The organism is Dapis purpurea BLCC-M126, assembly GCF_050015975.1.
GTDB lineage: Bacteria > Cyanobacteriota > Cyanobacteriia > Cyanobacteriales > Microcoleaceae > Trichodesmium.
The window spans coordinates 1-48,371 of record NZ_JBNHER010000007.1 but is presented as its reverse complement, the minus strand read 5'-3'; the positions used below and the strand labels follow the sequence as shown (position 1 = coordinate 48,371).

General features: G+C 35.7%; 41 protein-coding genes and 1 pseudogene. 21 read left to right on the top strand and 21 right to left on the bottom strand.

Features of this window, described 5'->3' with window-relative positions; genetic code table 11:
* Positions 1 to 198: 198 nt before the first annotated feature.
* Together ACP6PL_RS02115 and ACP6PL_RS02110 are read right to left on the bottom strand one after the other, a co-directional pair.
* A complete protein-coding gene (locus ACP6PL_RS02115; RefSeq protein ID WP_426542043.1) occupies positions 199 to 738 on the bottom strand; it encodes an ExbD/TolR family protein in 540 nt (179 codons plus the stop codon).
* A gap of 203 nt (positions 739 to 941) precedes the next feature.
* Positions 942 to 1,691 (bottom strand): MotA/TolQ/ExbB proton channel family protein, encoded by a 750-nt coding sequence (locus ACP6PL_RS02110; protein WP_426542044.1) that lies wholly within the window; start codon positions 1,689 to 1,691, stop codon positions 942 to 944.
* 1,137 nt (positions 1,692 to 2,828) lie between these two features.
* Here ACP6PL_RS02110 and ACP6PL_RS02105 point away from each other — a divergent pair.
* On the top strand, positions 2,829 to 8,519 hold the full coding sequence (locus ACP6PL_RS02105) for a response regulator (protein ID WP_426542041.1): 5,691 nt from the start codon (positions 2,829 to 2,831) through the stop codon (positions 8,517 to 8,519).
* 260 nt (positions 8,520 to 8,779) lie between these two features.
* Here ACP6PL_RS02105 and ACP6PL_RS02100 read toward each other — a convergent pair whose 3' ends face one another.
* On the bottom strand, positions 8,780 to 9,424 hold the full coding sequence (locus ACP6PL_RS02100; protein ID WP_426542039.1) for a Uma2 family endonuclease: 645 nt from the start codon (positions 9,422 to 9,424) through the stop codon (positions 8,780 to 8,782).
* Positions 9,425 to 9,499: 75 nt separating this feature from the next.
* Entirely contained in the window at positions 9,500 to 9,748 is a 249-nt protein-coding gene (locus ACP6PL_RS02095; protein WP_293061623.1) for a gas vesicle protein GvpG, read from the bottom strand.
* 379 nt (positions 9,749 to 10,127) lie between these two features.
* On the opposite strand from ACP6PL_RS02095, the gene ACP6PL_RS02090 reads away from it, so the two are divergent.
* From ACP6PL_RS02090 to ACP6PL_RS02055, 8 genes and pseudogenes are all read left to right on the top strand, one after another.
* On the top strand, positions 10,128 to 10,871 hold the full coding sequence (locus ACP6PL_RS02090) for a GvpL/GvpF family gas vesicle protein (protein WP_426542036.1): 744 nt from the start codon (positions 10,128 to 10,130) through the stop codon (positions 10,869 to 10,871).
* Between the two features lie 394 nt (positions 10,872 to 11,265).
* Positions 11,266 to 13,215 carry an AAA family ATPase gene (locus ACP6PL_RS02085; RefSeq protein ID WP_426542034.1) on the top strand — a complete coding sequence of 650 codons (1,950 nt, stop codon included), beginning with the start codon at positions 11,266 to 11,268 and terminating at the stop codon, positions 13,213 to 13,215.
* Between the two features lie 228 nt (positions 13,216 to 13,443).
* On the top strand, positions 13,444 to 14,121 hold the full coding sequence (locus ACP6PL_RS02080; protein ID WP_426542032.1) for a GvpL/GvpF family gas vesicle protein: 678 nt from the start codon (positions 13,444 to 13,446) through the stop codon (positions 14,119 to 14,121).
* A 205-nt stretch (positions 14,122 to 14,326) separates the two neighbouring features.
* Positions 14,327 to 14,536: pseudogene (gene gvpA / locus ACP6PL_RS02075) on the top strand (gas vesicle structural protein GvpA); the annotation flags it as partial.
* Between the two features lie 100 nt (positions 14,537 to 14,636).
* Positions 14,637 to 15,116: a hypothetical protein gene (locus tag ACP6PL_RS02070; RefSeq protein WP_426542030.1), complete on the top strand. Its 480-nt coding sequence runs from the start codon at positions 14,637 to 14,639 to the stop codon at positions 15,114 to 15,116.
* Between the two features lie 20 nt (positions 15,117 to 15,136).
* A complete protein-coding gene (gene gvpA / locus ACP6PL_RS02065; RefSeq protein ID WP_426542028.1) occupies positions 15,137 to 15,406 on the top strand; it encodes a gas vesicle structural protein GvpA in 270 nt (89 codons plus the stop codon).
* A gap of 148 nt (positions 15,407 to 15,554) precedes the next feature.
* Positions 15,555 to 17,396, top strand: coding sequence for a phage tail protein (locus tag ACP6PL_RS02060; RefSeq protein ID WP_426542026.1), 1,842 nt, complete (start codon positions 15,555 to 15,557; stop codon positions 17,394 to 17,396).
* Between the two features lie 49 nt (positions 17,397 to 17,445).
* Positions 17,446 to 17,718: a hypothetical protein gene (locus ACP6PL_RS02055; RefSeq protein WP_426542024.1), complete on the top strand. Its 273-nt coding sequence runs from the start codon at positions 17,446 to 17,448 to the stop codon at positions 17,716 to 17,718.
* 223 nt (positions 17,719 to 17,941) lie between these two features.
* Here ACP6PL_RS02055 and smpB read toward each other — a convergent pair whose 3' ends face one another.
* Together smpB and ACP6PL_RS02045 are read right to left on the bottom strand one after the other, a co-directional pair.
* The gene (gene smpB, locus ACP6PL_RS02050) at positions 17,942 to 18,412 is read right to left on the bottom strand and encodes an SsrA-binding protein SmpB (protein ID WP_426542022.1); all 471 of its coding nucleotides are present in this window, start codon (positions 18,410 to 18,412) and stop codon (positions 17,942 to 17,944) included.
* A 291-nt stretch (positions 18,413 to 18,703) separates the two neighbouring features.
* Complete coding sequence (locus tag ACP6PL_RS02045) at positions 18,704 to 19,579, bottom strand: hypothetical protein (protein WP_426542020.1); 876 nt, start codon at positions 19,577 to 19,579, stop codon at positions 18,704 to 18,706.
* A 218-nt stretch (positions 19,580 to 19,797) separates the two neighbouring features.
* On the opposite strand from ACP6PL_RS02045, the gene ACP6PL_RS02040 reads away from it, so the two are divergent.
* On the top strand, positions 19,798 to 20,688 hold the full coding sequence (locus ACP6PL_RS02040; RefSeq protein WP_426542018.1) for a metallophosphoesterase family protein: 891 nt from the start codon (positions 19,798 to 19,800) through the stop codon (positions 20,686 to 20,688).
* Between the two features lie 615 nt (positions 20,689 to 21,303).
* Here the strand turns inward: ACP6PL_RS02040 and ACP6PL_RS02035 are convergent.
* The 10 genes from ACP6PL_RS02035 to ACP6PL_RS01990 form a co-directional block, all read right to left on the bottom strand.
* Entirely contained in the window at positions 21,304 to 21,633 is a 330-nt protein-coding gene (locus tag ACP6PL_RS02035) for a DUF3082 domain-containing protein (RefSeq protein WP_426542016.1), read from the bottom strand.
* Between the two features lie 313 nt (positions 21,634 to 21,946).
* Entirely contained in the window at positions 21,947 to 22,891 is a 945-nt protein-coding gene (gene ispE / locus ACP6PL_RS02030) for a 4-(cytidine 5'-diphospho)-2-C-methyl-D-erythritol kinase (RefSeq protein WP_426542015.1), read from the bottom strand.
* Between the two features lie 260 nt (positions 22,892 to 23,151).
* Positions 23,152 to 27,234, bottom strand: a complete 4,083-nt coding sequence (locus tag ACP6PL_RS02025) for an nSTAND1 domain-containing NTPase (RefSeq protein WP_426542007.1) — start codon at positions 27,232 to 27,234, stop codon at positions 23,152 to 23,154.
* Positions 27,234 to 27,554 (bottom strand): CU044_2847 family protein, encoded by a 321-nt coding sequence (locus tag ACP6PL_RS02020; protein ID WP_426542005.1) that lies wholly within the window; start codon positions 27,552 to 27,554, stop codon positions 27,234 to 27,236. The genes ACP6PL_RS02025 and ACP6PL_RS02020 overlap by 1 nt, the downstream gene beginning before the upstream one ends.
* Positions 27,555 to 28,318: 764 nt before the next feature.
* Positions 28,319 to 28,681, bottom strand: coding sequence for a SpoIIAA family protein (locus ACP6PL_RS02015; protein WP_426542003.1), 363 nt, complete (start codon positions 28,679 to 28,681; stop codon positions 28,319 to 28,321).
* Between the two features lie 196 nt (positions 28,682 to 28,877).
* Positions 28,878 to 29,357: a hypothetical protein gene (locus ACP6PL_RS02010; protein WP_426542001.1), complete on the bottom strand. Its 480-nt coding sequence runs from the start codon at positions 29,355 to 29,357 to the stop codon at positions 28,878 to 28,880.
* Positions 29,358 to 29,359: 2 nt separating this feature from the next.
* Entirely contained in the window at positions 29,360 to 31,345 is a 1,986-nt protein-coding gene (locus ACP6PL_RS02005) for a hypothetical protein (RefSeq protein WP_426541999.1), read from the bottom strand.
* A 268-nt stretch (positions 31,346 to 31,613) separates the two neighbouring features.
* Positions 31,614 to 31,793: a hypothetical protein gene (locus tag ACP6PL_RS02000; protein ID WP_426541997.1), complete on the bottom strand. Its 180-nt coding sequence runs from the start codon at positions 31,791 to 31,793 to the stop codon at positions 31,614 to 31,616.
* Positions 31,783 to 31,983 (bottom strand): CxC ATPase DNA modification system associated small protein, encoded by a 201-nt coding sequence (locus ACP6PL_RS01995; RefSeq protein WP_426541995.1) that lies wholly within the window; start codon positions 31,981 to 31,983, stop codon positions 31,783 to 31,785. Before ACP6PL_RS01995 ends, ACP6PL_RS02000 begins: the two co-directional genes overlap by 11 nt.
* Before the next feature lie 5 nt (positions 31,984 to 31,988).
* Positions 31,989 to 33,974: a DEAD/DEAH box helicase family protein gene (locus ACP6PL_RS01990; RefSeq protein WP_426541993.1), complete on the bottom strand. Its 1,986-nt coding sequence runs from the start codon at positions 33,972 to 33,974 to the stop codon at positions 31,989 to 31,991.
* Positions 33,975 to 34,232: 258 nt separating this feature from the next.
* Here ACP6PL_RS01990 and ACP6PL_RS01985 point away from each other — a divergent pair, with 258 nt between their 5' ends.
* Positions 34,233 to 35,075 (top strand): ADP-ribosylglycohydrolase family protein, encoded by an 843-nt coding sequence (locus tag ACP6PL_RS01985; RefSeq protein WP_426541991.1) that lies wholly within the window; start codon positions 34,233 to 34,235, stop codon positions 35,073 to 35,075.
* Positions 35,076 to 35,351: 276 nt separating this feature from the next.
* Here the strand turns inward: ACP6PL_RS01985 and ACP6PL_RS01980 are convergent, their stop codons facing one another.
* The 4 genes from ACP6PL_RS01980 to ACP6PL_RS01965 form a co-directional block, all read right to left on the bottom strand.
* Positions 35,352 to 35,648, bottom strand: coding sequence for an RNA recognition motif domain-containing protein (locus ACP6PL_RS01980; protein ID WP_426541990.1), 297 nt, complete (start codon positions 35,646 to 35,648; stop codon positions 35,352 to 35,354).
* 673 nt (positions 35,649 to 36,321) lie between these two features.
* Positions 36,322 to 37,728 (bottom strand): NAD(P)(+) transhydrogenase (Re/Si-specific) subunit beta, encoded by a 1,407-nt coding sequence (locus tag ACP6PL_RS01975; protein WP_426541988.1) that lies wholly within the window; start codon positions 37,726 to 37,728, stop codon positions 36,322 to 36,324.
* Entirely contained in the window at positions 37,728 to 38,018 is a 291-nt protein-coding gene (locus tag ACP6PL_RS01970; protein WP_094678584.1) for an NAD(P) transhydrogenase subunit alpha part 2, read from the bottom strand. The genes ACP6PL_RS01975 and ACP6PL_RS01970 overlap by 1 nt, the downstream gene beginning before the upstream one ends.
* Positions 38,019 to 38,306: 288 nt before the next feature.
* The gene (locus ACP6PL_RS01965; protein WP_426541985.1) at positions 38,307 to 39,449 is read right to left on the bottom strand and encodes a Re/Si-specific NAD(P)(+) transhydrogenase subunit alpha; all 1,143 of its coding nucleotides are present in this window, start codon (positions 39,447 to 39,449) and stop codon (positions 38,307 to 38,309) included.
* Between the two features lie 521 nt (positions 39,450 to 39,970).
* Here ACP6PL_RS01965 and ACP6PL_RS01960 point away from each other — a divergent pair.
* From ACP6PL_RS01960 to ACP6PL_RS01920, 9 genes are all read left to right on the top strand, one after another.
* Positions 39,971 to 40,498 (top strand): DUF2808 domain-containing protein, encoded by a 528-nt coding sequence (locus ACP6PL_RS01960; RefSeq protein WP_426541983.1) that lies wholly within the window; start codon positions 39,971 to 39,973, stop codon positions 40,496 to 40,498.
* Between the two features lie 121 nt (positions 40,499 to 40,619).
* Positions 40,620 to 40,760 carry a 50S ribosomal protein L34 gene (gene rpmH / locus ACP6PL_RS01955; protein WP_124147110.1) on the top strand — a complete coding sequence of 47 codons (141 nt, stop codon included), beginning with the start codon at positions 40,620 to 40,622 and terminating at the stop codon, positions 40,758 to 40,760.
* A 42-nt stretch (positions 40,761 to 40,802) separates the two neighbouring features.
* On the top strand, positions 40,803 to 41,210 hold the full coding sequence (gene rnpA, locus ACP6PL_RS01950; protein ID WP_426541981.1) for a ribonuclease P protein component: 408 nt from the start codon (positions 40,803 to 40,805) through the stop codon (positions 41,208 to 41,210).
* On the top strand, positions 41,182 to 41,571 hold the full coding sequence (locus ACP6PL_RS01945) for a PH domain-containing protein (RefSeq protein ID WP_426541979.1): 390 nt from the start codon (positions 41,182 to 41,184) through the stop codon (positions 41,569 to 41,571). Before rnpA ends, ACP6PL_RS01945 begins: the two co-directional genes overlap by 29 nt.
* A 201-nt stretch (positions 41,572 to 41,772) precedes the next feature.
* A complete protein-coding gene (gene yidC, locus ACP6PL_RS01940) occupies positions 41,773 to 42,921 on the top strand; it encodes a membrane protein insertase YidC (protein ID WP_426541977.1) in 1,149 nt (382 codons plus the stop codon).
* On the top strand, positions 42,921 to 43,427 hold the full coding sequence (locus ACP6PL_RS01935; protein WP_426541975.1) for a Jag family protein: 507 nt from the start codon (positions 42,921 to 42,923) through the stop codon (positions 43,425 to 43,427). Before yidC ends, ACP6PL_RS01935 begins: the two co-directional genes overlap by 1 nt.
* Positions 43,428 to 43,558: 131 nt before the next feature.
* Positions 43,559 to 44,062, top strand: coding sequence for a YceD family protein (locus ACP6PL_RS01930; RefSeq protein WP_426541973.1), 504 nt, complete (start codon positions 43,559 to 43,561; stop codon positions 44,060 to 44,062).
* Positions 44,063 to 44,289: 227 nt separating this feature from the next.
* Positions 44,290 to 45,786: an AAA family ATPase gene (locus ACP6PL_RS01925; RefSeq protein ID WP_426541971.1), complete on the top strand. Its 1,497-nt coding sequence runs from the start codon at positions 44,290 to 44,292 to the stop codon at positions 45,784 to 45,786.
* 318 nt (positions 45,787 to 46,104) lie between these two features.
* A complete protein-coding gene (locus ACP6PL_RS01920) occupies positions 46,105 to 46,533 on the top strand; it encodes an SH3 domain-containing protein (RefSeq protein WP_426541969.1) in 429 nt (142 codons plus the stop codon).
* 450 nt (positions 46,534 to 46,983) lie between these two features.
* On the opposite strand, the gene ACP6PL_RS01915 is transcribed toward ACP6PL_RS01920, so the two are convergent.
* Entirely contained in the window at positions 46,984 to 47,319 is a 336-nt protein-coding gene (locus ACP6PL_RS01915; RefSeq protein WP_426541967.1) for a PqqD family protein, read from the bottom strand.
* Between the two features lie 111 nt (positions 47,320 to 47,430).
* Between ACP6PL_RS01915 and ispF the strand changes: the two genes are divergently transcribed.
* Positions 47,431 to 47,919, top strand: coding sequence for a 2-C-methyl-D-erythritol 2,4-cyclodiphosphate synthase (gene ispF, locus ACP6PL_RS01910; RefSeq protein WP_426541965.1), 489 nt, complete (start codon positions 47,431 to 47,433; stop codon positions 47,917 to 47,919).
* Positions 47,920 to 48,371 lie beyond the last annotated feature (452 nt).

The window sequence follows — 48,371 nt, the reverse complement described above, 5'->3', positions numbered from 1 at the left end:
CGCGTTTCATGTCGGCGACAGCCGAAACGGCATATCCAATCGACCAAGAGAAGAGTGCTAGGATATTTCCCAATCTTCAATTCCCTCACGGTTTTAACCAGAGGTAATTATCAATTATCCATTATCCATTATCAATTATCAATTATCAATTAATGAAAGCATATTTAGAGGTACTGATAACTGATAACTGAAATCATCCTATTCTGTAGATGTTTCAGGAGCGGGGGGTAACTTATATTCATTAGGATCGACTGTTCTTGCTGGAGTTGGTTGTTGTTCAGATTCAGATGGAGTCACTGACTGCCCAGAAGTATTGCCAACACCAGTTTGAGGTGCACCAGGTAAAGTTGCTAGAGCTACGCGATCGCCTCCCACCTCTCGCAACAAATCTAAAACTTGTACAACATCATTGTATCTTGCCTCTTTAGGAGCATACAATACAACTACTCCCCTGGGATTCACCTGATTATATCTACGCACAAACTTTTCCAGTTCCACAGCATTCACAGGTTGTTGTTCAATAAAAGTTTTTCCCACCTCATTCACACTCACAAGTAACATATCTTGTGATTGAGGTTTACCCGTGCTAGCTTTTGGTAAATCAACATTAATTGCTTGCTGACGGGTTAACTGTAAAGCAGCTAAAAGAAAGAAAGTCAGAATACAAAAAATTACGTCAATTAGAGGTATTAATTCAATCCTAACTTCTTCACTGGCAAATTCTTGATTAAGTTTCATAGTTTTTTTGTTTATACCACTTTGAAAAAAGAATTATACAAAAAGGTGTATCTTGATCGGGGATATTTAAAAATAGCTGTTATAATTCATTTTAGACACCTGTGTCTATCATTTTTTTCTTTTTTTTTGAATATTTACTTCTTCTTCCCTCTCCCTTACTTCTACCAAATGAGGGATTTTTTTTCTAATTTATGGATTTTTAGTTAGTTACTATTAGGTTCATCTGGAGGTTGTTCAACATCACTTTCCGGTGAAAAATCTGTTGGCTTTTTATCCTGTTCTAAAGTATCTGGACTATTCCGAGAATTCTGCGTCCATGAAGGGGGAAAATAAGCATTTTTATCTTGTGAATTATAGTTATTTAAAGATACCTGTTGCCAATATTGTCGGTAGAGCAATTCCAACTCATTACCAGCTTTCCGAAAAACCTTCATTTGATTAAATAACAAACTTTGAAATAATCGATAAAATACCAGACTAAAAATAGCTACTACCAAACCAGCCGCCGTACTAATTAAAGCTTCACCAATACCTACTGTTACCCCGGCAGTTGAAGAAGTACCCAAATCACCCAGGCGAATCGAACCCAAGGAACCAATCAGACCCAAAACAGTGCCCAGTAAGCCTAACATGGGAGCCAAAGCAATTACCCCTTCCAGTAACTTATCTCCTTTCCTCATCGAGGCCAACTCATCATCAGCGGCAGCCTCCAGTGCCAATTTAAACACTTCTGGTTCTGGGTTTTGTAACCGTAAAGGTGCGTAGAGAAAACGACCAATAGGCTGTTTTAGGGTACGTCTCGCCATTTCCGTTGCTATACTCCAGTCACGGCGTGCCGCCTCTAATACCCGATTAACCGTTTGTTTTTCCTTAATTAATAGATTTGTCCAAAACCAGAGGCGATCAATTATGGTACTTAGGGACAAAATTGATAAAACTAACAGAGGCCACATAGCAGGGCCTCCCTTCTGAATCAGCTCTTCAAAAGTCACAGTATATTCACTCCAGCAGTTCTTAACTGATTATTTACTTAATATTTGTCTGTTTACTTTCTATTAAGTTCCTAATATATATACTACTTCACGGAAGTCAAAAGTCAAAATTTAAAAGTTAAAAGTCATACATTAAGATTGTATAGTCTCAAAACTTTTACACCCTCAGTAATTTCAGGAAATTATTTCACATTTAAAGTTTGAAACTATCTGTGACATCTTTAAAGTGAATTGGTATAAGAAATATCAACTTATAATATATGTACTATAAGAACATATATTGACAAAATTAATAGTAAATGATATTATAAAGGGTTAGCAACTATTAATAGTTAGGGTTTGCTGAAAAAGAATGAAAGTGTTTACAGATAAAGATTTTGGGATTTTTAAGTCTGGAAAAAGTGCGCTAGCTTTGAGTTGAAAAGCCTCAAAAAGTTAGTATTAACAGCAAGATTTGGACAGAGAAATTGAGGGATAATTCTTCCGACTGCCTTCTCGCTCATTCCTGACTTCTCCTGTCGCCTGACTCCTGTCTCCTGACTCCTACCCTCACCCATAAGACTTTCGAGCGCAAACCCTAGTTATACATATTTTTTTAGGCTTAATCCTTGCATAAAGTTTCAGCATATTTTCAGCACTTACTTTGACGACTGGTCCAAAAGAGAATGAAAGAATCGGGTGCAGACTACATAAACTAGCTTTGAAACCCCTATGATTAATATTAAGGGTGTCAATGTTTCAATTTATCAGTTGTTAGTTAACAATTACGTCCCTGATTAAAATAATTAGCTGAAAAATGTGGGAATTAACATTAATTAGGAAATATTCTGGAAATAGGGGTAGGTATAGCAGAATTTAGAATTCAGAAGTCATAAGTTCAGATGGGGGAGCCATCAGATTGGCAAAGTACAGAAGTTAAATTCTTACGGTGACTAAATTTGACAGGCGCGAGAATGTCCTAACTGCACTGCCCTGATGACTGCTATATGACTGAAAAGTTATATCACTACCCACTAAAGGAAACCTCCAAAATTGCATTATTCGGGACGAAAACCCACATTTACAATTTTTAGCAAACACCATCAGAGTAATTGCAAGATGTTTATTCCCTCCATCAGTCAGGCCATTGATTATCATCCCCTTACCGCTACACCAGAAACTCCTGTAGAAGATGTAATTATCTCCATGAGTAGTACAGGTTCAAGTTGTGTGCTAATCATAGAAAAACCATCTCCTCCTAGTACAATAACAACAGCGGAACCAAGCACTCACAGTGCCGAATCCTCAGACCAAACTTATAATGCCAATACTCAAGATACAAGGGTACAATCTTTAGGGCCAATCATTGGTATATTTACTGAGCGAGACTTAGTACAATTAGCGTCTATCGGCGCTCCTCTAAGTGGATTTCCGATTGCTCAAATTATGATTAGATCCATAATAACAGCCCAACTATCGGAAATTCCAGATATTTTTGCTCTCTTCACACTACTAGAAAAACATCAAATCAACCACCTACCAATCGTTGATGACTCAGAAGAACTTATTGGCCTAGTTACGACCCGCAGTTTTATTTTTAATCAGCCTGAGAAAAATAACAAAGGTCAAAAATCAATAGCCAACGGTCAAAATAAACCATTAAATAATCAAAATATTGCTGTCAATAAAGATTTAGAAGTCCAGAATAATGTAGTAAAAAATCATAAAAATTCACCATTACCTGTAAAAATAACCTTCGATTCATCCTTAAAATTACCAGCTAACTTAATCCAAATTAATCAGTTAGAACAAATCCATGAATCTCAAATTATCCAAGCTTCATTATCTTTATCAATTAGGCAAATTACCCAACTGATGTTTACCCATAATGTCAGTTATATTCTGATTACTGAAACAAAAGAAAACAGATCTAAAAATCAGACTGATAGTAACCCAAAAAAAGAAAATTCACCACCTCAAAAATCAACCAAAATAATCGGTACAATTAGTAGTAGAGATATAGTACAACTAGAAGCATTAAAAATAGATTTTAATAAAACCAAAGCCGAGATAGTTTGTAATAACTTACCTGTCCTAATACGCTCCCAGGCAAATCTAGAAGTGGCTTTAGGTTTAATGAAAAAAAATTATTACCTAATACCTCTAATTGTCCAAGCTTCTACAGGCAAGATAAGTAATCTCATTACTCCCACAAAAATTATTCAACAAATACTTCTAGGTAAATCGTTATATCAATCATTAATTCGCTTTCATAATTATATAGAACAAACATCTATCCAACTGCATCAAGCCGATGAAAAACTTAAGCAATCTGCCACTGAGCGGCAAAAATTAGCAGAAAGTCACTTAAAAACACAAGAAATTGCAGCCCTAGCTATTGAAGGAAATGAAGATGGAGTTTGGGATTGGAATATCAAAACTAACGAAATATTTTACTCTTCTCAGTGGAAAAAGATGTTGGGTTATACAGAGGATGAAATTTCCCATAAAATTGATGAATGGTTAAATCGAATTCATCCAGAGGATATAGATAAAGTGAGTGCTGCTGTTCAAGAACACTTAGCTAAAAAAAATCCTACTTATCGAATAGAATATCGAATTAAATGCAAAGATAATCATTTTATCTGGATTCTCGATCGGGGAAAAGCTTTATGGAAATCAGGAACGCCAGTGAGGATGGTGGGAACTTTTGTTGATATTACTCATGCCAAAGAAAAAGAAATACAACAACGCTTTCAAGTAGAAAAGTATAGCCAAATTATTAATAATTTCCAAGAAATAGTTTGGCAAACTGATGCTAAAGGAAACTTAATTTGTTTAAATGATACATGGGAAAAAATTACAGGTTTTACAGTTGAAAATAGCTTAGGTAAAAATTTTTTAGACTATATTCATCCAGAAGATATAAATAAGTTAAATTCTCCAACAGAAAATGATCCAGACAATACAGAATTAGCTATTATTAATAACAAATTAATTGCAGGTTGCTATCAATTACACTTGTTAAACAAAAACGGAAACTATTGTCCAATAGAAATGAAGAGTACATTAGTAGTTGATAGCGAAAACAATATTACTGGTATGGTAAGTACCCTAACAGACATTTCTGCAAAGATAGCCACCCAAGAACACTTACAAGCTAGTGAAAAAGCAATCAGAGAACTGTATGAAGTCACTGCAGGTGCAGATAGCTCCTTTGAAAGTAGAATAGTTGCATTACTCGAAATGGGATCCCGTCGGTTTGGCATGGATATAGGTTTATTAGGGCAAGTTTTAGGAGAACGTTATGAAGTTATTGCAGCTCACCTACCAGAAGACTTCCTATTTGGAATAGCTAAAGGAGACGCCTTCACCCTGGAACAAACATTTGATCGGGAAGTATTGCGATACAATGAACCACTCGTCATAGAATCAGCAAAAGATTCCCAGTGGCGACATCATCCAGCTTACACAGTGCGTCGTGTTGCATCTTATATTGGCACTAAAATTTTTGTCTCAGGAAGAGTTTATGGCACCCTTAGTTTTACCAGTCGCCGTGCCAAGAATAAATGGAGTTCAACAGATATAGAAGTTTTAAAACTAATGGCAACTTATATTGGCGGTGAATTGTTGCGACAAGATGAGATAGAAGCTTTACAAACGAAATATCAGCACTTTTTATTACTCAAGCAAATTACCCAAGAAATTCGTTCTAAGTTAGATACTAAAGAAATTTTTCAGACTACTGCTACTCAAATTGGACGAGTATTTGGAGTTAACCGTTGTTCAATTCATAGCTATGTTATTGAACCCTACCCACACCTACCTTGCGTCGCTGAATATTTGGAAGCAAACTATGAGTCAACATTGGATTTAGATATTGCTGTTACTTACAATTCTCATACAGAACAATTATTAGCAGAAGACAAAGCGATCGCCTCTCCAGACGTATTTTCAGATCCTCTATTAAAATCATCCGCACCGATGTACCGAAGGCTAAAAGTTAGGTCAATGTTGGCAGTTCGTACATCTTATCAAGGACAATCAAATGGCATTATTAATTTACATCAATGTGATTATATGCGTCAGTGGAAACAGGATGAAATAGACTTATTAGAAGAGGTGGCATCTCAGGTAGGATTAACATTAGCTCAGGCACAAATACTAGAATCAGAAGTTACTCATAAACAAGAATTAGAAACTCATAATCAAGCTTTAGAACAAGCACGAGAAGCAGCAGAAGTAGCTAATCGTGCGAAAAGCGAATTTTTAGCAATGATGAGTCACGAAATTAGGACTCCAATGAATGGTGTAATTGGGATGACAAGTTTATTATTAGATATGGAATTAACTCTTGAACAACGAGATTTTGTGGAGACTATTCGCACCAGTGGAGATGCACTACTAACTATTATTAATGATATTCTTGACTTTACTAAAATTGAGTCTGGGAAATTGGAATTAGAACAAAGTCCTTTGGATGTTAGGAGCTGTGTTGAAGAGGCGCTAGAATTATTAGCACCAAGGGCAGCACATAAAAATTTAGAGATCGCTTGTTTGATTGATGATTCAGTCCCAGGCATGGTTGTTGGAGATGTGACAAGGTTGCGTCAAGTATTGGTAAACTTATTAGGAAATGCTGTTAAATTTACAGAAACAGGAGAAGTAGTTGTTTCTGTTAGTGCTATAAAAATTGGTGAAAATTATCAAGAAAATAATCTATTAGACGAAATAAATTACGCAGAAATATCGAATTTTAAAGCCCCCGGTAAAATCACAGGTAACTATGAAATACAATTTGCTGTTAAGGATACAGGTATTGGTATTCCTCCAGACCGGATGGATCGCTTATTTAAAGCTTTTTCCCAAGTGGATCCTTCCATAAATAGACAATATGGTGGTACAGGTTTAGGATTAGCCATTAGTCAAAGATTGAGTGAAATGATGGATGGTCAAATGTGGGTGGTTTCTCAATCAGTAGAAATCAATAATTTGCCAGAACATAAAAAACAAAAATACCTGCTCAAAATTGATGATAATGGCAGCATTAATAACAACATAAATAAAATAAATATTGATAGTATTAATACGACTGAATCTATAGTAAATATTGCCGGAACTCCACCGTCTTACTTTGTTAAACCAGAAGCAGGTAGTAGAGGTTCAACCTTTTATTTTACTATTAAAGCTAAGGCAATTGCAATGCCTTCTCCTGAAAGAATTGATAGTTTCTTAAAAGGCAAGACAATATTAGTTGTAGAAAGTCATCCTGTTAATCAAGAGGTCATTAAACAACAGGTTAAGTCATGGGAAATGATACCTGTAATTGCTGATTCTGCTGCCAAAGCTTTAAGTTGGTTGGAAGAGAGAAGAGCTTTTGATATTGGGATTATCGGCATGAATCTTTCAGATATGGATGGACTGACATTAGCTAGAAAGATTCGGAAATTGGAAGCTGAACAAAACTCAAAACAAAATAACAATTATGAATTATCTTTACCATTAATAATGTTTACTTATATTGGCAAAGCAGAAATTTTCCGAGAACTTCAAGAGGCAAAAGTTAGTCTAGCTGGATTTTTGAATAAACCAGTCAAACAGTCTCAATTTTATAATGTTTTATTGCAAGTATTTGGAACAACAGGAGAAGGAGAACTTAACGCCAAAACTCCTAGTTTAGGAGTGAAATATTTTCAAGATCTGAGTGACAAAAGTAGCGAACGCTCTAATCTCCGGATATTGTTAGCAGAGGATAATGTAGTCAATCAGAAAGTCGCAATACACTTACTACAAAAAATTGGTTATCGTGCAGATGTAGCTGCTAACGGAATAGAAGTTTTAGATGCTCTTAAGCGGATACCCTACGATGTGGTATTAATGGATGTGCAGATGCCTAATATGGATGGGATAGAAGCAACCCGTCAAATCTGTCAAAAATACCCAGAAGAAAAACGCCCTTGGATTATTGCTATGACAGCTAATGCGATGCAGGGCGATCGTGAGAAGTGTTTAAATGCTGGTATGGATGATTATGTAACCAAACCAATTCATCGCGAAAAATTAGCACAAGCTTTAAACAGGTGTAAACCTACCCGAAACAAAAAATTACAATCTAAAACTGATACAGAAAATGGAGTCAGTCGTCACTCATCATCTACAGAGTTAGCATTAGTTAAAATAGATCCTCCCAAGAAAGCAATTACTCAGAAACAGCAATTTACCAATGGTAAGGTAGAGTCAACTTCTCAGTTGGAGGAAACAATATCACTCAAAAGTACATTGCCTATTCTCCTGCCAAGTAATACTGAAATAGGTTTACAGGAATTAGCAGAAGTTGATGGTTTAATTGATTTAGATGCAGAGGATGTACCAGTCACTGACGAAACTACAGTATTAGATTTAGATTTCTTAGACGATATCTTAGAACCAAAAGACGATCAACAATCAGCCCTCGATCCTAAAATTATAGAAGACTTTCGCAATCTTTATGATGATGAACCAGATACTCTAGCTATTTTGATACAAGACTATCTTGCTGATGGAGATAAACACATGAGTACAATTAGAAAGTCTATCAAAAAACGTGATTATTCTGCATTAAAGGGAGCTTCTCATACACTCAAGTCTAGTAGTGCTTTATTAGGGGCAATTAATTTTTCTGAACTATGTAAAGAGTTAGAATATATGGCTCGTGGTGTGGTTGAGTCTGGAGCAGATTTTAATTTAGAAAAAGCAACGGAAATCCTGTCACAAAGCGAAAATGAATGGGAAAAAGTGCAAGAAGAGTTAAGCCAAGAAATAAATTTATAGGGGTTTCCAGGAGTTAGGAGTTAGGAGTTAGTTTTGTAGTAAGGCTTTAGCTCTATAGAACCCATTTGGTATCTCCGCCAAGGTAAGAGTTTTTGGCAAAGGAGTCAGGAGATGGAGAATTATAGAATAGAGGAAAAAGGTAGAATTTTTTTGACTTACTTCATCATCTCTCCCACTCTCCCACTCCCCCACTACCCTAATCTCAATCTATTAGGACTTAGGCATTAACGCGCCACTACAAATTTTGCTATATTCTACAATTAAGATTCTTGAAATTGAGAAATTAGAGAAGCAAAAACTTGATTTTGACTGACACTTCGACTCTGTTGTAAAGCCTCTTTTAAAACATCTATTATTAACCCTGGTAAAACTTGAGATTCTGTAATCTTTTTACTGCCACCATCAACCATCGTAAAAGCAATAATATCTACATTTTTCACATCAACTATCCAATATTCTTTGACTTTTAAATCTTCATAAATCAACCTTTTCTCACCCTTATCATCAGAGAGTGAAGTATTGGCTATTTCTATAACTAAATCTGGTGGTGGATATGTATCTAAATCTAGAATAGAAGTTTCCATAGGAATAATATTTGCATTATCACCTATATAGTAGGAAATATCTGGTTGTACTTCTTGAACTCCAATTTTTCTATAACTACAATCACCTAAACCATTACTGTCGATATTTTTGAGACTACAGAAAATATTAATAGCTGTCGAAATTAGTATATCATCCTTGGCATGCTTGTAACTTACTGGTGACATTTCTATTCTGAATTTTCCTTGATAATAATATGATTTTGCTTTTGCATAAATGGGATTTTCAATAGTTTCGAGATATTCATCCCAAGTAGCTAAAACCCATGTATCTGTTGGAATTTTTACTTGTAAATTTGTCATAAATCTAAATTACTGTTAAATAATACAGCAGTTTTGAGGTCAATTAACTACATTAAAAACTGATTGCTCAAATAACTATTCTTCCTCTTTAAGTCTTTCTTCTTCTGCCGCCTGAATTGCTAATAAAAGCTCCTCTTCTTGTTCTTCAAAATCTTCTTCTGAAACCTCCCCCATGTCAAAAGCAAGTTGAAGAGCTAGAAGTTTTTTACTAAGATTTTCTTTATCATCTACTTCTGTATCTACTTGTTCTTGAATTTTTTTCCCTAACCAGACTATTCCTCCCAATGGGCCAGTAATAGGCAGAGTTAATAAACGAATAATCATAATGATGAAGTCCTGAAATTACTTATATAAGCAAAAATTGTCCCACTTCCTGAAGTCAGAAGTCAGAAGTCAGAAGTCAGAAGTGAGATTTGATTGACTAAAAACTCTAACAAGACAATAGTTTAGGGCAATTATTTGACATTATAACTTTGAAACTATTTGTGACCTTCTTATAGTGAAAAGGTATTAATTAAGCGATTATTTACAGAATTATATTAACTGATGTACTCTAAAATTAGATAATCAACCCCTAAATCATTATTCCATCTTAACAATTTGTTATGATTAAATATTGACAGTCAGATAGTTTTGGAGACCAAATCTCTACAATAATTAGAACTACTCCCTATTCCCTATTCCCTCAAATAAATTATTAATTATGAAATCTGGTTTCTATGTTTATGGTATATTCCTACCACCTGGTCCGCAAAATTTAAGTTTACAAGGATTGGATAAAGAAGCTGTAAATATTCAAATTGTTGATGAATTTGCAGTGCTCTATTCAATGGCAAAACAGGAACGTTATCTGGCAAGTCGTCGCAATTTAGTTACCCATGAAAAGGTGCTTGAGTCAGCGATGGAGGCAGGTTATAGAAATGTTTTGCCAATGCAATTTGGTTTAGTAGTTTCTGACTGGGAAAAATTTTCTCAACAGTTGACTAATCCTTTTGAACAGGTAATGAAAGAACTATTTGTAAAGTTAGAAAATCATCGAGAAGTAGGGATAAAAGTATATTGGGAACCAGATGCAGAAATTAAACAATTACTTGTAGAAAATCCAGAATTAAAAAGTCAAAGAGATAGTTTAGTTGGCAAAAATTTAAGTATGGATGAGGTAATTCAGATTGGGCAAGCTATTGAACAAGAAATGAATAATCGGAAACAAGATGTTATTGAAATTTTCCAAATAACTCTGAATGAAATGGCTATTGAAGTAGTAGAAAATGACCTGCAAACTGAAAAAATGATTTATAATGCAGCTTATCTAATACCTTGGGAAAAAGAATCAGAATTTGGTGAAAAGGTAGAAGTTATTGATAGTAAATTTGAGGGAAGATTTAAAATTCGGTACAATAGTTTTACTGCTCCTTTTAATTTTGCTAGAATCGAACAAAAAGATTGAAGCTCGTAGTTGGGCTTCATACCAATTCAATAAATGTTTGTTACAAATAGACAGGGTATTTTTTAGGAGTCAGGAGTCAGGAGTCAGGAGTCGTATGGGAATAGCTTCGATGCTTTTTTTTAGTTCATAAATCATCTTTTTAGTCAAAGGGACATTTCCTGTAAAATCTTTTTATTGTCCTTATTATTCGTAACATTCTTTTTTCAAAATGGTATTAGCCCATAAAATCTATAGTTCGGGCTAAAGCCCAACTACAAACAAAAAGATTTTGATCGCTTATTCTTCAGACACCATATTAATATTGATTCAATTATGATTATTCTGATACAAATAGTTTAAAGACTGAAGATTTTACAAATAAAAACACTTACTTCAACTATCAAAAATTAAAACAATGAATCATTTTCTCAGACTAGACTTAAGACAAATAATAGAACTGGCAAAAGTTCTAGAAAAAAAAGGCGAAACAGGGGAAGTAAAAACTTCCTATCAAGTACAGTCTCGAACTATTAACAATACTCCCAGACGAACTAACACTAATATTCCAAGAAGAAGAGACACTTATCAAACCCAAATCAGACAACCTGTCAGACAAACTAGACCTCCGCAACCAACAAACTTTACTACTCAATACCCAGACACAAAACCAACACCGACGGCAAAAGACGCTGGCGGTGTAACAGAAACCAGACCTCAACAGCAAACTAATTTTACTCCCCCACCTCCAGAAACTAAATCGAGACCTACCCTCAAAGACATTGGAGGTATGTCCGAAATAATTCAAGAATTAAGAGAAGTAATAGAACTCCCACTCAAACGCCCAGATTTATTATCACAATTAGGACTTGAACCTGCTCGTGGAGTATTATTAGTCGGACCCCCCGGTACTGGTAAAACACTGACAGCTAAAGCAATAGCAGAAGAACTGAGACTCAATTATATTGCTATCAACGGACCAGAAGTGATGAGCAAATATTATGGGGAAGCAGAAGCGAGGTTACGCAAAATTTTTACTAATGCTAAAAAGTCTGCTCCTTGTCTGGTATTTATAGATGAAATTGATAGTATTGCTCCAGATCGTAGTAAAGTTGAGGGAGAAGTCGAAAAGCGCTTAGTTGCCCAATTATTGGGATTAATGGATGGGTTTGTGGAACATCAGGGCGTTCTAATTTTAGCAGCAACAAATCGCCCAGACCATATCGATCCTGCTCTCCGTCGTCCCGGAAGATTTGACCGAGAAATTAATTTCAGTATTCCAGATCGCAACGGACGATTAGAAATTTTGCAGATAATGACAAATTCTATGCCATTAGATAATTCCGTTGACTTGGGAGAAATTGCTGATATGGGAGTTGGGTTAGTGGGTGCTGACTTAAAAGCTTTGTGTCAAAAAGCAGCTTATTTAGCACTTCGTCGTCAAGTTCCATCTTTAGATAGTCCGACTCCAGAGGATATGAATTTATTGCAAACTGATTTTTTGACCGCAATTAAAGAAATTAAACCTTCTGTATTGCGGTCTGTGGCGGTAGAAGTGCCTAATGTAAGTTGGCAAGATATTGGCGGTCTCGATGCAGTCAAACAAAAATTACAAGAGTCAGTCGAAGGTGCATTACTCTACCCAGAATTATACGAACAAACTAAGGCAAAAGCTCCTAAAGGAATTTTATTATGGGGCGAACCTGGAACCGGAAAAACTTTACTGGCAAAAGCAGTTGCTTCCCAAGCACAGGCTAATTTTATTGCTGTTAACGGACCGGAGTTGCTGAGTAAATGGGTAGGAGCAGCAGAAGAAGCAGTACGAGAACTTTTTTCTAAGGCTAGACAAGTTGCACCTTGTGTAATATTTGTAGACGAAATTGATACTCTGGCTCCTGCTCGTGGTAAATTTATGGGAGATTCTGGAGTGAGCGATCGCCTAGTTGGTCAACTATTAACAGAATTGGATGGTTTGCGTGACTGTACTCAAATATTATTGGTGGGAGCAACTAACCGCCCTGATGCTCTAGATCCAGCATTACTGCGAGCGGGAAGATTGGATTTGCAAATTAAGGTAGATTTACCAGATCAAAATGGTCGTTTAGCAATTTTGAAAGTACATAATCAAGGTCGTCCACTGCAAGCAGTAAATTTGAAAGATTGGGCAAGTCGCACAGAAGGTTGGAATGGAGCAGATTTGGCATTGTTAACTAATCAAGCTGCTTTAGCTGCGATTCGTAGTTATAGTGCTAAAGGAATTAAGTCTCCAAAAAAAATCAGGATTACAAATGCTCATTTTACTACTGCTTACAATGCTCTGATTAGTCAAAAACAGTCTCAGAATTTTAATTCTGATTCTAGTAAGTAGAATAATTAGTAAAACCTAACCCCCCAACCCCCTTCCCTGCAAGGGAAGGGGTAGTTATAACTGTCACAGAAAGTATAAAAATACCAGATTAACAAATTCTTCCCCCCTCTCCTTGCAGGAGAGGGGTTGGGGGAGAGGTCTTCATTATGATAAAGTTTACCCAAAATTTTAGCCCAGACCCCTTACTACGATCAAAAAAACTCACTGCAATAACAACTAATACCTAAAATGTCATTTTATGTCTACGCTTTTCTATATCTACCCAAATTATCCTTAGCATTGCCAAAAGGAATGAAACAGGAAGTTGAACTAATTTCATATCAAAATCTTGCTGCTGTAACTGAAGCAGATATATCTATTGAGGCAATACAGGAAACAGACGAAAAATTACTAGAAGCAGTTTTAAACCACGATCGCGTAGTTAGAGAAATATTTCAGCAAACTTCTATACTACCACTTAGATTTGGTAATGCTTTTGCTGAAATTGAAAATATTATCAATCACTTACAAGATAATCAGCAAAAATATGTGACGACTTTAACTCAATTGGCAGAAAAGGCAGAATATACTGTGACTTTTGCTCCAGTTTCCCCTCCTTCTACTCTGGAAATTAGTGAAGCTCGTGGCAAAGCTTATTTATTAGCAAAAAAACAACGCTTTCAACAACAACAAGCTTTTCAAACTGAGCAACATCAACAGTGGGAAAATATACGTCAGTTAATTCTCGAAGATTATCCCAAAGCCGAATTTAAAGATAGTAAAGAAGGGGGAATTAAGCAAGTACATTTGTTGGCCAATCGTGACACAGAAGTTCTAACTACCCAAAAATTGCCAACTTGGCAAACCGAGTGTTCCTATTGGCAAATTACTTTGAGTGAACAACTTCCCCCTTATCATTTTGTCTGACTTTTATCTCTGAAAATGATTATTGGGATGTTAAAGATCGTGTTATAGTTAAATAAGACCTTAAAATCTCTGCAAGTCTAATTATCTTAGCATCTTCATATTTACCAGCGTCTACTTGAAAGCAAACTAAAAAATAACATAGTTTGGTGAATCAACTTTAGACAACTGTTAAATTGATGCTTCTAGTAAATAAGGAATAAAAATTATGGCAGTAGAAAAAGTTAACTCTTCTTCCAGTCTAGCAGAAGTCGTAGATCGCATTCTCGACAAAGGAGTTGTCATAGATGCTTGGGTACGTGTTTCTCTAGTGGGTATTGAGTTACTTGCAGTTGAAGCTAGAATAGTTATTGCTTCAGTAGAAACTTACTTAAAATATGCCGAAGCAGTTGGTTTAACAGCTTTAGCGGCAGCACCAGGAGAAACCGTTTCTAATAATTTAGATGACGAACCTCTAGACGCAACAACAGTAGAACCTGTGACTGCTGGAGCTTACTAATACTAAGGCACAACTTTTTATGTCTCTTAAAGATAGATGGGAGAAAGAGCGATCACAACGATTAAATGAAATTGCTGAACGCAAACTAGAGGTTGCCCAACACAGACAACAAACTCAAGCGGAACTTCGTGCTATTAGACAAGAGTTCGAGCGAGAAACTGAGGTACTGCACACCATGTTACAAGAATTTGTAACAAATCTTCATGAAACAGGTCTGAAAGAAAAGCGACAAAGACAACGGGAAAATGCCGAGCTTTACAAACAACTGCGGACACTTTTAGAAGATTATGTTGGGGCCTTGCATTTGTATGGACAGCAAGCACGTCAGGAGCGCTTAGGAGATATTGCTAGTCGCAAACAAGAAGTCTTGAAACTCAAGCTAGAAGTGTTGCAACTACAGGAAAAATTAAGTTCTGACCGTGTATTAATGTCTCAGGAGTTGACTAAGAAACTACAAAAGTTCCGAATTAATTTACATAATTATATTTGGGGTTCTTAAGAAGTAAAGGAATAAAAATTATGGCAGTAGAAAAAATTAACTCTTCTTCTAGTCTAGCAGAAGTTGTAGATCGCATTCTTGACAAAGGAGTTGTTATAGATGCTTGGGTGCGTGTTTCTTTAGTGGGTATTGAGTTACTCGCAGTAGAAGCTAGGGTAGTTATTGCTTCAGTAGAAACTTACTTAAAATATGCCGAAGCAGTTGGTTTAACAGCTCTAGCAGCAGCACCAGGAGAAGCAGTTGATGAGAGTGAAATAGGACAACCGATGACTTCTCCTAGTTTAATATAAATTAATAGGTTAAGTTAAGAATTTTGTAATAATTGTCCGATCCGCTATTGCATTTTCTTAGTTAGATATCTCCGATAATTAATTTTTTAAATTTTAATTTCCGGAGATGTCTATTGTTAAAGGTTTTAATTCATTAAAGGAGTTTGAAATGAAAAATTTCAAAGATCGGCGAGATACAGGGGATTTACCTTCTATTCTCAAACCCCTGAAAAAAACTACTGATGCAGTGGAAAATATTACCGAAAAGTTACCAACAGAAAATTTATCTGCTCTCAAAGATGTACCAAATAAATTAACAGAACCTATAGAAAATGTCACAGAAAAACTACCTTTGGCTGGTTTAATTCCATTGATGGGAATGCTTAATTATATCAAAAAATTTTTTCTCTTCATTTTTACTGTAATTAGGAATATATTTTTATGGATAAAAAAACTATTCCAACTTTTCATAGCCATTCCAATAAAAATTTATTTATTTACACTTAATGTGATTAAAAAAATTTGGTCATGGATTCAAGCTATTTTTCAAGCTTTTATAAACCTAATTATTAAAATATATGAATTTATAATTGACATAATTAGAAAAGTATTTTTCTGGGTAAAAATCATTTTTCAAGTATTTATTGCTATTCCAGTAAAAACCTATTTATTTATAGTTAATATCATTAGCCAAATTTCGTCATTTGTCAGATATATTGTGAAAATTTGTATCGCACTTATTACTACAATTGGCAAATTTTTAAAACTCCTATTTTTGAACCCATTGTCTTTACTTACTAATCCATTACAAAGTTTGAAATCTATTGGTAATACTGGAGGAGAAATTGTAGATAAATTACCTGAGGGACTAGGGGAAGCTACAGACAATTTATCTGGCGGACTAGGAGAAGTTACAGACAATTTATCTGAGGGACTAGGAGAAGTTACAGACAATTTATCTGAGGGACTAGGAGAAGTTACCGACAATTTATCTGGCGGACTAGAAAAAGTTACAGGTAATTTACTTGGTAGTAGGCAAAATAAAAAGACAAAAAATCAGGATAAACAACCCCTGGGAAACTCAAAAAAAAAAATACCAGAATCAGATCTACTACTGTCACAACAAGACTCCTCGGAATTACCAACCGATATAGTAGAACAATTCCAACCGCCAGAAGAAGAATCCCCATCAGGTCTCCCATTGTTCCTGGAGTCATCGGAACCGCCCACCGATATAGAACAAGAAGACCCAGACGTAGTTTCCCCCGCAGAAATTTCAGACACATCAGACGAAGTTTATAAACAGAATGAAGGATTGATTTATATTCAAGATTTATACTCTAATGGCAAGGTAAGTAATCTCTATACTTTAGATATCAAATCTGGTAAAACAGTGTTAATTGGTTCTATGGGTATGCAGATAGTAGATATTGCTTTTTGTGGAAATATACTCTATGGAATTCGATGGCGCAACTCAAATACAACAGATTTAGTCAGAATAAATCCTACTACTGCCAAAACTACAATTATTGGTAAATTAGGTAATAGTAAAGTAGCTAGTTTGGCTTTTTCTAAACATAGAAATTATCTCTATGCCATGGGTCCTCAAACATTATTAAAAGTAAATGTAAATACAGGTTCAGGAAGAATTATTAAGTCTTATAAATCTTGTTATCCTCTTTATTGTGGTGGTTTAGCTTTTGATAGTAAAGGTAGAGGTTATTCAGATTTTGGTAATAATTATAATCAGCAAAGATATCTGATGCGACTTAATAATAATGCTACTCCTATTGCTGTTGGTGGTGTTAGTGGAGTTAAGAATTCTGGTTGTCTAGATTTTTACGGCGATGAATTATTCGCTATATTTAACGGTAAAATTTTTAAGTATGATTTAGTTACTGGTAAAGCTAGATTCCTAACTTATACAGAAAAAAATGTTTCTTGGGCTGGAATGAGTATTATGGCGCTACGCACAAGTCATAAGCCATCAGATTTGATATTAAATAAATAAAATGTTAAAATTCTAAAATTTAAAACTTTAGTTTGAGAGGTATTGAGTTATGAGAGATTTAAGTAATGTTCCTATAGATAAGTTGGATCATGAACATTATCGTCAAATGTTAGTTCGTGATGGTCAACGTCGTTTTAATGAGTGGCACAATGAATATTTAAGGTTTCAGCAAGGGTTTCTCCAGGATCAGCGACGTCGAATTCAGGAACTAGAAAATTTGCGTGAGTCTATTTACAGATATAATAAACGTCGTTCCCAAGAATCTAGAAAAGAGTTTTTGCGTTATCAAAATAAGTTTCTCAATGAAATGCGTCGTTATTAAGTTGATATTTTTCCACTCCAAATTAATCAGGTGGGGTGGAAATTTATTTTCTTATAAGCAGAGCAAAACTCCCTAAGATTCTAGCAGTCTTAGACATTAATCTTTTATATTTATGTCGGGATGATAGATATAATAAAACCTTACTTTTCCTAAATAGCTGATTTTTATATCTTCTTCTATTGTGAATTCTGAATTCTGATTTGCTATCATACAATTTGTTAATCTAATATTGTTTAATAGCTCTTTGCATAGTTCGTTTATCATCTCGCCGCTTAATAGTTTCACGCTTATCATAAATCTTTTTACCTTGTGCTAAAGCAATATCAACTTTGACCCAACCGCGTTTAAAATACATCCTCAAAGGTACTAAAGTTAATCCCTGTTGTTCTACTTTTCCAATTAATTTCCTAATCTCTTGTTTATGTAATAACAATCTTCTACTACGGCGAGGTTCGTGATTAAAAAACTCTCCTGCTTTTTGATATGGGGAAATATGAACATTAAGTAACCATGCTTCATTATTACGAATTAAAGCATAACCATCCCGTAAGTTGACTTTACCTTCCCGGATTGATTTTACCTCTGTTCCTTGTAATGCAACGCCAGCTTCATAAGTCTCTATAATATGATAGTTAAATCTTGCCTGGCGATTATCACTAATTATTTTTTGTCCTTCACCGCTTTTTTTACTCATAATATATTTTTACTAATTTTTTTATCCTGAATTTTTTATTATACTACAAAATTATTGGCTATGACAACAAATTAATGTAAGCATTTAGCAGTCAGCTAGCCTCCTGCAGAGAAACTTAGTTAACAGCTATTAGTTCTTAGTTCATTGTTTTGGAAGGAGGAATTACTCTCCAAGGAGAATTAAAAGTTATTAAGAAAAAGGTCATAACCTCATCTTAGTAAGTAAGTTATTACTTTCAAAAATTCCGCAGGAAAAGCTGAATGCTGAATGCTAATAGCTGAATGCCTAAAATTACCCTGGTAATTTTAAGAGCGATCGCTCTAAAATTATCATCTTAGAGTTAATCACTGAAGTCCGAGCTACGATTCTGCCTTTAAAGTTGATTAGTGTCAATTTATTAAATTCTAAACTTTGCGCCTCCTCAAACATTTGATTAACTAATTCGTCTTGTTCTTCTTGACTAATATCATACCAATCATTTTTCAGTTCAACAATTAATAAATTACTGGGAAAATCAAATTTTAAAGACTCAACAATGCCACCACCATACTGATTAGCAAAATCATCAATCTGATTTTGAATTGACACTAGAAAAATTTGCTCTGGTGTTAATTTTGGAGGTCGGGGTGTAACGGGTTCTATAGGTTCAGGAGCTTCTGGCAATGTCAAATCAGAGATTTCTCCATTTTCTGTAGCAGGTAGAGATTCTTCGGTAGGTATCGCCTCTGTTAATTCAGACTCTGTAATGACAGGAATATCCGCCAGTTCAGTAGTAGGTTTATTAGAAGGAAGGGAAACAAAAATAATTACCAAAATTAGGGCAAAAATACCAGCGATCGCCCCAGTCAATAACCCATCAGAAAGCTTCTGACTCAGAGACTCTGGCAGTAAGGAACGAACTAACCCCAAAACTTGCTGCCAAAGTCCAGGTTTGGCCACAACTGATTCATTCTCAGTAGTAGGTTCTTCTTGAGGTTGGGTTTCAGATGTCACATCAGGAGTTTCTGTTGTTTCCTGGGAAACTGCTTCTGTTGATTCATTTTCAGTAGTGGGTTGTTCTTGAGGTTTAGTTTCAGATGTCACATCAGGAGTTTCTGTTGTTTCCTGGGAAACTACTTCTGTTTCAGGTTGTTCTGAATTTGGTTGGTTTGATTGGTCTTCTGACATTTTTTCTATACCTTTTGGACTAAGCAAATCGACAAATAAAGCGATAAATTAATAAAAGACAAATTTGTACTCTGGACTATAGTCCTTTTTCTACTTAATTAGGATTGGCGTAGAAACCGGGTTTATCAATGAAATTTCCTGAGAAACAATAATCAGGGTAATAAACCCGGTTTCTTGTTTGGGTGCGTAAGTCCTATTAATTTATTCTCCCATTAATTATGAGTATAAAACGTCGTCAATTTTTATTTTTAATTGGTCTCAATAGCGTCACTCTTGCTGGTATTTTAACAAAAATGTTTAATAGTCATGCTAATGCACGAGAATTAAGCAATGCTTCCTCTCTCAAAACTAATCCTATTTTTCGGTTTGTTTCTGTTGCCGATACTGGTACAGGAGGCAAAGATCAATTTGCTGTAGCTCAAGCTATGAGACGCTATTATTTACAATATCCTTTTGATTTTGTAATTCTTGGTGGTGATAATATTTATGAGGATGGAGAAATTGAAAAAATTGGCGATGTTTTTGAGAAACCATACAAGGCATTAATAGAAAATAAAGTGAAGTTTTATGCCTGTCTGGGCAACCACGATCTTAGAAGTAATAATGGAGAGTGGGAACTAGAATATCCAAATTTTAATATGGCAGGAAGATACTATACTTTTGAGTATCAACCAATTCAATTTTTTGCCTTAGATACCAATATTAATGCTGACTGGGAAGCTCAATTAAATTGGCTAGAAAAAGAACTGAGTCAAAGTAAAGCACCCTGGAAAATAGTATTTGGTCATCATCAAATTTATTCTTCTGGAATGTATGGTTTAAATGAAAAATTTATTGATATTTTAACTCCTCTATTTAAAAAGTATCAGGTTCAACTTTATATTAACGGACATGAACATGATTATGAAAGAACTCGCCCAATTAATGGTACTACTTATTTGACTTGTGGTGCTGGAGCCAAACAACGTCTTGTCGATCAATCGGAATGGACGGAATATGCTACAAGTGACTTTAGTTTTGCTGCTTTTGATGTTTATCAAGACCGTTTAGTTGTTAGGGGTATTGATGTTAATAATCATATTTTTGACCAAGGTGTAATTAAGAATTGAGAATTGAGAATTACAGCACTTTTTAGGATGGTGAGGTACAGTTGATTAATTCTCTGTTGCCTGTTGCTTGTTCCCTAAATTCCTAAAATTTTGTACCTCATCAACTCCAAAACTGCTGTAATAGCTACTTCTCCTTAAAAAGAATAGAATTACTTAAAAGGAGAGGTTTTAAACCTTAGTTTTTTGGTAAGGATTCAGCCGTCAGCTATCAGCTATTGTTTTTGGTTTGAAATTTAAACCCCACTCTTAAGACTATACTTTATAAACATCTTTCTTAAGATAAAACTCTATAATGTATAATGGATAGCTTTAAGAGCTGGATCTTATTCCTGTTAACGAAGTTCCTCCGCAGGAGGCTAGTACCGCTACGCGGAAGTCAGAATTCAGAATTCAGAAGTTTTGATTGGTAAGGCTTTGAGTATTTTGTTACTGGTCACTTATTTCCGTCATCCTGCACTAGCTGAATGCTTACGTTTTTTGCTAAGTACTAAGTCAAAGGCAATACTATTTCAAAAATAAAAAGTAAATACAAGAAATTGTTCTAACAATAGATATGCTTTAAACTCTAGATACTAAATAGGTTGTAATATTTTAGGATTGCTATAATTTCACTATTCAACCTTCATTCGGAGGCATTTCTTTATTGCTAAATCCCTGAATTATAGTTTGTATAGCTAAGGCAATTAAACCTACAGTAACCATGGCACACATACAGGCAGCAAAAGCAATAACTCCTACTACTAAAGTCCGAACAGCAGTAGACATATTCACCACAAAAACATTATCTGAAATAATCGGTTTCCTCGCAAATGTCTCAGCAATTGATTTCATCAATAAATAGGCAAGTGTGGCTAATCCACCAGAAATTATAGAACTCGCAAAACATTGTAAAGGGTTCACTTTAGGAGTGGATTTTTTGTTTGATTTGGAAGTTGAATTTGTCATTTCAGTTATCAGTTATCAGTTATCATTTATCAGTACCTCGTGCCATAGGGAGGCTTGAAATACTGAATTTTCTTTTTTTATCTCCTTTACTTTAAAGGAGAACTTTTAAACTTAATTTTCTGGGAATTACTTTTTAATTAAACCTTTCTTGAAAAAATATATATTTATGAGTTTTATTGCTGAATTAGTTATAATCAACTTTTTGTTTGTAGACCTATCTTTGTTGGGTTTCCTCATGTCAACCCAACCTACAGTGTTAATTATTTAAAATGTGATATTTAACATTACTCCTAAATTCAGAATTCTAAATTCATTAATGAGCAATACTAATACCACTAGAATTAAACTGTGCTATCCAGAATTCTAAATCTGGATCAGCCATTTTTGCTTTTACTGCTGCCTCAACTTCCTCTGCTTGAGATTGAGATTCTGTTAAAGCAAACATAGTTGGTCCTGACCCTGACATCATAGCACCTAATACTTTTTGGGAGGCAAAAGCTTCTCTTAATTTTAATAATTGGGGATGTTCTGGTAAAGCTACCTTTTCTAGATCGTTATGTAATAGTTTACCAATTTCCGTGTGGTTGTGGTGAGCGATCGCTGATACTATTGGTCCAGAATGTACTCTTTGCCTACTATTTTCCTGACTTTCTGCATCGGTAACATAAGTATCACCAAACTGTTGACGATAAGTTTTATACGCCCAAGGTGTAGAAATAGAGAGATTTTTGTATTTAGCTAAAACCACATAAATATGGTCTAAATTTGGCAGTGGGGAAAGCACTTCACCCCGGCCAGTTGCTAACGCAGTCCCCCCACCGATACAGAAAGGAACGTCTGAACCCAACTGCGCTCCCAACTCTTCCAATTCCCCGTGAGTTAAACCGAGTTCCCACATTAAGTCTAAACCAACTAATACTGCTGCTGCATTTGTCGAACCTCCTGCTAACCCTGCTGCCACAGGAATATGTTTATGAATAGTAATTTCAACGCCACCGTATCGAACAAGTGCTTCTGGAAATTGTTTGCTCATCAGGGAAGCAGCTCGGTAAGCAATATTAGCCTCATCTGCGGGAACTAGAGGATGGTTGCATCGCACCACAATATTTTCAATGCCGATAGAGCGAATATCTATTTTATCTGCCAGACTAATACTTTGCAAGACCATTGCTAATTCGTGATAGTTGTCTGGGCGATCGCCGATAATTTCCAGATACAGATTAATTTTGGCAGGGGCAATTAATGAGTAGGAGCGCATTTTAGGTAGTTTAGATAGTTTGATTATTTTAATTTATCTCAGTATGGTTACATAAATCAAATGAAAGTCAAAAGTCAAAAGTCAAAAGTCAAAAGTTAAATTGATATTACAGCAGTTTCCGATAATTAGTTATTGTAGGTCATTGCGACTGGAACGGAGTGGAAGGAAGCAATCTCAAGGGTGGTGCGAGATTACTTCCCTTTGGTCGTAATGACGACTGTTCAGCTAAAGGTAACAGAGAGAACCTGTTTAGTTAATTTTTAGTCGATGTTGTCACAAAGATCGCGATCTTCTACATTGGAGTTATTTTTCAAATAGTCACGCACCCAGTCACAACTATATTTGAGTAAGTCATCAATGTTAAAATTCCAGAGTCTGACTTTGGGACCACGAGCAAAAGCGATTAACTGACCATTAGGGCTAAATGCTATAGCCGAAACTGATTCTTCTAGGGTTTTCACTAAAGTTACATCTGTTTTCCATATTTTCACTCTTCCATCACCACCAGCAGACACTACCAACTGACCATCAGGGCTAAATGTTACATATTTAACAGTATCCCTATGTACTTCTAGAGTTTTCACCAGGTTACCATCTGCTTTCCATATTTTCACTATTCCATCACTATCAGCAGAAGCTATCAACTGACCATTAGGACTAAAAACTACACTGTTGACATTATCCTTATGTCCTTCTAAGGTTTTTACCAGGATGCCATCTGGTTTCCATAATTTAACTGTCTTGTCATAGCTAGCAGAAGCTATCAACTGACCATCAGGGCTAAAAGCTACGCTCTTTATCGAATCCCGATGCCCTTTTAAAATAGTTACTAGGATACCGTCTGGTTTCCATAATTTAACTGTTCCATCACTACCAGCAGAAGCGATCAATCGACTATTAGGACTGAATGCTATACTGTTAACTCTACCCTGATTCCCATTTACTGTTTTTACCAGGATACCATCTGGTTTCCATAGTTTCACTGTCTCGTCATAGCTAGCAGAAGCAATTAACTGACCATCAGAGCTTATAGCTACACTACTGACTACACCAGTATGCCGTTCTAGGCTAGTAACTAAAATGCCGTTTGGTTTCCATAATTTCACTTTTCTGTCACGACTCCCAGTAGCTATCAACTGACCATCAGGGCTAAAGGCTACACTTCTGACACTAAGTTTATGCTCATCTAAAGTAGTTTCTAAAGTTTGGTTTGGTTTCCATAGTTTGACCGTGTTATCATCACTTCCAGAAGCAATTAATTTACCATCCGGGCTAAAGGCTACAGCGGAGACAGAATTTTGATGTCCCTCTAAGGTCGTCACCAAAGTGCCATCAAGTTTCCATAGTTTTACTGTTTTGTCTTCACTAGCGGAAGCAATTAATTTACCATCCGGGCTAAATGTTATGCTGTTAACACTACCCTGATGTCCGTTCATAGTGGCTACTAAGGTACCATCTAATGTTTGTAGTTTTACGATTGATTCAGCACCTCCAGAAGCGATTAACTTACCATCGGGGCTGAATGCTACAATTTTGACCTCTTCGGCATCTCCTTCTAATGTACTTACGAGAGTGCCATCTGGTTTCCACAATTTTACTGTGCCTTCATCGCTAGCAGAAGCAATCAACTGACCATCAGGACTGAATGCCACACTGTTGACCACAAACTGATGATCTTCTAGGGTCTGCAGTAGAGTGCCGTCTGGTTTCCACAATTTTACTGTGGTTTCATCGCCAGCAGAAGCAATCAATTGACCATTTGGACTAAATGTTACATCAAGAACAAACCCCTGATTACCTTCTATTGTATTTACGAGAGTGCCATCTGGTTTCCACAGTTTCACTGTCATGTCACCACTAGCAGAAGCAATCAATTGACCATTTGGACTAAATGTTACACTTTCGACAAAATCCTGATGACCTCTTAAGGTTGTCACCAGAGTACCGTCTGCTTTCCACAACTTTACTGTGCCGTCATAACTAGCAGAGGCAATCAACTGACCGTTAGGACTAAATGCTACACTTACAACATCTCCTTCATGTCTGTCTAAACTGTTAGATTGTCGCCATTTTTCGGAATAGATAGCCTCTCGCAACAAGTTAACACCCCGAAATTTGATGCCAGTTTCTTCCCAGTTTTCATCTCGTAGTCGTTTCCCAACCTCTATCGCTCCTATTAGAGTATCTAAGCTGGTCTTAACTGCTCCCTCTAAGGCAGTAATTTTAGTTTTTATCTCAGCACTTCGAGCTTTTTGTTCACCAATACGAGCAACTCGCCATTGCCATCCAGCTACTCCAACAGCTATCAAAGCCATTGTCAAACCTCCAGAAAGCCATTGAATAGCTCGTCGCTGGAGCCTAACTTTCTCCTTTTGTTCCCTTTCCTTTTCTTCCTCTTCCCAATCGCGCAAACCCAAACTCAACTGAATAAAAACCCGCTCCTCCCGACTCAACTCCGACAACCTTTCCTCATGCCATTTCTCCGCCTCCACCAAAAGCAACCCCCGCAACAACGCCCCATTATCCTTATCCTTATCCTCCCATTCTGCCAACCGATCCTTTAACTTTTCCTGCCAAACCCGAAACTCTCGACTAACCCCCATCCATCCACGCAACATTCCCCATTCTCTAATCAACGCCTCATGGATAACCTCAACTGTTTCCTCACCACTTTCATCCCGCCCCGTCACTACCAACCGAGCATCAGCTAACCGCCTCACCAGATCCCAATTATCTACTCCCACCTCAGCACTAGTCGCCACCTTGCGAGTATCCTCAGTTCCCATCCCTGGTTGCACCAACTGAATAAACACCCGCTTCGCCTTTTCCCTATCTGCTTCACTCAACTTTTCATAAACATTATCCGCATAACTCGCCAACGCCTTTTCAACCCCTTCCAGTTCCTTATAACCTTTGTGAGTAAGCTGACTATTACTTTGCTTACCCCACAAACGCTCCAGAGCAAATTCCAACAAAGGCAAATTACCAGGCGATCGCTGCACATCCTTTAATATCCGCTCTGTCAACCCCGCCTCCAACTGCACCCCCAACTTTTGGGCAGGCATTTCAATAACAGACCGCAACTCCTGACTATTCATCGGTCCCAATTTCACATCACTATTCTGCAAAGCATCCGCCAACAAACGGTCAGACAAAGCATACCCCAAAAAATCAGCCCGAAGAGTAATAACCAAAGTCAAGTCTGGAATATTTGCCACTGCATTGAGTAACCTTTCCAGAAACAATACCCGCTTTTCCTCGTCAGTACAAAGAGTGTAAATTTCTTCAAACTGATCCGCAACTAACAACAAACGACTACCTCGATGTTTCTCTAAAATAGAGGATAACCATGTTGATAAAGTTGACTCTTTTTCTTCCAACAATATAGAAAGTTGCAACGCTTCAATATCTTGTACAGTTTCCTTATTTTCTGGTTGCTTGAAACGAACCAAAGCACGAGCCATTTCATCAAAAGGATGAGCTTTCGGGCGAAACTGTTCAATTTGCCAATTCCCTTGAGAGCGCAACCGAGGAATTAACCCGGCAAACACCACCGAAGACTTACCACTGCCAGAAGGCCCAATAACTGCCATAAATTGTTGTCGTGCCACTGCTGCCACAAGCTGCTCGGCGAACCCCTCCCGCCCAAAAAAGTATTCTGCATCACCCTCCCGGAAAGCAAACAAACCTTTGTAGGGACAAGCAGCAATTAACCGCTCCTGCAACTGAGGCCATGCTGCCATCAATAAATTAGTGGGAATAATAAACGCTGCCTTAGTATCCAGTCGTTGTTTTTCCGCAGCAACGGCCATTCCCACCACACCCTCTAAAGTTTCGTCCCAAACAGGAGTACCACTGAAACCTTCCTGCAAAGCATAACCAGTATTGTCAATATCCTCTAGTTGGACCCAACCATTAGCAGTACCACCCCGTAACACACCATTGGCCCAGACACCATTTTCCTTACCCTTGGGAAACCCAAAAGCACGAAAATTATGCCCCCAGTATTCCTCAGAAGTCATCAGCCTTACTGGGAAAGTATTATTAGGAATAGTCGTTAATTCCAAAACAGCAATATCTTCTAAATCTTTGTCTGGATTAACAGGCAACCAGAAAATTACTTTAGCTGTCAGAAATTTCCCTGGTGCAACTTGAGGAAAATCCAACTTAACTTCTGTACTTGGCATTTCAGCAGTATTACCAGTCATGTTTAATGCCAAAGCTACTACATGAGCGCAAGTCATAATTTGATTTTTAGATACTAAAAAACCCGCCCCTTTTACTTGGTTTGACTGAGAATAAATTCTGACAATAGAGCGGTCAAAGTTAAGTATTGTAGTCATTATTTATTATGCCATTTTAGAGTAATTTCATAGTTAACTTCTGCCTCTCCAGAAGCAATAATTGCACCCATTTCAGCACTTAATTTAATCCCAAATTTTACTTCTACTTCATCAGCAGGTTCATTCATACTTCTGACTTTTTTAATAATAGTATTAGCCACAGGTTTAATTTTTTCCATGGCCGAATCAAAGCTTTTATTAGCCTTCCGAGTTACATCATCTGTTATCCCAATACGGTCATCAACTGGTTGGGGAGGCGCATCTACTTCGATCAGAATATAGTCACCATCTTCTAGAGGAAATTCTACAATTTGCTTCATAATAATTTGTTTAAATTGTTTGTTTAATATTATCCTAACTTAGGTAATATCATAATTTGTTGTTGCGGTTTAGTGTTCCACATATTTCTCTGGCGCCAAAGCACAAAAACGAGCCTAATTAATAAATATTTTACCTAAGTAGCCAAGTGTAATTAAATTTCACTATGTCATTGCGACTGGAATGGAGTGGAAGGAAGCAATCTCAAAAGTTTGGGCTGCATAAACATTTTGTTACATATTCAAGTTTATTCACGCCTACCTACTTAAAATGATATAAGTTTACAATATAGCGATTTGCCTATCAGTTAAGTATGATAAATAGGACTGAAACATGAGGTCCGAAAAACTAGGATTTGAGATTGCTTTCCTGTCGGTCGCAATGACGAAAATACCTTGTACTGCGTAAGTCCTAATAGTCCTAATAAAGTGAATATAAATATATATATAAATATCAAACAAACCAAATAAATAATTTTGATACAAATTCCACAAAAAATACTACAATATAAGCTCTTTTCCTTACCTTCTAAATACTGATTACTGACTACTATGGTGGGAAATAGCTACATCTTTTGCTCTGTTCCCTATCCCTTTGTTAGATTTACCCTACAATAAATCTATTAAATAACTTTCAATCAGAATAAAATGTAGCATTTTATGACAAAACGGAAATAACAAAAAAGCTACTTCCGTTTATTTTTCACCTCAAAACATACCTTGCGGATAATGTTTAGTTCGATAATATTTTTCAACACAAAATACTGTTAAGCCTTAAGCCATTCATTAGCTTCTGCTAAATGACCATTGTCGAACACTTTGACAGGACAAGGCCAGATAAATCCAAAAAATTTTGTTGCTCCGAGAACCCATTTATTATCAGAGACAACAGCTATTTTTGCCCAAGCTGTTAGGTGTTGAAAACCAACTTTTGTATCATCCCATAAAGCTTTAGCATCAAATCCTGAAAAATCATTATCTAAATGATAAAGCAAGCGTATTTTACGATGTTCTTTTAACTTAGCTTCTACAGCAGGAATCAAAACAGACTCGTAATCTTCTCCTGTCACTTGGCCATGAGCAGTAAAGGCAAGAATATTATCCGGTTGATTGGAAGTAATTTCAATCATAATAACCCTCCTAGATTTCAATCTATGCCAGATCGGTTTGTAGAGATTAACCCTACCTTTATTATAGAACTTCACAAGCTAGTTCAACAAATAAATTTTAAAGCCTTACTCAAACTCTATAAAGTTGAGTTGGACTTAAACAGTAGCAATCTCAGGATGGGAAACCACATAGATAGATACTAGGTTTATTTCAAATCTACCTACCATCAATAGCTTCTCGTAAAATTTTTACATAGCTCTGCAAAAAATCTTCAAGATGATAAGGTTTTGAACCAAATTTTTCTCTTAAATAATCAAAACCACCACTAGCATAAGCATTCATTTTATCTATTCCTTCATCAGTTAGGTTGGTTTGACTACTAGGGTCTATGAGTTTTAATAATTGTTTTTTTGTAGCATCTTTTTCATCTAAACTAATTCCCATATTTTCTAATTCTGCCCTGAACAGTAAACCAATAATTAAATTTCGTTGGTTTTTATAATCGCTAACAAAGTAATCAATAAAATCTCGACATTGACATCTTTCACTGGGATTATTTTTAGACTTTGTTGCTAATCCCATCATTAAACAGAAATAATATAAATCAAAATCCGTTTTAATTTGTTGTGTTTTCCCTTTATTAATATTAGAAAACCACTCATCAACATCTAGACGTAGTTGAAATGATTTAGCCATAGCTAAGTCTCATCCTCATCTTCTTCAAGATCGAATTTATTAAAATATTCTTTTCCTTCTACAACGACACAATTTTCAGTTTGAGTAACTCCTTCAGAAGGTAAAGTATTTTGTAGTTTTTCTGTACCTCTAGTTTTTCTAAATACAGTTATAAATTTAGTGGAATCTGATTTATTATCAAGAGTATCGGTAAAACCTTCTCTTTCAGTAGAAATAGTTAAAGCAATAAACTGATGACAAAGTTGGGGAATTTGTTTAGCAATTTCTCGTCTGACTGTAGCATCAATAGCATTAGCTGGACTATCAACTACTAGAGGAAAATCATGTTTTCCTTTATGTAATAATGTCATTAAAAAAGTATAGCCTACAGATAATGTTTGACCCATACTTGCTTCTTTTTGACTTTTGAGATAAAGAGAATTTTCGATTTTATCAATATGAATTGGGTCTCGTTCTAAAACTATATCTAAGAATAGATTACAATCTTCAATTAAAGAGTCTGTTAATTTAATTTTTGCTTTCTTCAGAGACTCGTCTATAATTTTTTGTAAGATTTGTTTTTTCTTTGTTAGTTCTACTGTATGAGAAATTTCTGCTAATTTTTCCTCTTCTACTTCTAACCATTTTTTTAATGATTCAATACAAAGAGTTTTTTCATAGTTTTTAGGATCGTCTTTATGATTTGGGGTGCGGTTAATTTGTTCTAATAATCTTTCTATATCATTTTTTTCAATTTTTTTCTGATCCAGTAATGTTTGCCAAGATTTAAGTTGAGTATCACCTTGAGCTGTCAGTTGACTTTCTATAGCTCTACACCTAGTTTCAGCATACTGTCTAATTTCAATATCTGTTTTTAAATCTTCTAAATTTTTAGTTAATAAGTCAAAATTTTCAGAAGTTTCAGGTGTTAGTTTAGTTCTAATATCTTCTTTTAAACTATTTAAAAATGCAGCAGTATAGTCTGATAAATATAATTCGGCTCTGCTTTGAATAGCTTCACGAGTTTGATGATTTAATTCTATGCCACAGATACATTTATCCTCTTCTAAAAGGTCAATAAAAAATTGACGCGATGCTTTTTCAGGAAGTTTAGCTTTATCTAACTTATCTTTTAATTCAATTAAAGAATCAATAAAACTTTTATGCAAAAACTGAGGTTGTCTAATTTGCGTCATTATATCTCTGGTTCTATTTTCCACTTTGTTTTCAGCTTTACCTTTTTCTTCTCTATTCTCTGTTAATTGTTGATATAAATCCTGATTCTGGCTATTAGACTCATCAATTTTAGTTTCTAAATTTTGAATATCCCTTTCTATAACGTTAAGTTCTTCTTGTTTTCTATCTTTTATTGCCTCAACTTTTTTGATTCTTTCTCTCAAACCATTAACTTTATTTCTTTGGCGAGTTAAACCCCGCTGATCGCTAGCTTTTTTTTCTGTTTTTTGATTCCAATCCTTATCTATAAATCCTTTAATTTCATCCAGTAAATAGAGTTGAAATAAACTATCAATTGCCTGAGAAGCATGAGTTTTATTAGAATCCAATAAATCTTTAGCAAACTCACCATCAAAAATAAATAATTGCACAAATTTTTGATTGAAAAAACGATAAAGATTCAGAGGAGGCTCCCATTTTGGAGTAATTCCTCCTAATGATGAATCCGATGTAGAATAATCAACTTTTCCCTCTTCAAAATCAAAATCTAGTTCAAAAGTTAAACGCTTCTCATCAACCCTTAAATCTAAAACAAATTTTCCTCTATAATTAAATTTATTAGCCCTACGAAAACTTTTGACTTTCTCTGCATCCCATTTATCTGCTTCCCCATTCATAGCAGCACGAATTAAACTTAAAGTAGTAGTTTTTGCTGTACCATTAGGCATTTGAATCAGAGAAACATGAGCAGGATTAACACCAAATAAAAGATTAATATTCATATCTGGGCATCTTAAACCCTCTGCTTCCCAACCAATAATTTCAATCTTCATTATTTATCTCTAATTTTTCAATAGTTACACCCTTATCATCAACCCTTAAATTTCAAACAAATGTTCCTCTAGAATTCAGGGAAAGCTCTCATTTTGGAGTTACTCCTCTTAATGACGGAAAAATACTACGATAATCAACTTTTCCCTCCTCAAAATCAAAATTTAATTCAAAAGTTAAACGCTTCTCATCAACCCTTAAATCTCAAATAAATGTTCCAGTAGAATTAAATTAGTTAACTCTACGAAAACTTATTACTTTTTCCACATCCTATTTATTTGCTTCCCCATTCATAGCAGCACGAATTAAACTTAAAGTAGTAGTTTTTGCTGTACCATTAGGCATTTGAATCAGAGAAACATGAGCAGGATTAACACCAGATAAAAGATTAATTTTCATATCTGGGCATCTTAAACCTTCTGTTTTTAACAAAAAAACTTTAATCTTCATTATTCATTTCTAATTGTTCAATTTTAATAGCGTCATACACTAATTCAAGACGTTCACTTTTATCAGTTTCACTTAAATTTTGCTCGCTAATTGCCTCTAACCATTTAATCAATCTACTTGCAACTGTTTCTGGTTGACTTGCTTCTGAAACAGACTCTCTAATAGCTTTTTTTATTTCCTCATCTACCATAATTGTTAACTTTTTCTCCGAATTTTTGAAAGTTCAGATAACCATTCATAACGTTCCTCATCAGCAGATATTCTATCTTGATTATCCTCCAACTGCAAGACAAAATCAACTACTTTTGCTCTCTTTCCTGGATTATTTGGATTAATACGCAAACAACGACCAATACGTTGAATAGTTTCTAGTTTAGCCCTTGCTGAAGAAAAAAGAATTACATTTTCCAGATTCTTAATATCAATTCCTTGAGAAACACGATGACAAGTTATTAAACAATCAATTTTACCTTGAGCAAAATCTTGCAAATATTTTTGCTCTTCTCCTGAATAATAAGTACGATAACGATGAGTGTAATTATGAATATTATCTAACAGTTGATTACCATATTCTTTCTCTTCAACAAATATAATAGTAGATTTAAGTCTCTGAAAATTTTCAACCAAAAAATCGGCAAAAACATCCAGTTTATTTTCAGCAGTTTTATAAACACGAGAAAGTTTAATCCAAACTTCTTCCTCACTCATAGGTTTACCTGCCTTGAGACGAGCTTCTTTTTGTCTATATACTTGTTGAAGTCTCTCTTTATCATTGTTAGTAAGTTGATAAAAAAGAGGCATATAGTCAAATTCACAAAGTATCCCTCTTTCAATAGCTTCTTTAATTCCAAATTGAAAAAATACTTCCCCTAACTCTGCAAAAATAAATTCTGTTCCCTCACTGTCATATTCTCTTTCAGGCGTAGCACTTAACCCTAAGCGATAACCAAAATCTTGATGTTTTCCAGTTAATTGTTGACGAATTGCCAGACTTCCTAAACCATGTACTTCATCATGTACAATAATCAACTTTGATTTTATTTTTGACTGCAGACGATTAAATAATTTACCTAAATTTTCCCTAGAAACTATTAAAACTGCTCTCTCAGGATTAAGAGCAAAACTATCTAATTGATGGTAAGACGAATAATGTTTAAGAACTCTAAAAAGTTTAGGTCTCTGAACAGACCAACTATCAATTTCTTTTGACCATTGATCTAATAAATCAGTACCTTCCGTACTAATAATAATTCCATATATCTGTTGTAAATCATCTAGCTTACTAAGAATTTTTAAAGTAGTACGAGTCTTTCCCGTACCTGTTGCCATTTCCAATACTCCATGACCAACTTTGAGAAATTTTTCTACTGCTTCTTCTTGATGTCGCCATTGATAACTACCATTTTTTTTCTCTGATATTTTTAAGGGTAATTTCTTGGTTTGACTATCTAAATTTTTATTTTTTTCTTGTTTAATTTCAGGTTTTTTATCAGGAGAATAAGATCTAATAAAATCCATTGTTTCTGAAGATAAAGAAAGAATTTTTAGACCTACTGCTTTTCCTAACCATGTTTCTTCAAATTCTTCAATTTTAATCTTAACTCTTTCTTCGTCAGCACTCATCCAACTCCGATAAACATCTATTGATTCATAATTACGACTATGACCACTTATTGACTCATTAGCAGAGCCAGTAAAAGCAATAAAATTACCATTCTCAAAATCAAATATTCCGATTTTTTCGTGAAAAATTCCCACTTGATTTATATGTTGAGGAAAGGCAAACTTGAAAATTAATTTATCATTAGCTATCATCCAAGCTAATAGTTTTTGCCTCAGATAAATCGAATCAGACTGTGTTGATAACTCTAAAGCATCTTTAATAATTCTATCAGCAATAATTTGTCTAAATTGATGATTTTTTTCCTCATTAACTGCCACCGCTAAAGTTTTTTTATCTGCTTCCGATAATTCAGGAGAAATTATCAACTTAATCACAGCATTGTTATCTAATAAATAAGGAATAGCTTCTGCCCAAGAAACTAAAGCACCGCTAGAAAAATAACCTACTGCACGGCGATATTGAATACAATTTTTTAAGCAAGGTATAAAAAAATCTTGAGCTAAATCAGATTTTCCACTTCTATAGTGACTGGCAATTTTTTCTATAGCATTTGACATTATCAGACGATTTCACTCTTGTCTCAAGATAGCCTTAGAATTATTGTTACATATTCTTTTACCTAATAGAATAGAAGAAAAGTTTTCAGAGTTGACTTCAGACTCAGACAAACAAGTTAATTAATTTTATAATTCTGTCTAGTTTCCCCTAAAATTTGTATGAAATCATTATAATTAGGAATTATGTACCTAAATTCTGAAGTATAATCATCTTTACATCCGTGCCAAAATCTTTGTCGTGCTTTTACTAAATTAATTATGTTACTAGAACTTGCTATTGGTGATGCTTACGGCGCCGGTTTTGAATATGCAGATATTGAGTTAATTAAACAACACAATAATCTATTTAATTATGTGAAGCACCCCCGCCACAAACTTATTCCCGGTTCCTATACAGACGACACTCAAATGAGTATTGCTATTGCCGAAATGATAATTTCTAGGGAACCCTGGACGCGAGAGAATTTAGCTAATAAATTTGTTGAAGCTTTTAAAAGAGACGAACGGGAAGGATATTCTCGAAAGTTTTATGACTTTTTAAAACGAGTAAAAACCGGGAAACAATTTTTAGCAGAAATAATTCCTACAAGCGACAAAAGTGGTGCTGCAATGCGAGCAGCTCCTATTGGTATTTTTCCTACTATTAAAGAAGTCAAACAAAAAGCAACTATTCAAGCAGCTATTACTCATAACACTCCTGACGGAATTGATGCAGCGATCGCCTCAGCATTAATGAGTCATTATTTCATTTATAACTTAGATAAAAAAAGCCAATTAGGAAAATTTATTGAAACTCATGTTCCAGGAAAAACTTGGTTAGAAACTTGGAATCAAAAAGTAGGTTCTAAAGGTTGGATGAGTGTTAGAGCGGCTATTACTGCAGTGCAGAGAAATGATAAAATGAGCAGCTTATTAATCGATTGTATTAATTTTACAGGAGACGTAGATACAGTGGCAACTATAGCTTTAGCTGCCGGTTCCTGTAGTCAGGAAATGGTTCAAGATTTGCCAGAAAATCTCAAACTCTTATTAGAAAATGGTAAATATGGGCGAGATTATTTGATAGTTCTCGATCAACAGCTTATGGCTATGAAGATTTAAAGTAGAGGCAGGTTTTATGAATAAATTCAGGTTAAAACCAATAATTTATTTTCTTAACCCACGCCTACAAAACTAAATAATTATAGGAGTTAATTTAGCCCGATACTATTTTGCTAATATTTTTTAATAATGCAGAGTAGAATATTTTCCACTGAGGGGGTATGTCCCAATGTCTACAAGAAAATCTTGTCAAACCTTTTGCTACTTATATCCCCTTAGTTGTCGGCTAAACATTTGTTACCAAACTATTAACCCTAATAATTAGTTTTTTATGATTTAGTAGCGACCACCACCACCACCTCTGCGTCCACCACCAGCGGGTCTTCTATCTTCACGAGGCTTTGCTTTATTAACTTTTATATCACGACCCATCCATTCAGCTCCATCAAGTGCTTCAATAGCAGCAGATTCTTCTTCCTCTGTACTCATTTCCACAAACCCAAAGCCACGCGGGCGTCCTGTTTCACGGTCAGTTGGTAACTGAACTCGCTTGACAGTACCATAGTCCTTAAAAACTTCAGATAGGTCTTCTTGTGTGACCTCGTAGGATAAGTTACCTACATAAATTGACATAGATTTTCTCCCAAATTTAGAGATGTGTAGAGATTTAGACTTCGGAGAGAAGCTTGCCAATAACGACAGGAAAGTAACCCTCAATATGAACAAACATTACAACCGAACTTATTCTCATTTTATATAATAGCACAACACATACTAAATATTCAGAGACTTTTGTGAAAATATCAAAATATAAAATATAAAATTACTAAAATATAAAATTACCAAAATATAAAATATAAAATTACAATATGACCAGGGACATTCTCTTCAGCTCTCCCAAGGAATCACAAGAGCAAGCATTATATAAATTATCAAAATAATTGAGTGGCGCAACCCAGGCTTTTAAGGCGAAATGTTTTTAGAGGGTTGTTCAAAGTCGCCAATCTGACTTCTAACTTCTAATACTCAATCGAGTTTATAGAGTATCCTTATTGTGGAAACCAGAATATTGCGTATAGGCGAGATGGGAAAAAGCTTAGAGATGATGGGCAAAAGTATCTTTATCATAACCAAATTTGATATAACTTCTGACTTCTGACTTCATTAAAATCCCTCAACAATGAACAATGGTTTGTTCAATAAAACTTATAGAAGCATTAACCATTGAACATTGATCGGGATTAAACACCTAGAGGTAAGCATCTTAAGAAACTGAGATTTTGCTTACCTAACCTACCTCTAAATCTTAAAGTTGCTTGACCTCAGAAACCAACTTAGCAACCATATCCTTGGCACTGCCAAACAGCATCATAGTCTTATCCTTGTAGAACAAATCATTGTCCACACCAGCAAAACCAGTGCTGAGACCGCGCTTAATCACAATAGTATGCTTTGCCCTATCAACGTCTAGAATGGGCATACCATAAATTGGACTATTTTGGTCTGCACGAGCTGCAGGATTCACCACATCATTAGCCCCAATTACCAAGGCCACATCTGCTTGGTCAAACTGAGGATTAATGTCATCCATATCGTATAACTGAGGATAAGGGACATTTGCCTCTGCTAATAATACGTTCATGTGTCCAGGCATCCGGCCAGCAACTGGGTGAATAGCATACTTTACTTCAACACCCAATCCTTCCAACTGGTCTGATAACTCCCGGACAGAATGTTGAGCTTGAGCAACGGCCATACCATAACCAGGCACAATTACCACAGAGCGGGCATAACCCAACATCATTGCACCCTCTTCTGGGTCAATACTATGAACCGTCTGCTCAGTTTTGCCACCTGCACCAGCAGCAGCACCGCCACCTTCACCAGTACCAAATGCAGCAAATAGTACATTAGTTAAGGAACGGTTCATACCCTTACACATAATAACTGTGAGGATAATACCAGAAGCACCAACCAATGCACCTGCGATGATTAACATATTGTTCATCACCACAAAACCAGCAGCACTAGCAGCTAAACCAGAGAAGGAGTTCAACAAAGAAATCACCACTGGCATATCACCCCCACCAATGGGGATAACAAACATTACACCTAATACTAGAGACACACCTACCAATGCTAAAAACACGGGTAAGTTGAATGGTGTGACACACAGATAAACACTGCCTACAATAAACCCACCAAATAGGAGAGCATTAACAGGTTGCTGTAATGGGAAAGTGATTGGAGAACCACTCATAATTCCTTGTAGTTTAGCAAAAGCAATCACAGAACCTGTGAAAGTTACGCCACCAATTAATACACCTAATAATGCTGTAATAGTAGTAGGTAATGGGGGTGACTGAGCAACAGCTAGAAACCGCCAAAATTCACCTACTGCGACCATTGCAGAAGCAGCACCACCCAAACCGTTGAATAAACCAACCATTTGAGGCATGGCAGTCATTTCTACTTTATAAGCAGCGATCGCTCCAATAATTGAACCAATAACGATTCCAATCAGAATCATTTCATAGTTCAAAACTTCTTTTTCAAGTAGGGTTGCCACAATAGCAATCAACATCCCTACTGATGCTAACAAATTACCATTCCGAGCTGTAGCTGGAGAACCCAACTTTTTCAGCCCCACGAAAAATAGAGATACTGCTACTAGGTAGCTTAACTGGATTCCGGTTGGTATAAAGTCAGTCATTATGCAGCCTCCTTTTTCTTGAACATTTGCAACATCCGGTCTGTTACTAAAAAGCCACCAACTACGTTAATGGTGGCAAAAACGACAGCAATTAAACCTAAAATGACAGTGACATTCCAGTCTTTGTCACCAGCAATAATTAGTGCGCCCAAAACTGCAATCCCTGAAATAGCATTAGCTCCAGACATTAGGGGTGTGTGCAGAGTTGGAGGCACTTTGTTAATCACTTCAAATCCGGCAAATGATGCCAAGACGAATACGAATAAAGCTGCAATTAATGTTTCGCTCATAGTCTTTTCACACTGAATTGTTTTTAGAAGGAAGAAGGAAGAAGGAAGAAGGAAGAAGGAAGAAGGAAGAAGGAAGAAGTTTGATCTTACCTAGTTTCAACTCTTCTGCAATTCCTCATTTGATTAGGTAGTGCTATAGTTATAGTTACTGAAGTTAATTCTTCCTCATATTGCTTTTAGCTTTGTGGAAAAATATCAATCCCTAATTTACTTAATAAATTAGATTGATTTGACATTTTGACTATTAGCATTTTTTAAAACTAGCAATACTTTTTAGTGAGGAATTATTTAACTACCAACAGCAACACCCAAAGCATCTTTTACTCTTTGATTACGAATTTCACCAGCATGGCTAACACAAGCACCAGCAATGATGTCATCCTCAAAATCAAGATTTAGTTCCCCATCTTTAATCATCAACTTGAGCAAAGCTGTAATATTTTTTGCATACAACTCACTAGCATGAACTGGCATAGTTGCTGGTAAATTGACAGGACCGATAATAGTCACGCCATTCCACTGTACATCTTTGCCTGCTTCAGTACATTCACAGTTACCACCTTGTGAGGCTGCCATATCAACTATTACTGCTCCTGGTTTCATTTGGTCTACCATTTCCTTAGTTACTAGCAATGGTGCTTTTTTACCAGGAACTTGAGCAGTAGTAATGACAATATCTGAAGCAGCAACGTGCTGTGTGAGAACTTCACGAGTATGTTGTTTAGCTTGCTCAGAAAGTTCTTTAGCATAACCACCATCAGCAACAGTGTCTTCTTGGAGAGTAACATCTACAAATTTTGCTCCCAAGCTTTGCACTTGCTCTTTAACTTCTGGACGAATATCAAATGCTTCTACTACCGCACCAAGACGACGAGCAGTAGCGATCGCCTGTAAACCAGCAACTCCTGCCCCCATAACTAATACTTTGGCAGGTTTAATAGTACCTGCTGCTGTAGTTAACATAGGGAAAAACTTAGGTAAAGCAGCAGATGCCAGCAAAACAGCTTTATATCCACCAATATTAGCTTGGGAAGATAAAGCATCCATAACTTGCGCCCTACTGGTACGAGGGATCAGTTCCATACTGAATGCAGTTACTTTACGTTCAGCTAAACGCTTTACAATAGCTGGGTTTCCTAGAGGATTGAGGAAACTAATAACAACAGAACCTTCCTGTAATTTATCAACTTCTGATTCCTCTAGTACCCCAATTTTTAGGAGTACTTCAGTTTCACGCCACAGAGTGTCACTATCAGAAATTATCTTTGCTCCAGCTTGTTCGTAAGCTCCGTCAAAGAAGAAAGATTTTTCTCCCGCACCTGCTTCTACCTGTATTTCTAGCCCCTGTTTAACTAACTTGGCTATGACATCAGGAACTAAGGCCACACGAGATTCATTGACCAGAATTTCCTTAGCTACCGCTATTCTCATAAATTCTCCTTGTCTACTAAAGTTTGATTTCCTTACCAGGGAACCCCACCTAAAATTAATGGGCCTGAGTTAGCTAGCTATCTTATGGTTTTTTACTACTTGCTTCTTATTTAAGATTATTAGGCTGATATTTCATTGCTCATTGCTATCTTTAACTTGTCTTATGAATTCAAGGTGGCCAGAGGAAAATATGATTAATTTTAGTACCAAAAATTTGTTATTAAATTTGTCATTATCGAAACTTATGACAAATTTTCTTAAAATTCCTAATTTAAAGTTGGTGTTGTAGCAAAAGTCAGAAGGCGCGAAGCATAATTCTTGGTTTGACTATATTTGATTGATATGAAATCCGATTATACAGTTATCGCATTTACTATTTGCTATCAAGACAGATCTAACCCGGTTTACTGTTAAACAATTTCGGCAACTTAGATTTTGACTTTTGACTTACAATATTTAGCTGTATTTATAAAATTTTGATAAAGTTTTAGAGAAGAGATTTTAAAGTTAGAGAAAATTTTATGAAACGTATACTGTCTGCTTTGATTGTAAGTAGTTGCTTATTAACAGGGTTCTCAATGGCAAGTTTAGCTCAGGGAATGCCAGGATTTACATTGTTTGGTGGGCCAGAACAGAAAAATCAATTAAATTTCCGTTTAGATTCTGGTAAATCTGGGACATGGGATCGTTATCGACTGCGAATACCAGCAAACAAATTAAATTTAGCCGTTGCTCAGTTATCAATTTTTTATCCTAACTACTATAAAGGTACTTTTGATACTGAAAAAATAGAAATTCGTGTAGGGGGAGGAAAATCTGAAAAACCAGAATCAATACCCATAGATGAAGTAGTATGGGACAAGGAAAACAAGTTTATCGAAATATACCCTGCTGAACCTATTCCTGCTGGTAAAAAAATTGAGGTAGTTCTCAACAATGTAAAAAACCCCAGATTTGGTGGAATGTATCACTTTAATGCCAATATCAGGACTCCTGGTGATGTACCTTTACTACGTTATATTGGCACATGGCTTTTGAGCATAGAATAGGATATTTAGTTGAGAATAGAGGATAAATTGACTGAGACCAACTTTATTAAGATATCCATGCTACAATTGGAGATTGTGACTTTAAATTATTATTAGATTAGTGGTTAAGGAGTAGAGAAAAATGACTCAGCGGACTTTACATGGTACCAGTAGAAAAAGAAGAAGAGTATCTGGTTTTAGAACAAGGATGCGTACAAGAAATGGCCGAGCAGTAATTAAAGCACGTCGGCAAAAAGGCCGTGAGCGTCTGGCAGTTTATTAGAGAGTATTTTCACCATCTAGACGAGTTTGAAGAAATCTCACCATGTTGCCTATAGAAAACAGGCTTCGTCATAATAAAGACTTTAGTGCTGTATACCAGAAAGGAATTCGCAAAAATACTTCTTATTTGGCTTTAAGGGCTCTGCGTCATCAGCAAGAGCCTAAATTACTTCTGGATACAGATAATTTGGAACCTCATAGACCTACTCGCATAGGTATTTCTATTAGCAAAAAGGTGAGCAAAGGAGCAGTAGTCCGAAATCGAATCAAACGCCAAATAAGAGCAGCTTTGCGCCAAATATTGCCATATATATCAAGAGGATGGGATATAGTAATCGTAGTAAAACCAATAGCCCAAAAGTGCAATTATGATGAATTTCTGCAACAATTAGAGAAGTTATTGGCACAAGCGGAGGTTTTGCATGGGTATTCGAGAAGAAGCCTTCTATGAGGGTGGTCCCCATATAGGAGATTTAATCTTTAATTTATTAATTGGCCTAACAATTATTGGCCTGCCTCTAACTGTTGCGGCTATTGTCAGGGCCTTGTGGCTAAGGTATCGGATTACTAATCGCCGAGTTTCAGTCATAGGGGGCTGGATGGGACAAGATCGTACAGATATTGTTTACTCAGAAATTGTCAAGGTGGCAAAAGTTCCTAGAGGATTAGGAGCTTGGGGTGATTTAGCAATTACCCTGAGAAATGGTACTCGCTTGGAACTAAGGGCAATACCAAGATTTAGAGAAATTGAAGCTTACATAACTGAAAAAATGGCGGCAAAAACTCAAAAAGCTGACAGTGCTACTAATTAATTGATAATTAGAGATGGTTTTCATTATCCACCATTCATTATCCATTTCCCTATTCCCTGCTATATAATATCAATCTAGATAAAAATGCTGATAAATTATTAGATTTACAAGTAGTTAACTAGATGTGGGAATTAGTAGTAATAAATAATTTCAAATCGTCAAAATTAGAAAAATAACCAGCCCCAAGGTAGACATAAAATAATGGATTTTGGTATAGGATTTATTTCCAACAACATAATGCTGCCGATCCTAGACTTTTTCTATGGGATCGTGCCTAGCTATGGTCTAGCAATTGTAGCTTTAACCCTTGTAATTCGTGCAAGTCTCTACCCATTAAATGCTGGGTCAATTCGGAATATGCGTAAGATGAAAGTTACGCAACCTTTGATGAAGAAGAGACAAGAGGAGATTCAAAAACGCTATAAAGATGATCCACAAAAACAGCAGGAAGAAATGGCTAAACTTATGAAAGAGTTTAATCCATTGGCAGGATGTTTACCACTCCTATTTCAAATGCCCATACTTTTTGCTTTATTCGCAACTCTGCGTGGATCGCCTTTTACTAATATCAATTATACTGTAGATTTACAAATATTTCCTCAAGAACAGTTAGAACGAATTCAACCACAGGCTTATACAACTTCACCTCAAAATATATATGTTAATGATGGTGTTCACTACCCAATTTTGGCTCTCATGCCCAGTGGTAATAAGTTAGTTGTTGGAGATAAAACTCAGGTTGAATTTCAAACAGAACAAGGAAAATCTCTAGCAACTTTGAAAGAGGAATATAATCAAACTGAAATCCAGCCTATATGGACTGTTACTAAAGGTTCTGAAAGAGTTCAAATAGATCCAGATGGAAACTTAGTAGCGTTACAATCAGGTGAAGCTACAATTCAAGGTACAATTCCTGGAATTGCAGCAAATAAGGGGTTCCTATTTATTAAAGCCCTCGGTCGTGTTGGTGCCTTTGATGACGATGGGACTATCCACTGGGACATATTAATTATGGTGGTTGGTTTTGGAGTTAGCATATATGCTAGCCAGACAATATCAGGTCAAGGAGCTGGAGCTAACAATGCTAATCCAAATCAAGACTCTATAAACAAAATTACTCCTATTCTATTTTCAGGAATATTTCTGTTTACTCCCCTCCCAGCAGGTGTGCTACTGTATATGCTGATAGCTAACATATTTCAAACTTTTCAGGCATATATTTTATCCAAAGAACCATTGCCTGAGGACATTCAGAAATTAGTAGAAGAGTCACAACCAAAAACAACAAAAACAGGAAAGGGAAGAGAAGCACTACCCTTTGAACCAGGACGTTCTAAGAAGAAAGCTTAATGCTAGTAATGAGCGAAAGTTATATAAATCAAGATCAAGGACTAGATGAAGGACAGCAATGGCTAGAGAAACTGCTAAACTTAGCAAAAATTCCCGCAAAAGTCATAGCTCAACAAAAAGAAGATTCCTATTGGTTGATAATAGATGACACTAACCTGACGCCAGAACAGGTTTCTGTTCTAGTGGGAGTTGATGGTAAAGTAATTGATGCTATTCAGTACCTTACCAATACAATTCTGAATATAAATAATAATGATTCAGAACAACATTCGGCCTACACTGTGGAAATAGCAGGTTATCGAGCTCGTCGCCAAGAAGAATTATTATTAATGGCTGAGTATGCAGCTAAAAAAGTACGTTTAACCGGTCAGGAGTATGAGTTAACATCTCTATCTTCTACGGAACGTCGTCAAATACATACTATCCTCCAAGACTGTGAAGACCTAGAAACTTACAGTCATGGACAGGAACCAGACCGCCGTTTAGTAGTAAAAATTAGAAACTAACAAAAAATAGGAAAAATTGAGGGAAATGGATGATTCATAAAGATTAAAATCATTAATTTGAGTAGAGTAAATTCAGAATTCTTAGTGTAGAATTCTGAATTTCTGATAAGGAATAAGTGAGGTGAAATAAGATGGAATTAATATCTATTCCCAGTCTGTTAAAAAAAACGGATAGGACTGAATCTATCAAGTTTGAAGAGTTTATATTAGACTTGGAAACACTGACTCCAGTTAGAGGTTATTTACAAGTAACTCATCATGGAAACTATCTGGAAGTTAAAGGAAAATCAGAAACAATTATTACCCTCACTTGCGATCGATGTTTGAAACAGTATAACTATAAATTAGTGATTAATCCAAAGGAATTAATTTGGTTAAATCAAGTTACAACTGAAAAAGAGTTATTCCACATAGAAGCGGAAAATTCTGTAGAACATTTAGTAGAAACTTTACCTCCAAATGGAGATTTTAACCCCAGAGAATGGGTATATGAACAGGTCTGTTTAGCAGTTCCTCCTAGAAAGTTATGTGACAATAATTGCCAAGGCATAAAATTATCTAAGATGAATACTTCATCATCAGTTTTAGATAGTCGATGGGCAGCTTTAGAGGCGATCAAAAGGCAACTGAATTAAGATTTGATAATTTGGTGTTGAAGTTCTTTAGTTAAGTATGAAACATAAAGACTATTAATTAAGAATTAATATCAGGTTTTAGATAAATTATTGACAATGCAATAGTCAAGACTATCATTATAACTGATAATATACTTAGATAAGATTGTATAAAATAGACCAGAAAAAAGTTTTCTGAAATCCCACAAATCAAACATGATATAACTGGGGAATGAAAAAAAAATATTATGAATTTTCAAGCAGAGTTTGAACTACTATTACGTTCGCGGTACTCAATAATTTATATCCAGACAAGGGAAGAAGAACGACTAGAAAATGCAATTATTGAATCAGCAAAAAAACAAGGTAATAGAGCAGTATATGTTTGGGATTTTGTGGAAGGATATCAAAATAATCCTAATGATATAGGTTTTGGCAAAAGAAATCCTCTTCAAGGTTTAGAACTTGTGGAAAAGTTGCCGGAATCAGCTCCGGCAATATTTGTATTGCGAGATTTTCAAAGATTTTTGGAAGATATTTCTATTTCTAGAAAGCTAAGAAATTTGGTGAAAAAATTAAAATCTCAACCCAAAAATATAGTTATTCTGGCTCCTGAAATATCAGTTCCAGAGGATTTAACTGAAGTTATTACAATAATAGAATTTCCACTACCAAATAGTCAAGAAATTTCTCAAGAGGTAGAACGTTTGTTAGTGGCAATGGGTCAATCTTTAGAGAAACGTTTATTAGATGAAGTGGTTAGGGCAGCTCAAGGATTATCTATTGAAAGAATTAGAAGAGTCTTGGCTAAGGCGATCGCTACCCACGGAGAATTACAGCTTGATGATGTCGATCTAATTTTAGAAGAAAAACGCCAAACTATTCGGCAAACTCAAATACTAGACTTCTATCCTGCCCATGAAAATATTTCCGATATTGGGGGTTTGGACAATTTAAAAGATTGGTTGTTGCGACGGGGAGGGGCATTTTCTGAACAAGCAAGACAATATGGTTTACCTCATCCCAGAGGTTTACTTTTAGTAGGAATACAAGGTACGGGTAAATCTCTTACCGCTAAGGCGATCGCTCATCATTGGCATTTACCTTTATTACGTTTGGATGTGGGCCGTTTATTTGGAGGTTTAGTAGGAGAGTCGGAGTCTCGTACCCGACAGATGATTTCTATTGCTGAAGCTTTGGCACCTTGTGTTCTCTGGATAGATGAAATTGATAAAGGTTTTGCAGGATTTAAAAGTCAAGGAGATTCTGGCACTACGAGTCGTGTTTTTGGTACATTTATTACTTGGTTAGCTGAAAAAATATCTCCTGTGTTTGTGGTAGCTACTGCTAATAATATCCAAGCTTTACCACCAGAAATATTGCGAAAAGGTAGGTTTGATGAAATATTTTTTGTTGGTTTACCTAATCAGGTAGAAAGAAAAGCTATTTTTGAAGTACATTTATCTAGGTTAAGACCTCATAATATTAAGAGTTATGATATAGATAGGCTAGGTTATGAAACTCCAGATTTTTCTGGTGCAGAAATAGAACAATCTATAGTAGAAGCTATGCACATTGGGTTTAGTCAAAATCGTGAGTTTACTACTGAAGATATCTTGGAGTCTGCTAGTCAAATTATTCCTTTAGCTAGAACTGCTGAAGAACAAATTAAGTTTTTACAAGATTGGGCAGGGGCAGGTAAAGCACGTCTTGCTTCTAGATATGATGGCTTCAAAAAGTTTTAAGTATAGCTATTATGCGCTATAACTAAGTCAGGCATCGAGTGCTAATTGGTGAGGTATCCATTTCCTGCGGAAACGCTTCGCCAACAGACAGAATGTAAGACGCACATCTGACAGTCAAAAGTCAAAAGTAATCTCTGACTAATAAGGTGAAAATTTCTAGATGTTAGGTAACAAGAAATTTGATATTATATCAAGTCTCATAAATTAGCCAGAAATAATAAAAATGTTTTTCTCTTTCAAATTGCTGCCTATTACCTATTCTCTGTTTTAGATACCAAATTTTTTTTTATTTAAACCTTTAAAAAACAATGAAAAGTTATGAATTTGTATGGATTCTTCAAATTTTTAGTAGGGTTTATTTTAGCAATACTGTTACTAGCTGGAGCTAGCGCAGCAGCAGTTCTATATTTTGCAGCTAAACTCACAAGAATGCCTGAAAAACCAATATTTAAAAATGAAAAACCTGTAGTCCAAAAAGTTAGTACATCTCCTCAAACAACGAACACTACAAAATCAGCAAATGAATTAGATCCAGGAACTTATAGGGCTATTGTGGTAGAACCTATTGGTTTGATTCTTCGGGATACTCCTAGTAGAAATTCTAATAGGATAGGAGGTATTTCTTATCAAGAGGAAGTTATAGTTTTGGAAGAGAGTTCTGATAAGAGGTGGCAAAAAGTTAGAGTAGATGATGGGAGCGATCGTATAGGTTGGGTTTCAGGAGGTAATACAGAAAGGTTAGATTAGATTATCAACTTTTTACATCAGTTAAGATTGATATTATCTTATTCCTGTAGATTATTATAGTAAGAAAATATATATAGGATTTCTAGGATTTACAAGTTATTCAAATATTAGCTAATACCATTTTGAAACAAGAATGTTACGAATAATAAGGACGATAAAAAGATTTTACAGGAGATGTCCCTTTGACTAAAAAGATGATTTATGAACTAAAAAAAAGCATCGAAGCTATTCCCATACGACTCCTGACTCCTGACTCCTGACTCCTAAAAAATACCCTGTCTATTTGTAATAAACATTTATTAAATTGGTATAAGTTATCCTATTTTTTTTGAGAAAAATTCTAGCGGTTCCTTATTCAGATTCATTGTTCAGCAGTGGGAGCATCTTGCTCCCCTAGATCAACGAGATGCTTTTTCGCTAAAACCTAGAATTTTATTACCTAAATCAGACTTAAGAATTGATATATATTTCATCTTCTTCAGCAATAGATAGACCTTTTTTTTGATCGATAACTTTAATAATTCCGTCATTTGTTAAATCTTCAATATATTCTAACAAATCATTTTTCAATACCTCTGGATCGACTTCTTCTAATTCTAAGATATCCTCATAAGCTTCTTGAATAGACTCAGATCCTATTAAAGCAAATAACATTTGAGCTGCTACATCATCCAAGAGAAAATCTTCACCTTCTTGTTCAGCATTAACTACAAAAATTCCTCCCTCATCTTCTGCTAGAAAAAAATCATTAGTGAATGATACTTTTTGAGTGAATGAAATGTTCACAACTTACCTCTAATAGCAATACAATTAATTCAAAAAAACACTGCTTTTACATCGCAAGATATACTATACAATAGTTAAACAATTATTTTCTATTAAGTAATAGTTAAAAATATGAACTTTCGTATAGGTAATGGCTACGACATTCATAAATTAGGGCGAGAAAGACCATTAATTTTGGGAGGAATCAAAATTGACCATGAAATGGGACTTATTGGTCATAGTGATGCGGATGTTCTGACCCATGCCATTATGGATGCAATGTTAGGTGCTTTAAGTTTAGGTGATATTGGCCATTACTTCCCTCCGAGCGATCCAAAATGGGCAGGGGCTGATAGTATAGATTTATTGAATCGTGTCAATCATTTAGTTAAGGCTGCTTGCTGGCAAATTAGTAATATTGACTCAGTAGTAGTGGCAGAGCGTCCTAAACTGAAACCACATATAGAGAAAATGCGATCGCGCCTTGCTACTGCTTTAGAACTAGAAGCAAGTCAAGTTAGTATTAAAGCTACTACTAATGAAAAATTAGGTCCTGTAGGTAGAGAAGAAGGTATTGCTGCTTATGCGGTGGTTTTGCTACAGAAATATGAAGGTTTGTAAGTGTTAGCTATGAGAAAGGTGCAATTAAGTCGCTCCACTAGGGTGCATTAGGCATTCCAGGATTTTCTTTTCCTTGCCATGGTTAATCAATTTGCCATAACGCACCACCACTGCTCTCACCAGTAGTAGCGTGTCTAGAGTAAAGAAGACCTCTCCCGAACCCCTCTCCTGCAAGGAGAGGGGATAGATACTCCCCCTTCCCTGCAAGGGAAGGGGGTTGGGGGGTTAGGTTTTTTAACCCACATTTTCAAGCTTGATGCGCCACTACTAGATTACAGTTAGCAAATGTGAGCTATGAGAAAGACTTCATTAATTGATAATTGATAATGGATAATTGATAATTACCTCTGGTTAAAACCGTTCGGGAATTGAAGATAAGGAAATATCCTAGCACTTTTCTCTTGGTCGATTGGATATGCCGTTAGCGTTAGCGGCTCTGCAAGAGCGGGAGA

Coding starts and splice junctions, on each gene's coding strand:
- ACP6PL_RS02115 (WP_426542043.1), bottom strand. CDS start 738: ATGAAACTTAATCAAGAATTTGCCAGTGAAGAAGTTAGGATTGAATTA.
- ACP6PL_RS02110 (WP_426542044.1), bottom strand. CDS start 1,691: ATGTGGCCTCTGTTAGTTTTATCAATTTTGTCCCTAAGTACCATAATT.
- ACP6PL_RS02105 (WP_426542041.1), top strand. CDS start 2,829: ATGTTTATTCCCTCCATCAGTCAGGCCATTGATTATCATCCCCTTACC.
- ACP6PL_RS02100 (WP_426542039.1), bottom strand. CDS start 9,424: ATGACAAATTTACAAGTAAAAATTCCAACAGATACATGGGTTTTAGCT.
- ACP6PL_RS02095 (WP_293061623.1), bottom strand. CDS start 9,748: ATGATTATTCGTTTATTAACTCTGCCTATTACTGGCCCATTGGGAGGA.
- ACP6PL_RS02090 (WP_426542036.1), top strand. CDS start 10,128: ATGAAATCTGGTTTCTATGTTTATGGTATATTCCTACCACCTGGTCCG.
- ACP6PL_RS02085 (WP_426542034.1), top strand. CDS start 11,266: ATGAATCATTTTCTCAGACTAGACTTAAGACAAATAATAGAACTGGCA.
- ACP6PL_RS02080 (WP_426542032.1), top strand. CDS start 13,444: ATGTCATTTTATGTCTACGCTTTTCTATATCTACCCAAATTATCCTTA.
- ACP6PL_RS02070 (WP_426542030.1), top strand. CDS start 14,637: ATGTCTCTTAAAGATAGATGGGAGAAAGAGCGATCACAACGATTAAAT.
- gvpA (WP_426542028.1), top strand. CDS start 15,137: ATGGCAGTAGAAAAAATTAACTCTTCTTCTAGTCTAGCAGAAGTTGTA.
- ACP6PL_RS02060 (WP_426542026.1), top strand. CDS start 15,555: ATGAAAAATTTCAAAGATCGGCGAGATACAGGGGATTTACCTTCTATT.
- ACP6PL_RS02055 (WP_426542024.1), top strand. CDS start 17,446: ATGAGAGATTTAAGTAATGTTCCTATAGATAAGTTGGATCATGAACAT.
- smpB (WP_426542022.1), bottom strand. CDS start 18,412: ATGAGTAAAAAAAGCGGTGAAGGACAAAAAATAATTAGTGATAATCGC.
- ACP6PL_RS02045 (WP_426542020.1), bottom strand. CDS start 19,579: ATGTCAGAAGACCAATCAAACCAACCAAATTCAGAACAACCTGAAACA.
- ACP6PL_RS02040 (WP_426542018.1), top strand. CDS start 19,798: ATGAGTATAAAACGTCGTCAATTTTTATTTTTAATTGGTCTCAATAGC.
- ACP6PL_RS02035 (WP_426542016.1), bottom strand. CDS start 21,633: ATGACAAATTCAACTTCCAAATCAAACAAAAAATCCACTCCTAAAGTG.
- ispE (WP_426542015.1), bottom strand. CDS start 22,891: ATGCGCTCCTACTCATTAATTGCCCCTGCCAAAATTAATCTGTATCTG.
- ACP6PL_RS02025 (WP_426542007.1), bottom strand. CDS start 27,234: ATGACTACAATACTTAACTTTGACCGCTCTATTGTCAGAATTTATTCT.
- ACP6PL_RS02020 (WP_426542005.1), bottom strand. CDS start 27,554: ATGAAGCAAATTGTAGAATTTCCTCTAGAAGATGGTGACTATATTCTG.
- ACP6PL_RS02015 (WP_426542003.1), bottom strand. CDS start 28,681: ATGATTGAAATTACTTCCAATCAACCGGATAATATTCTTGCCTTTACT.
- ACP6PL_RS02010 (WP_426542001.1), bottom strand. CDS start 29,357: ATGGCTAAATCATTTCAACTACGTCTAGATGTTGATGAGTGGTTTTCT.
- ACP6PL_RS02005 (WP_426541999.1), bottom strand. CDS start 31,345: ATGAAGATTGAAATTATTGGTTGGGAAGCAGAGGGTTTAAGATGCCCA.
- ACP6PL_RS02000 (WP_426541997.1), bottom strand. CDS start 31,793: ATGAAGATTAAAGTTTTTTTGTTAAAAACAGAAGGTTTAAGATGCCCA.
- ACP6PL_RS01995 (WP_426541995.1), bottom strand. CDS start 31,983: ATGGTAGATGAGGAAATAAAAAAAGCTATTAGAGAGTCTGTTTCAGAA.
- ACP6PL_RS01990 (WP_426541993.1), bottom strand. CDS start 33,974: ATGTCAAATGCTATAGAAAAAATTGCCAGTCACTATAGAAGTGGAAAA.
- ACP6PL_RS01985 (WP_426541991.1), top strand. CDS start 34,233: ATGTTACTAGAACTTGCTATTGGTGATGCTTACGGCGCCGGTTTTGAA.
- ACP6PL_RS01980 (WP_426541990.1), bottom strand. CDS start 35,648: ATGTCAATTTATGTAGGTAACTTATCCTACGAGGTCACACAAGAAGAC.
- ACP6PL_RS01975 (WP_426541988.1), bottom strand. CDS start 37,728: ATGACTGACTTTATACCAACCGGAATCCAGTTAAGCTACCTAGTAGCA.
- ACP6PL_RS01970 (WP_094678584.1), bottom strand. CDS start 38,018: ATGAGCGAAACATTAATTGCAGCTTTATTCGTATTCGTCTTGGCATCA.
- ACP6PL_RS01965 (WP_426541985.1), bottom strand. CDS start 39,449: ATGAGAATAGCGGTAGCTAAGGAAATTCTGGTCAATGAATCTCGTGTG.
- ACP6PL_RS01960 (WP_426541983.1), top strand. CDS start 39,971: ATGAAACGTATACTGTCTGCTTTGATTGTAAGTAGTTGCTTATTAACA.
- rpmH (WP_124147110.1), top strand. CDS start 40,620: ATGACTCAGCGGACTTTACATGGTACCAGTAGAAAAAGAAGAAGAGTA.
- rnpA (WP_426541981.1), top strand. CDS start 40,803: ATGTTGCCTATAGAAAACAGGCTTCGTCATAATAAAGACTTTAGTGCT.
- ACP6PL_RS01945 (WP_426541979.1), top strand. CDS start 41,182: ATGGGTATTCGAGAAGAAGCCTTCTATGAGGGTGGTCCCCATATAGGA.
- yidC (WP_426541977.1), top strand. CDS start 41,773: ATGGATTTTGGTATAGGATTTATTTCCAACAACATAATGCTGCCGATC.
- ACP6PL_RS01935 (WP_426541975.1), top strand. CDS start 42,921: ATGCTAGTAATGAGCGAAAGTTATATAAATCAAGATCAAGGACTAGAT.
- ACP6PL_RS01930 (WP_426541973.1), top strand. CDS start 43,559: ATGGAATTAATATCTATTCCCAGTCTGTTAAAAAAAACGGATAGGACT.
- ACP6PL_RS01925 (WP_426541971.1), top strand. CDS start 44,290: ATGAATTTTCAAGCAGAGTTTGAACTACTATTACGTTCGCGGTACTCA.
- ACP6PL_RS01920 (WP_426541969.1), top strand. CDS start 46,105: ATGAATTTGTATGGATTCTTCAAATTTTTAGTAGGGTTTATTTTAGCA.
- ispF (WP_426541965.1), top strand. CDS start 47,431: ATGAACTTTCGTATAGGTAATGGCTACGACATTCATAAATTAGGGCGA.